Source organism: Micrococcus sp. 093350064-1 (assembly GCF_053627955.1).
Map to the genome: position 1 here is coordinate 109131 of NZ_JBSEYU010000006.1, position 54583 is coordinate 163713.

The 54583-nt window shown below is 73.7% G+C and carries 57 protein-coding genes (2 of these 57 only partly in view); 34 read left to right on the top strand and 23 right to left on the bottom strand.

Annotation, left to right across the window (positions count from 1 at the left end; translation table 11 throughout):
- From ACUW6W_RS08365 to ACUW6W_RS08385, 5 genes are all read left to right on the top strand, one after another.
- Positions 1-623, top strand: the 3' portion of a protein-coding gene (locus ACUW6W_RS08365) for a hypothetical protein (protein WP_020621741.1). Its footprint begins 88 nt before the window's first position; the window shows 623 of its 711 coding nt (coding positions 89-711); its start codon lies beyond the left edge, outside the window; its stop codon occupies positions 621-623.
- Positions 620-1675, top strand: a complete 1056-nt coding sequence (locus ACUW6W_RS08370; RefSeq protein WP_020621740.1) for a hypothetical protein — start codon at positions 620-622, stop codon at positions 1673-1675. The genes ACUW6W_RS08365 and ACUW6W_RS08370 overlap by 4 nt, the downstream gene beginning before the upstream one ends.
- Complete coding sequence (locus ACUW6W_RS08375; protein ID WP_020621739.1) at positions 1672-2358, top strand: ABC transporter ATP-binding protein; 687 nt, start codon at positions 1672-1674, stop codon at positions 2356-2358. The genes ACUW6W_RS08370 and ACUW6W_RS08375 overlap by 4 nt, the downstream gene beginning before the upstream one ends.
- A 16-nt stretch (positions 2359-2374) precedes the next feature.
- Positions 2375-3469 carry a hypothetical protein gene (locus ACUW6W_RS08380; RefSeq protein ID WP_049147055.1) on the top strand — a complete coding sequence of 365 codons (1095 nt, stop codon included), beginning with the start codon at positions 2375-2377 and terminating at the stop codon, positions 3467-3469.
- Positions 3470-3532: 63 nt separating this feature from the next.
- Positions 3533-5044, top strand: a complete 1512-nt coding sequence (locus ACUW6W_RS08385; RefSeq protein WP_020621737.1) for a SulP family inorganic anion transporter — start codon at positions 3533-3535, stop codon at positions 5042-5044.
- Between the two features lie 10 nt (positions 5045-5054).
- Here the strand turns inward: ACUW6W_RS08385 and ACUW6W_RS08390 are convergent, their stop codons facing one another.
- The gene (locus tag ACUW6W_RS08390) at positions 5055-5468 is read right to left on the bottom strand and encodes a VOC family protein (protein ID WP_020621736.1); all 414 of its coding nucleotides are present in this window, start codon (positions 5466-5468) and stop codon (positions 5055-5057) included.
- 143 nt (positions 5469-5611) lie between these two features.
- Here ACUW6W_RS08390 and ACUW6W_RS08395 point away from each other — a divergent pair, with 143 nt between their 5' ends.
- From ACUW6W_RS08395 to ACUW6W_RS08410, 4 genes are all read left to right on the top strand, one after another.
- Positions 5612-6565, top strand: coding sequence for a CPBP family intramembrane glutamic endopeptidase (locus tag ACUW6W_RS08395; RefSeq protein WP_036317511.1), 954 nt, complete (start codon positions 5612-5614; stop codon positions 6563-6565).
- 1 nt (position 6566) lies between these two features.
- The gene (locus tag ACUW6W_RS08400; protein ID WP_069942010.1) at positions 6567-7979 is read left to right on the top strand and encodes an MATE family efflux transporter; all 1413 of its coding nucleotides are present in this window, start codon (positions 6567-6569) and stop codon (positions 7977-7979) included.
- 60 nt (positions 7980-8039) lie between these two features.
- Entirely contained in the window at positions 8040-8621 is a 582-nt protein-coding gene (locus ACUW6W_RS08405) for a hypothetical protein (protein ID WP_010079963.1), read from the top strand.
- Positions 8622-8811: 190 nt separating this feature from the next.
- The gene (locus tag ACUW6W_RS08410; RefSeq protein ID WP_049144854.1) at positions 8812-9213 is read left to right on the top strand and encodes a hypothetical protein; all 402 of its coding nucleotides are present in this window, start codon (positions 8812-8814) and stop codon (positions 9211-9213) included.
- A gap of 10 nt (positions 9214-9223) precedes the next feature.
- Here the strand turns inward: ACUW6W_RS08410 and ACUW6W_RS08415 are convergent, their stop codons facing one another.
- Both ACUW6W_RS08415 and ACUW6W_RS08420 read right to left on the bottom strand, forming a co-directional pair.
- Positions 9224-10219, bottom strand: a complete 996-nt coding sequence (locus ACUW6W_RS08415) for an L-lactate dehydrogenase (RefSeq protein ID WP_069942011.1) — start codon at positions 10217-10219, stop codon at positions 9224-9226.
- A 75-nt stretch (positions 10220-10294) separates the two neighbouring features.
- Complete coding sequence (locus ACUW6W_RS08420) at positions 10295-11059, bottom strand: CGNR zinc finger domain-containing protein (RefSeq protein WP_069942012.1); 765 nt, start codon at positions 11057-11059, stop codon at positions 10295-10297.
- A 167-nt stretch (positions 11060-11226) separates the two neighbouring features.
- Here ACUW6W_RS08420 and ACUW6W_RS08425 point away from each other — a divergent pair, with 167 nt between their 5' ends.
- Entirely contained in the window at positions 11227-12882 is a 1656-nt protein-coding gene (locus tag ACUW6W_RS08425; protein ID WP_049144858.1) for a thiamine pyrophosphate-dependent enzyme, read from the top strand.
- A gap of 32 nt (positions 12883-12914) precedes the next feature.
- On the opposite strand, the gene ACUW6W_RS08430 is transcribed toward ACUW6W_RS08425, so the two are convergent.
- The gene (locus ACUW6W_RS08430; RefSeq protein ID WP_041103409.1) at positions 12915-13475 is read right to left on the bottom strand and encodes a GNAT family N-acetyltransferase; all 561 of its coding nucleotides are present in this window, start codon (positions 13473-13475) and stop codon (positions 12915-12917) included.
- A 265-nt stretch (positions 13476-13740) separates the two neighbouring features.
- Here ACUW6W_RS08430 and ACUW6W_RS08435 point away from each other — a divergent pair, with 265 nt between their 5' ends.
- The 4 genes from ACUW6W_RS08435 to adhP all read left to right on the top strand — a co-directional run bounded on the left by ACUW6W_RS08435 (position 13741) and on the right by adhP (position 18328).
- A complete protein-coding gene (locus ACUW6W_RS08435) occupies positions 13741-14172 on the top strand; it encodes a DUF779 domain-containing protein (protein WP_036316759.1) in 432 nt (143 codons plus the stop codon).
- Complete coding sequence (locus ACUW6W_RS08440; RefSeq protein WP_049144862.1) at positions 14169-15596, top strand: helix-turn-helix domain-containing protein; 1428 nt, start codon at positions 14169-14171, stop codon at positions 15594-15596. Before ACUW6W_RS08435 ends, ACUW6W_RS08440 begins: the two co-directional genes overlap by 4 nt.
- 122 nt (positions 15597-15718) lie before the next feature.
- Positions 15719-17242, top strand: a complete 1524-nt coding sequence (gene exaC / locus ACUW6W_RS08445) for an acetaldehyde dehydrogenase ExaC (protein WP_454180117.1) — start codon at positions 15719-15721, stop codon at positions 17240-17242.
- Positions 17243-17296: 54 nt separating this feature from the next.
- Entirely contained in the window at positions 17297-18328 is a 1032-nt protein-coding gene (gene adhP, locus ACUW6W_RS08450) for an alcohol dehydrogenase AdhP (RefSeq protein WP_454180118.1), read from the top strand.
- A 148-nt stretch (positions 18329-18476) separates the two neighbouring features.
- On the opposite strand, the gene ACUW6W_RS08455 is transcribed toward adhP, so the two are convergent.
- Positions 18477-19379, bottom strand: a complete 903-nt coding sequence (locus ACUW6W_RS08455) for an alpha/beta hydrolase family protein (protein ID WP_454180119.1) — start codon at positions 19377-19379, stop codon at positions 18477-18479.
- Positions 19380-19440: 61 nt separating this feature from the next.
- Here ACUW6W_RS08455 and ACUW6W_RS08460 point away from each other — a divergent pair, with 61 nt between their 5' ends.
- Together ACUW6W_RS08460 and ACUW6W_RS08465 are read left to right on the top strand one after the other, a co-directional pair.
- A complete protein-coding gene (locus ACUW6W_RS08460) occupies positions 19441-19881 on the top strand; it encodes a hotdog fold thioesterase (protein ID WP_020624653.1) in 441 nt (146 codons plus the stop codon).
- Positions 19878-20195 (top strand): putative quinol monooxygenase, encoded by a 318-nt coding sequence (locus tag ACUW6W_RS08465; protein WP_020624654.1) that lies wholly within the window; start codon positions 19878-19880, stop codon positions 20193-20195. The genes ACUW6W_RS08460 and ACUW6W_RS08465 overlap by 4 nt, the downstream gene beginning before the upstream one ends.
- A 149-nt stretch (positions 20196-20344) precedes the next feature.
- Here the strand turns inward: ACUW6W_RS08465 and ACUW6W_RS08470 are convergent, their stop codons facing one another.
- Positions 20345-20902 carry an SRPBCC family protein gene (locus ACUW6W_RS08470; RefSeq protein ID WP_020624655.1) on the bottom strand — a complete coding sequence of 186 codons (558 nt, stop codon included), beginning with the start codon at positions 20900-20902 and terminating at the stop codon, positions 20345-20347.
- 111 nt (positions 20903-21013) lie between these two features.
- Between ACUW6W_RS08470 and ACUW6W_RS08475 the strand changes: the two genes are divergently transcribed.
- On the top strand, positions 21014-21427 hold the full coding sequence (locus ACUW6W_RS08475; RefSeq protein WP_036384294.1) for a DUF4259 domain-containing protein: 414 nt from the start codon (positions 21014-21016) through the stop codon (positions 21425-21427).
- A 49-nt stretch (positions 21428-21476) separates the two neighbouring features.
- Here the strand turns inward: ACUW6W_RS08475 and ACUW6W_RS08480 are convergent, their stop codons facing one another.
- Genes ACUW6W_RS08480 through ACUW6W_RS08495 form a run of 4 tightly spaced genes read right to left on the bottom strand, consistent with a single transcriptional unit; the run spans position 21477 to position 25442 of the window.
- Positions 21477-23993 carry a heavy metal translocating P-type ATPase gene (locus tag ACUW6W_RS08480; protein ID WP_454180120.1) on the bottom strand — a complete coding sequence of 839 codons (2517 nt, stop codon included), beginning with the start codon at positions 23991-23993 and terminating at the stop codon, positions 21477-21479.
- Positions 23994-23997: 4 nt separating this feature from the next.
- Complete coding sequence (locus tag ACUW6W_RS08485) at positions 23998-24216, bottom strand: heavy-metal-associated domain-containing protein (RefSeq protein WP_036339566.1); 219 nt, start codon at positions 24214-24216, stop codon at positions 23998-24000.
- 41 nt (positions 24217-24257) lie between these two features.
- Positions 24258-24638, bottom strand: a complete 381-nt coding sequence (locus tag ACUW6W_RS08490) for a metal-sensitive transcriptional regulator (protein WP_002856860.1) — start codon at positions 24636-24638, stop codon at positions 24258-24260.
- Positions 24639-24647: 9 nt separating this feature from the next.
- Complete coding sequence (locus ACUW6W_RS08495; RefSeq protein WP_063188819.1) at positions 24648-25442, bottom strand: arsenate-mycothiol transferase ArsC; 795 nt, start codon at positions 25440-25442, stop codon at positions 24648-24650.
- A 198-nt stretch (positions 25443-25640) separates the two neighbouring features.
- On the opposite strand from ACUW6W_RS08495, the gene ACUW6W_RS08500 reads away from it, so the two are divergent.
- Entirely contained in the window at positions 25641-26885 is a 1245-nt protein-coding gene (locus ACUW6W_RS08500) for an isochorismate synthase (RefSeq protein ID WP_454180121.1), read from the top strand.
- Between the two features lie 280 nt (positions 26886-27165).
- On the opposite strand, the gene ACUW6W_RS08505 is transcribed toward ACUW6W_RS08500, so the two are convergent.
- Entirely contained in the window at positions 27166-27438 is a 273-nt protein-coding gene (locus ACUW6W_RS08505) for a three-helix bundle dimerization domain-containing protein (protein ID WP_227448856.1), read from the bottom strand.
- Between the two features lie 345 nt (positions 27439-27783).
- Between ACUW6W_RS08505 and ACUW6W_RS08510 the strand changes: the two genes are divergently transcribed.
- On the top strand, positions 27784-28656 hold the full coding sequence (locus ACUW6W_RS08510; protein WP_049145769.1) for an oxygenase MpaB family protein: 873 nt from the start codon (positions 27784-27786) through the stop codon (positions 28654-28656).
- Entirely contained in the window at positions 28649-30046 is a 1398-nt protein-coding gene (gene rlmN, locus ACUW6W_RS08515; protein WP_036384305.1) for a 23S rRNA (adenine(2503)-C(2))-methyltransferase RlmN, read from the top strand. The genes ACUW6W_RS08510 and rlmN overlap by 8 nt, the downstream gene beginning before the upstream one ends.
- A 75-nt stretch (positions 30047-30121) precedes the next feature.
- On the opposite strand, the gene ACUW6W_RS08520 is transcribed toward rlmN, so the two are convergent.
- Both ACUW6W_RS08520 and aroQ read right to left on the bottom strand, forming a co-directional pair.
- The gene (locus ACUW6W_RS08520; protein ID WP_095353843.1) at positions 30122-30604 is read right to left on the bottom strand and encodes a pyridoxamine 5'-phosphate oxidase family protein; all 483 of its coding nucleotides are present in this window, start codon (positions 30602-30604) and stop codon (positions 30122-30124) included.
- Positions 30605-30700: 96 nt separating this feature from the next.
- Positions 30701-31153: a type II 3-dehydroquinate dehydratase gene (aroQ, locus tag ACUW6W_RS08525; protein WP_020628425.1), complete on the bottom strand. Its 453-nt coding sequence runs from the start codon at positions 31151-31153 to the stop codon at positions 30701-30703.
- 212 nt (positions 31154-31365) lie between these two features.
- Here aroQ and trxA point away from each other — a divergent pair, with 212 nt between their 5' ends.
- The gene (gene trxA / locus ACUW6W_RS08530; RefSeq protein ID WP_052007086.1) at positions 31366-31806 is read left to right on the top strand and encodes a thioredoxin; all 441 of its coding nucleotides are present in this window, start codon (positions 31366-31368) and stop codon (positions 31804-31806) included.
- 30 nt (positions 31807-31836) lie between these two features.
- Here the strand turns inward: trxA and idi are convergent, their stop codons facing one another.
- Positions 31837-32466, bottom strand: coding sequence for an isopentenyl-diphosphate Delta-isomerase (idi, locus tag ACUW6W_RS08535; protein ID WP_036384334.1), 630 nt, complete (start codon positions 32464-32466; stop codon positions 31837-31839).
- 146 nt (positions 32467-32612) lie between these two features.
- On the opposite strand from idi, the gene ACUW6W_RS08540 reads away from it, so the two are divergent.
- From ACUW6W_RS08540 to crtX, 9 genes are all read left to right on the top strand, one after another.
- A complete protein-coding gene (locus ACUW6W_RS08540) occupies positions 32613-33161 on the top strand; it encodes a hypothetical protein (RefSeq protein ID WP_036384338.1) in 549 nt (182 codons plus the stop codon).
- 161 nt (positions 33162-33322) lie between these two features.
- Positions 33323-34399, top strand: coding sequence for a polyprenyl synthetase family protein (locus ACUW6W_RS08545; protein WP_010079993.1), 1077 nt, complete (start codon positions 33323-33325; stop codon positions 34397-34399).
- 1 nt (position 34400) lies between these two features.
- Positions 34401-35297 (top strand): phytoene/squalene synthase family protein, encoded by an 897-nt coding sequence (locus ACUW6W_RS08550; protein WP_036384340.1) that lies wholly within the window; start codon positions 34401-34403, stop codon positions 35295-35297.
- A complete protein-coding gene (gene crtI, locus ACUW6W_RS08555; protein ID WP_230282774.1) occupies positions 35294-36994 on the top strand; it encodes a phytoene desaturase family protein in 1701 nt (566 codons plus the stop codon). Before ACUW6W_RS08550 ends, crtI begins: the two co-directional genes overlap by 4 nt.
- Positions 36991-37875, top strand: coding sequence for a prenyltransferase (locus ACUW6W_RS08560; protein ID WP_454180122.1), 885 nt, complete (start codon positions 36991-36993; stop codon positions 37873-37875). Before crtI ends, ACUW6W_RS08560 begins: the two co-directional genes overlap by 4 nt.
- Positions 37845-38234 (top strand): C50 carotenoid gamma-cyclase subunit alpha CrtYg, encoded by a 390-nt coding sequence (gene crtYg / locus ACUW6W_RS08565; RefSeq protein WP_010079997.1) that lies wholly within the window; start codon positions 37845-37847, stop codon positions 38232-38234. The genes ACUW6W_RS08560 and crtYg overlap by 31 nt, the downstream gene beginning before the upstream one ends.
- Positions 38231-38587, top strand: a complete 357-nt coding sequence (gene crtYh, locus ACUW6W_RS08570; RefSeq protein ID WP_454180123.1) for a C50 carotenoid gamma-cyclase subunit beta CrtYh — start codon at positions 38231-38233, stop codon at positions 38585-38587. The genes crtYg and crtYh overlap by 4 nt, the downstream gene beginning before the upstream one ends.
- Positions 38532-39140, top strand: a complete 609-nt coding sequence (locus ACUW6W_RS08575) for a hypothetical protein (protein ID WP_087113872.1) — start codon at positions 38532-38534, stop codon at positions 39138-39140. The genes crtYh and ACUW6W_RS08575 overlap by 56 nt, the downstream gene beginning before the upstream one ends.
- Complete coding sequence (crtX, locus tag ACUW6W_RS08580) at positions 39137-39925, top strand: C50 carotenoid glucosyltransferase CrtX (RefSeq protein ID WP_454180124.1); 789 nt, start codon at positions 39137-39139, stop codon at positions 39923-39925. The genes ACUW6W_RS08575 and crtX overlap by 4 nt, the downstream gene beginning before the upstream one ends.
- On the opposite strand, the gene ACUW6W_RS08585 is transcribed toward crtX, so the two are convergent.
- The gene (locus ACUW6W_RS08585; RefSeq protein ID WP_044659278.1) at positions 39910-41595 is read right to left on the bottom strand and encodes an SDR family oxidoreductase; all 1686 of its coding nucleotides are present in this window, start codon (positions 41593-41595) and stop codon (positions 39910-39912) included. The genes crtX and ACUW6W_RS08585 overlap by 16 nt on opposite strands.
- Positions 41596-41729: 134 nt before the next feature.
- Between ACUW6W_RS08585 and ACUW6W_RS08590 the strand changes: the two genes are divergently transcribed.
- From ACUW6W_RS08590 to ACUW6W_RS08600, 3 genes are all read left to right on the top strand, one after another.
- Complete coding sequence (locus ACUW6W_RS08590) at positions 41730-45161, top strand: DEAD/DEAH box helicase (protein ID WP_036384356.1); 3432 nt, start codon at positions 41730-41732, stop codon at positions 45159-45161.
- 156 nt (positions 45162-45317) lie between these two features.
- Complete coding sequence (locus ACUW6W_RS08595) at positions 45318-46586, top strand: aminotransferase class I/II-fold pyridoxal phosphate-dependent enzyme (RefSeq protein ID WP_041103388.1); 1269 nt, start codon at positions 45318-45320, stop codon at positions 46584-46586.
- 244 nt (positions 46587-46830) lie between these two features.
- Positions 46831-48258 (top strand): outer membrane protein assembly factor BamB family protein, encoded by a 1428-nt coding sequence (locus ACUW6W_RS08600; RefSeq protein WP_454180125.1) that lies wholly within the window; start codon positions 46831-46833, stop codon positions 48256-48258.
- Between the two features lie 24 nt (positions 48259-48282).
- Here the strand turns inward: ACUW6W_RS08600 and ACUW6W_RS08605 are convergent, their stop codons facing one another.
- The 8 genes from ACUW6W_RS08605 to ACUW6W_RS08640 all read right to left on the bottom strand — a co-directional run bounded on the left by ACUW6W_RS08605 (position 48283) and on the right by ACUW6W_RS08640 (position 54038).
- A complete protein-coding gene (locus tag ACUW6W_RS08605; protein WP_036381342.1) occupies positions 48283-48696 on the bottom strand; it encodes a DUF805 domain-containing protein in 414 nt (137 codons plus the stop codon).
- Positions 48697-48706: 10 nt separating this feature from the next.
- On the bottom strand, positions 48707-48985 hold the full coding sequence (locus ACUW6W_RS08610; protein ID WP_230594461.1) for a DUF7010 family protein: 279 nt from the start codon (positions 48983-48985) through the stop codon (positions 48707-48709).
- Positions 48982-49305 carry a hypothetical protein gene (locus tag ACUW6W_RS08615; protein ID WP_036381347.1) on the bottom strand — a complete coding sequence of 108 codons (324 nt, stop codon included), beginning with the start codon at positions 49303-49305 and terminating at the stop codon, positions 48982-48984. Before ACUW6W_RS08615 ends, ACUW6W_RS08610 begins: the two co-directional genes overlap by 4 nt.
- Positions 49306-49865: 560 nt before the next feature.
- Positions 49866-50378 carry a GNAT family N-acetyltransferase gene (locus ACUW6W_RS08620; protein WP_036381349.1) on the bottom strand — a complete coding sequence of 171 codons (513 nt, stop codon included), beginning with the start codon at positions 50376-50378 and terminating at the stop codon, positions 49866-49868.
- Between the two features lie 78 nt (positions 50379-50456).
- Positions 50457-50870 carry a VOC family protein gene (locus tag ACUW6W_RS08625; RefSeq protein WP_454180126.1) on the bottom strand — a complete coding sequence of 138 codons (414 nt, stop codon included), beginning with the start codon at positions 50868-50870 and terminating at the stop codon, positions 50457-50459.
- Positions 50871-50915: 45 nt separating this feature from the next.
- Positions 50916-51098 (bottom strand): hypothetical protein, encoded by a 183-nt coding sequence (locus ACUW6W_RS08630; RefSeq protein WP_020626556.1) that lies wholly within the window; start codon positions 51096-51098, stop codon positions 50916-50918.
- A gap of 308 nt (positions 51099-51406) precedes the next feature.
- Positions 51407-52906, bottom strand: a complete 1500-nt coding sequence (locus tag ACUW6W_RS08635; protein WP_036314923.1) for an aldehyde dehydrogenase family protein — start codon at positions 52904-52906, stop codon at positions 51407-51409.
- Between the two features lie 37 nt (positions 52907-52943).
- Positions 52944-54038, bottom strand: coding sequence for a zinc-binding dehydrogenase (locus tag ACUW6W_RS08640; RefSeq protein WP_020626558.1), 1095 nt, complete (start codon positions 54036-54038; stop codon positions 52944-52946).
- A gap of 237 nt (positions 54039-54275) precedes the next feature.
- On the opposite strand from ACUW6W_RS08640, the gene ACUW6W_RS08645 reads away from it, so the two are divergent.
- Positions 54276-54583: the 5' portion of a helix-turn-helix domain-containing protein gene (locus ACUW6W_RS08645; protein WP_159227960.1), read on the top strand. 1312 nt of this gene lie beyond the right edge of the window; only the first 308 of its 1620 coding nucleotides appear in the window; the start codon lies at positions 54276-54278; its stop codon lies beyond the right edge, outside the window.

Consider the following 54583-nt stretch of genomic DNA (forward strand, 5'->3'; position numbering starts at 1 on the left):
CCGCGACGGCCGAGAAGACCTGGGACGCCTCGCAGTGGGTTCCCACCGAGAGGATCGAACCCCTCCTGACGACGGAGGCGGAGAAGGAGCGCGCCTACCGTGAGCAAGTCGCGCGGCACGCTCAGGGGGCGGGAATGCCCGCGCCGCCTCAGGTGGAGCGCTCCGGGTGGTACGCCACGTCCCTCGAGTCGGACCGCATGGTGTCCACATGCCTGGCCGAGGCCGGGTGGCCGAACTCGGTCGGTCCGACCGGGGGAATTCAGATCGACACCCCACCTGAGTCCCAGAGGTCTGCTTTCGAGGCGGCCTACGTGACCTGCTACGCACAGCACCCGGTGGATCCGAGCTACACCCAGGACTGGACCGATCCGCAGCTCCGCCTCGTCTATGACTACTGGGACCAATACCTCATCCCGTGTCTCGAGGCCTACGGCTACACGGTCGACACCTCCGCGCGCCCCTCCAAAGAGGCATTCGTCTCCGCGTTCTACACTCCAGGCCGCCACCAGTGGTGGCCCTTCGCGGACAGCATGAGGGGCGTGTCGGCAGAACGCCAGGCCGAGGTCGCGCAGACATGCCCGGAGCTTCCGCCGCAGGATGTCTTCTGGGGGTCATCCGGATGAATCGCCCCGCCCGCTGGGCCGCCCTCGTCCTTGCGCTCGTGGCCGTCGCCGCGCTCGCCTTCTGGGCCGGCCGGGTCACGCTCACCCCTCCGGCTCAGGCCGAGCAGCGTCCGGCCGCGAGCGCCCTCGTCACCGTCGCCGAGCAGGAGCTCGGCCGCGTCATCACCCTCGGCGTCTCCGTGTCGCGCGAGCAGACGCCGGCGGCGGTGAACGCGCTGACCGGCGTCGTCACCCGGGCCGGAGAGTCCGGCGAGGTGGCTGCCGGGGAGGTGCTGTACGCCGTCGCCCAGAAGCCCGTGCTCGTCCTCCAGGGCGAGCTTCCCCAGTGGCGCCCTCTCGGGGAGGGCACTTCCGGCGACGACGTCGCCGCGTTCCAGCGCATGCTCGCCGCCACCGGCGCGAAGGTGGAGGCCACCGGCACGTGGGACGAGGCCACCGCGGACGCCTGGGACGACTGGCTCACCGAACGCGGCTACCCCGCCGCGGACACCGTGGAGCTCGGCCAGCTCGTGGTCCTCGACGCCCTCCCCGCGCCCCTCAGCGTGGACGCGAAGACCACCGCCGTCGGCACCACCCTCGCCGGCGGCGAGAACGTGGTGGCCCGCCCCGGCGACCAACCGGACTTCGCCCTCGAGGTCAACCAGGAGCAGGCCGCCCTCATCCCGGCCGGCACCCAGGTCACCGTGCCCCACGGCGAACACGAATGGAAGGCCGTCGCCGGCGAGTCCACCTCCGACGAGCAGGGCCTGATCCGCATCACCCTCACCGCCCCGGACGGCGGCGTGGTCTGCGGCGAGGACTGCGACACCCTGCCCGCCGACGCCACCACCTCCCTGCTCTCCCAGGTCAGCGTGGTCCCGCCCGTCTCCGGGCCCGTGGTCCCCGTGTCCGCCCTGCGCACCCAGCCAGACGGCGCCGCGACGGTCACGGTGGTCCGGGACGGCGCCGCGGAGGACCGCACCGTCACCGTCCTCGGCTCCGCCGACGGCCTCGCCGTCGTGGACGGCGTGGACGCCGGCGAGCAGGTGCGCGTGCTGAACGGCACCCGATGACGGGGCCCGCCACCCCGGGCACGCCCGCCGCCCCCGTCGTCCCCGCCGCCCTCGCCGTCGAGGACCTGCGCTTCGCCTATACCCGCGCCGCCGAGGAGCTGTTCGACGGCCTCACCCACGCGTTCACGCCGGGCGCCGTCACCGCCCTCACCGGGCCCTCCGGGCGCGGCAAGTCCACCCTCCTGTACGTGCTCGGGCTCATGCTCACGCCCACCTCCGGAGTGGTGCGCCTCGGCGACGTCGACGCCTCCACCCGCCCGGACCGGGAGCGCTCCCGCCTGCGCGCCACCTCCGTGGGATTCGTGTTCCAGGACTCGGAGCTGGACCCGTCCCGCCCCATCCTGGACTCCGTGGTGGAGCCCGGCCTCTACGCCGGGTTGGAGCGCCAGACGCTCGAGGACCGGGCACGGGCGCTGCTCGAGCGCTTCGGCCTCGCCCACCGCGCCGACCACCGGCCCGGGCAGGTCTCCGGCGGGCAGGCGCAGCGGGTGGCCGTGTGCCGCGCCCTCGTGAACGCGCCCGTCGTCGTCCTCGCGGACGAGCCCACGGGCAACCTCGACCCGGACAACGCCGGCCTCGTCATGGACGCCCTCGCCGATGCCGCCGCCGAGGGGCGCACCGTGGTGGTCGCCACCCACGACCCCGCCGTCGTCGCCCGCGCCGACGAGGTGGTGCGGCTGTGAACCGGGAGGACCGCCCATGAACCTGCGCACCCTGCTGCGTGAAGCCGTCACCGCCGCACGCACCTCTCCCGTGCCCTCCGCCCTCGTGCTGCTCGTGGTGGCCGCCATGTGCTTCGCCGCCGTGGCCACCGTGGGCAGGCAGGCCGCCACCGAGGCGGCCGTCGCCGCAGAGCTCTCCGGCCCCGGCGCCCGCGTGCTCACCGTCACCGACACCGGCGGCACCGGTTTCCTCACCGGCGCCACCGCGGCCACCCTCGCCGGACTCGACACCGCCGAGGCCGCCCTCGCCCGGGACTCGCCCATGGACGCCGTGAACACCGGGATCGGCCGGGGCGGCGCCCGCGTGGCCGTGACGAACGTGGTCGGCACCCTGGACCGTGGCATCGTGCTGACCCGCGGCCGCCTGCCCGCCCCCGGCGAGGTGGTGGTCCCCGAGGCCAAGCTCGCCGAGCTCGGCCTCGCCCAGCCCTCCGGAGCGATCGAGGCCACGGACGGCGGCCAGTGGGCCGTCGTCGGGGCGTTCCAGGCCCAGGACCCCTTCCAGGACCTCGACGGCTACGCCCTCACCGTCCCCGCCGCCCCGGACGCCCTCGTGATGCAGCAGGTCCGCGTCCTCGCCGCCGACACCGCCGGCACCCGCGCCATGCAGGAGGCCGCGCTCGCCGTGATCGACCCCGACCCGCGCGCCTCCTCCATCCAGACCGCCCGTGCCCTCTCCGCCGGCAACCAGGTGATCACCGGCGAGCTCGCCGGGCTCGGACGCTCCCTGCTGCTGCTGATCCTCGGAGCCGGCGCGTTCTTCGTGTCCATCGTGGTGCTCGCCGACGTCCTCATCCGCCGCCGCGACCTCGGCCGCCGCCGCACCCTCGGCATCGGCCGCGGAGACCTGATCCTGCTCGTGGCCGTGCGCACCGCCGTGCCTGCGCTGCTGGGCGCCGTGCTGGGCTCCGGAGCCGGGTACGCCGTCGTCGCCGGCCAGGGCGGGACGCTGGGGGTGGACTTCGTGGCGGCGGTGGCCGTGCTGGCCGCCCTCACCGCGCTGCTGGCCAGCCTCGCCCCGGCGGCGTTCGCCGCGTTCCGCGACCCCGTGCGGGTGATGCGGACGGCGTGAGGGGTGGCGGGCGGGCCCGCTCACCGGCGGGCACCCCGCCCGCGCACCGCTACCCTCGGGAGCATGCCCGCCTTACCCGCCGCGCCCCCGCCTGCCCTCACGCCGCTCCAGCGGCAGTCCGTCCTGCGCACCCTGCGCAGCCCTCGGCTGCTGGGCACCGAGGTGTTGGCCGCGGTCGTGGTGGCGCTCGCCCTGATCCCGGAGGCCATCGCGTTCTCGATCATCGCGGGCGTGGATCCGCGCGTCGGGCTGTTCGCGTCCTTCACCATGGCCGTCACCACCGCGATCGTGGGCGGCCGGCCCGCCATGATCTCCGCGGCCACGGGGGCGGTGGCGCTGGTCGTCGCACCGCTGTCCCACGCGTACGGGGTGGGGCACCTGCTTGCCGCGATCATCCTCGGCGGCGTCATCCAGATCCTGCTCGGCGTGTTCGGTGTGGCCCGGCTCATGCGGTTCGTCCCGCGCTCGGTGATGGTGGGGTTCGTCAACGCGTTGGCCATCCTCGTGTTCACCTCGCAGCTGCCCGAGCTGATCGGCGTCCCGTGGCTCGTGTACCCGCTCACGGCGTTGGCCCTGGCGATCGTGGTGCTGTTGCCGCGGCTCACCACGGCGGTGCCGGCGACGCTCGTGGCCGTCGTCGTGGTCACCGCCCTGGTGATGGCCGCCGGCCTGGCCGTGCCGCGCGTGGGGGACCGGGGCGCGCTGCCGGATGCGCTGCCCGTGCTCGGCCTGCCGGACGTCCCGCTGACGTGGGAGACCCTCCGGTTGATCCTGCCGTTCAGCGTCGGCATCGCGTTCGTGGGGTTGCTCGAGTCCCTGCTCACCGCGAAGCTCGTGGACGACATCACCGACACCCGCTCGGACAAGACGCGCGAGTCCTGGGGGCAGGGTGTCGCGAACGTGGTCTCGGGGTTGTTCGGCGGCATGGGCGGCTGCGCCGTGGTGGGGCAGACCATGATGAACGTCAAGGCGAACGGCGCCCGCACCCGGATCTCCACGTTCCTCGCGGGCGTGTTCCTGCTGGTGCTCGTGGTGGCCTTCGGCGGCTTCGTGGCGCAGATCCCCATGGCCGCGCTCGTGGGCGTGATGATGTTCGTGGCCGCCGCCACCTTCGATTGGCATTCGGTGCGCCCCGCCACCCTGCGCGCGATGCCGCGCTCGGAGACCGCCGTCATGGTCGTGACCGTGGCGGCCACGGTGCTCACTCACAACCTCGCGATCGGCGTGGGTGTGGGCGTGCTCGCTGCGCTGGTGCTCTTCGCTCAGCGCGTCTCGCGTCTGGTCACGGTGGTCCGCGAGGTCCACGACGACGGCGACGCCGTCACGTATCGCGTGCACGGCGCCCTGTTCTTCGCGTCCTCGAACGACCTCTACTCGCAGTTCGAGTACGCCCTCGACCCGCCGCGCGTCGTGATCGACATGAGTGCCGCGCACGTGTGGGACGCCTCCACTGTGGCCGCGCTCGACTCGGTGCTGACCAAGTACGCCCGGCACGGGATCCACGCCGAGGTGACGGGGCTGAACGAGGCCTCCGCGGCGATGCACGCGCGCCTCACCGGGCGACTCGGCGCCTGAGCCGGCGGGCTCAGGCGGTGACGAACTCCCACTGGTGCCCGTCCGGGTCGACGATCTCGCGGGAGTGCATGCCGGAGTCGGCCATCTCCTCGCGCAGGTCCTCGGGCAGGGGCACCTCGGCGGCGCCGAGCTCGATCGCCCGGTCCGCCAGGGCGTCCACCGCCGCGGCGTCGCCGACGGTCAGCGCCATGAGGGCGGAGTTGGTGGTGAGGCAGTCGGCGATCTCACGGTTGCCGATGAAGTCGGTGTAGTAGCCGGGGCTGAGGTACATCGCGTACGTCGACTCGGTGAGCTCGATGCACACCGAGTGCTCGTCCGAGTAGTCGTCCATTGCGGTGGCGCCCAGGGTCGTCCAGAACTCACGGATCCGCTCGGTGTCCGTCGTCGGGAGGTTGATGAACACCGGCTGGGAGAACAAGGCCATGGGGAGCACCGTAGACGAGGCGTTCGGCCCGCCGCCACCGCGCGCGTGTCGCGGGCGCGCGGGCGTGGCGTGGGCCACGGAGCCGCTCCCGACGACGGCGCCCGCGGCCTGGCGCGTCCGCCCCCGTTGGTAGCGTGGCCGCCATGAGCGTTCCTCCCTCTGGCCCGCCGGCCGGTCCGCCCGCCGGCTGGCCGCCGTCGGGCCGGCCGTCCGCCCGCCGCGCCGCCGTCGCCCCGAGCCTGCACGGGCACCCCGGCGCCCCCGGTGGCGTCCCCGCCGGCTGGCCCGGCCGCCGGCCCGCGGCCCGCCCCGCGCCGGACTGGACCCCGGGTCGGTTCCACTGGGGCGACGCCGTCGTGGTGCTCGTGTACGTGGCGCTCATGGTGCTCGGGCTGGGGCTGTGGCTGGCGGTGTCGCTCGGCCTGGTCCCCGGTGACCTCGAGGCGTTCGACCTGGTCCGCGACGGGTTCACGGTGAACATCGTCAGCTACGCGATCCTCGTGGTGCTCGTGCTGGCCGTGGCCTGGCGCCCGCTCGTGACGTCGCTGCGGGTGTTCCGCACGGGGACGTGGTGGAAGCTGTTGCTGCTGCCCGCCACGTGGCTGGCGTGCATCGTCGTGAACGTGATCGTGCTGAGCCTCATCGGGGAGGCGCAGACCAGCGCCAACCAGGCCGCGCTCGAGGAGATGACCACGCAGGCCCCGCCCGTGCTCATGATCCTCATGACCGTGGTGGCCGCCCCGCTCGTGGAGGAGTACCTGTTCCGCCACCTGCTGATCGGCAAGCTCTCCCGCTGGATCAACGTGTGGGTGTGCGCCGTGGTCTCCGTGCTCGCGTTCACACTCCTGCACTTCCTCGGCACCGGCGGCGACTTCCGGCTCGTGGAGACCGTCCCGTACCTGACCCTCGCGGTGGCGATCACGGTGTCCTACATCCTGATGGGCCGCTCGTTCGGGTACGCGGTGCTGCTGCACATGGTGAACAACGGCATCGCCATCGCGATGCTCTACCTCGTGGCCCCCCTGCTGCCGGACACGCTGCCCGGCCCCACTGCCCCGACCACGGCGCTGGCCCCGCTGCTGGCCCTGCTGGGCTGAGATGGCAGGACCCTCCGGCTCGACGGCGGCGCCCGCCCCGCAGGACGCGCGCGCCCTCACGCGGCGCATCCTCGCGCTCGCGGTCCCCGCGTTCGGCGCGCTCATCGCGGAGCCGCTGTTCCTGCTGGCCGACACCGCGATCATCGGGCACCTGGGCACGGCCCAGCTGGCCGGCGTCGGGATCGGCACCACCATCCTGCACACGCTCACCGGCCTCATGATCTTCCTGGCCTACGCCACCACCCCGGCGGTGGCCCGGCTGATCGGGGCGGGGAACCCGGCCGCCGCGATGGACCGCGGCCGCGACGGCATCTGGCTGGGCCTGCTGCTCGGCGCGGTGCTGGCCGTCCTCGGCTGGCTCGCGGCCCCCGCGCTGACGGCGGCCCTCGGCGCGACGGGCGAGGTGCAGGCCCACGCCGTCGCCTACCTGCGCTGGTCCATGCCGGGGCTGCCGGCCCTGCTGGCCGTGCTCGCGGCCACCGGGGTGCTCCGCGGCCTCCAGGACACCGTGACGCCGCTCGTGGTGGCGGGTGTGGGCTTCGGCGCGAACATCGGGCTGAACGTGGCCCTGGTGTACGGGCTGGGCTGGGGCGTAGCTGGCTCGGCCGTCGGTACGTCCGTGGTGCAGTGGGCGATGCTCGTGACATACCTGTTCGTGCTGGCCCCGCGCTTCCGCCGCTCGGGCACGGTGTGGGCGCCCCGTGCGTCGGGCATGCGCGCCACGGCCCAGGTGGGCTCGTGGCTGCTGCTGCGCACCGCGAGCCTGCGCGCGGCCATCCTCATCACCGTCATGGCCGCCGCCGGCGCGGGCGACCTCACCCTCGCCGCGCACCAGCTCGTCTTCACGCTGTTCTCCACGCTGGCGTTCGCCCTCGACGCCCTCGCGATCGCCGCGCAGGCCCTGATCGGCGCCGAGCTCGGGGCCGCCCGGCCGGATGCGGCCCGTCGCCTCACCCGGACGATGGTGCGCTGGGGGCTGGGCTTCGGCGTCGTGACCGGGGCCGTGCTGGCCCTGGCGGCACCGGTGCTGCCGGGGCTGTTCACCACGGACCCGACCGTGCAGGCCGCCGCCACCGTGGGCCTGTGGGTGCTGGCCGCCGGGCAGCCGGTGGCCGGGTACGTGTTCGTGCTGGACGGCGTGCTGATCGGCGCCGGCGACGCCCGCTACCTCGCCCTCGCCGGCCTCGTGAACCTCGTGGTCTACGCGCCGGCGCTCTGGGTGCTCGCGCAGCTCGCCACGGGCGGATTCGGCTGGACCGCGGCCTGGCCCGGACCGAACGCCGCCGTGCCCGACGCCGGCGTGCAGCTGGGCCTGCTCTGGCTCGGCTTCGCAGGGGTCTACATGGGGATGCGGGCGCTCACCCTCGGCTGGCGGGCCCGGCGCGACGACTGGATGCGGCTCGGCGTCGGGTGAGCGCGTCCGGGCGGTGACGCGCGGGCCGGGCCGCGGCCGCACTGCTCCTAGACTGGGGCGGTGGCTACCGTGCAGACCCCCCTCGAGATCTCGTCCGTGGTGTTCAAGCCGATCCTGATCCGCGCCGTGGTGGCGCTGGCGTTCGGTCTGACCACCGTGTTCGTCGCCGAGCCGGGCCTGACGTGGATGAAGGTCATGTTCGCGCTGTACCTGGCGTTCTCCGGTTCGGCGATGTGGGAGTACCTGCGCCGCGACCCGGTGCCCGTGGCCATGCGCTCCCCGCTGTCCCTGGCGGCGGCCGCGTGGATGCTCGGCGTGATCGTGCTGCTGTTCCTGGGGTCCCCGGCGGCGGTGGGCGTGGCGGCCGGCGCCGCCCTCGTGCTCGGCGGCGTCGCCGAGCTCGTGGCGTGGGCCCGCCACCGCCGCGAGTTCATCCCCGCGCGGGACCAGCTGTGGACCGGACTCGTGGGCCTGCTCTCCGGGGGCGGCGTGGTCGTGGCCGCCCTGCAGGGCTTCGGCCCGCACGCCCTGCTCGGCATCGCCGGCGGCGGGGCGATCCTGATCGGCGTGCTCCTGATGGTCTCCGGGCTCGGCTTCCACCACGAGGTGCGCCGGGACCGGGGCACGGCCAGGGGCCTCTGAACCGGGCCGACGTCGTCGTCCTGACCCGCGGGGCGGACGTTCGCCGGGGGAGGACCTCGGGGCCCCGAGGGGCCACCCGTCGGCCGGACGCGTAGACTGGCTCCGGTCCGCCGCGCCCCGAGGGCCTCAGCCCCGGGCGCCTGCGCGGGCCGTGTCGCCCCAGCCGCCCCCAGCCGTCAGGAGTCCCGCCGTGAGCGCACCGTCCCCCCGCCCGTCCGCCGATCGCGCCGGATCCGGCCGCCCGGCACGCGGCGGTCTGCGCACCACGGTCAAGGGCCCGCTCGTCTTCTCCGCCGTGCTCGGCCTGATCGGCGGGGTGATCGCCGGCATCACCGCCTCCGGCGGCACCCAGAATCCACTGCGCGTCGACATCGCGCTGATCGCCTTCGGCGTCTTCTTCATGACCTCGCTCGTGGTGGTGGCCATGCTGCAGCTCGCCGCGCGCGAGAACCCGGACCACCTCTCCCAGGGCTCCGGTGTGAACCGCTCCTCCGAGGAGATGTTCCGCAAGGCCGCCGCCGACCGCCGCGCCCAGGCCGCCGCCGAGCGCCGCGAGCAGGGCGGCACCGGAGGCGACGCCCCCCGCGCCTGAGCCCGGCGCCTCAGAACCCGAGGCTGCGTGCCTCCCGCCGCAGCGCGTCCGCCGAGGCGTGCAGCGCCCGCATCTCCGCGTCGTCCAGCTCGGGCTGGATCACGCGGGTGACGCCGTCGCGCCCCACCACGGACGGCATGGACAGGGCGACGTCCGAGAGCCCGTGGACGCCGTCGAGCACGGTGGAGACCGGCAGAATGGCGTGCTGGTCGCGCAGGATCGCCTCGAGCAGGCGGGTCGTGGCCACGCCGACCGCGTACGTGGTGGCGCCCTTGCCCTGGATCACCTCGTACGCGGCGTGCACCACGGTGTCCGCCACCTCGTCCAGGTCGGCGCGGGTGAACAGCGGGTCGACCGGCGTCGGCCACTCCAGGATGGGCGTCGGGCCGATGCGCGCCGAGCTCCACGCGGGGAACTCCGTGTCCCCGTGCTCGCCGAGGATGGCCGCGTGCACCGACGACGGGTGGACCTGCGCCCGCGACGCCAGCAGCCACCGCAGGCGGGACGTGTCCAGGAGGGTGCCCGAGCCGATCACCCGGCCGGCAGGCAGACCGGTGAGGCGCTGGGCCACCAGCGTGAGGACGTCCACGGGATTGGTGACGAGCACGATCAGCGCCTCCGGCGCGTGCGCCTGCACCTGGGGCAGCAGGCCGCGCAGGATCTCCACGTTGTGCGCGCCGAGGTCGAGGCGGGTCTGCCCCGGCTTCTGCTTGGCGCCGGCCGTGATCACCACGACCTCGCAGCCGGCCAGGACGTCCGGGTCCGCGCCGCCGGTCATCGCCGACGCGGAGGTGAACGGGGTGCCGTGGGCCAGGTCGAGGACCTCGGCGCGGACCTTGGGCTCGTCGATGTCGTACAGGGCGACCTCGCGGGCGACGCCGCGGATCAGCGCCGCATAGCAGATCGCCGTGCCGACGCCGCCGGCCCCCACGACGCCGACCTTGCGGTGGGCGGGTCCGAGGGACGCGGGGGCGGCGGGGGAGTGGGCGGGGGTGTGCTCGCTCATGCCTCGCAGGCTAGGGGTGTCCGGTCGGCCGACGGAACCACGAGGCCGCCCCGTCCCCCGGCGGGTGGGGCCGGGTCAGTCCTTCTTCTTGTCCGACTTCTTCTTGCCGGCCTTCTTCTCCGCCTTCTTGCGGGCCTTCTTCTCCGCCTTCCTGCGCTCCTTCTTCTCCTTCTTGGTCTCCCGGCGGGGCTCGTCGGCGGCGGCCTCGGAGTCCACGACGGCCTCCGGCGCCTCCGCCTCCTCCGGCCCGGCCGGATCCGCCGCGGGGGCGGACTCCGCCGCCTCGGCCAGCCGTGCCCGGTAGGAGCGCACGTGGGTGCGGTTGGCGCAGTTGGCCTCGTCGCAGAACCGCTTGGACCGGTTCCGGCTGGCGTCCACGAGCGCGTTCTCGCAGTCCTCGCCCTCGCACACGCGCAGGCGGGTCAGCTCGCCGTCCATCGCGGTCTCCGCCAGCGCGAGGGCGGCCATCGCGGCCAGCCGCTCCACCGCGTCGGCGGGGACCTGCGCCGGGGCCAGCCCGACGACGTCGCCCCCGGCCGTCAGCCGCAGCGGGCCGGCCGCGGCGAGGAGGGCGTTCACGCGCTCCACGGCGGCCGCCTCGTCCCCGGCGGCGAGGGCCCAGACCTCGGCCAGACGGCCGCGGAGCTCGCGGCCACGCACGGCCGCGGCGGCGGCCAGGCGGAGGCGGACCTCGTCCTCCTGGAGCTCAGGGACGAGGGAGGGCAGCTGCGTGGCGGCGGTGAACCGTTCGTCGGCCGGCTGACCGCCCCGCAGGCCGGGGGCGGTGTTCAGGAACGCGGCCAGGGAGGCGAGGCGGGAGAGCGTCGGCGCGGAGAGCATGGGGAAAGCGTACGGCGGGTCCGCCCTCCCGTCACCGGCTTCACGCCGCGTATCGGGTGGCCTCCGGCGCCGTCCCGTCCAGTACCCTGACCCCCACGGACCCCGTCTGCGCGGCGGGGTGCACCCACGGGGCCGGAGGGGCCCCCGAACCAGCACAGGAGACCTCCATGTCCCAGACCTCCCAGGCGACCGGTCGCCTCTCCGCCGGGCACGTCATCGTCAAGACCCTCGAGTCCCACGGCGTGAAGCGCGTCTACTCCGTGCCGGGCGAGTCCTACCTGGACGTCCTGGACGGCCTGTACGACTCGGGCATCGAGAACGTGGTGTGCCGCCACGAGGGCGGCGCCACGTACATGGCCGAGGCCGACGGCAAGATGAACGTGGTCCCCGGCGTCGCCATGGTGACGCGCGGCCCGGGCGCCGCGAACGCCCACGTCGGCCTGCACACCGCGTGGCAGGACTCGACGGCGCTCGTGCTGTTCGTCGGCCTGATCCCGTTCGAGCACCGCGACCGCGAGGCCTTCCAGGAGTTCGACCCGCACGCCTGGTTCGGCACCGGTGCGAAGCGCGTGATGGTCCTGGACCACCCGGAGCGCGCCTCCGAGATCGTGGCCGAGGCCATGTTCGCCGCCAGCTCGGGCCGGCCCGGGCCCGTCGTCGTCGGCCTGCCGGAGGATGTGATCCGCCAGGAGATCGACGCGCACCTGCACCCGCAGATCCCCGTGGCCCCGGGCGGCATGACCGTGGAGGACTGGAAGTCCCTGCACGCCGCGCTCAAGGAGTCCCGCAAGCCGCTGTTCATCACCGGTGGCAACGACTGGACGGACGAGGGTGCGCAGACCCTGACGACGTGGCTGGAGGAGCACAAGATCCCCGCCGCCGCCGAGTGGCGCACCGAGGGCACCGTGCCGTTCTCCTCGCCGTCCTACGTGGGCCCGATCGGCTACGGTCGCCCGAAGCCGACCTACGACATGCTCGAGGAGACCGACCTCATCGTGTTCGTCGGCACCGTGCCGGGCGACGTCGTGACCAACGGCTTCACCATCCGCCAGAACTGGGACAAGAAGAACTTCCTGGTCACCATCGACCCGTCCCTGCGCGGCCGCTCCGGCCCCGTGTCCCACCAGATCGTGGCCAAGCCGGACGTGTTCATCCGCGACCTCGTCCGCATGGAGCTCGAGGTCAAGCCGGAGTGGGAGGAGTGGACCTCCCGCATGCGCGGCGAGCAGGAGAAGTTCGCGGCCCTGCCCCCGGCCGAGCCGTCCGAGGGTCAGGCGAAGATGGCCACCCTCATGGCCAACCTGGTGCCGAAGCTGCCGAAGGACTCGATGATCTCCCTCGGCGCGGGCGAGCACACCAACTGGGCGCACCGGTACTTCCCGACCGAGGGCTACCGCGCCATGATCTCGGCCCGCAACGGCTCCATGGGCTACTCGGTGCCGGGCGCCGTGGCCGCGTCCCTGAACTTCCCGGACCGCACCGTGGTGACCATCGCCGGCGACGGCGAGTTCCTCATGAACGGTCAGGAGCTGGCGACCGCCGCGCAGTACGGCGCGAAGCCCCTCGTGATCGTCATGGACAACCAGGAGTACGGCACCATCCGCACCCATCAGGAGCGCGAGTACCCCGAGCGCGTCTCCGGCACCCAGCTGAAGAACCCCGACTTCGCCGCCATGGCCCAGGCGTTCGGCGGCTTCGGGGTGCGCGTGGAGCGGGACGCGGACGTGCCGGCGGCCGTGGACGCGGCGCTCAAGGCGGTCCAGGAGGAGGGCCGGTTCGCGCTCATCCACCTGATCGTGGAGCAGCGCGTCAAGGCCTACTGAGGCCGGCGGCGCGGTCCCCGCCGTCCCTCCGGTCAGGCCGCCGTCGTGGGGACGTCGAAGCGCAGCTGGGGCACGGGGAAGGGCGCACCGTCGAGGTCCGCCTCGACCCGGTCCCGCAGCACGCCCCCGCACGCACGGATCGTGGCCACGGAGGCGGTGTTCGTCTCGTCGCACGTGAGCAGGGCGGCGGGCACCCCGCGTGCGGCCAGCAGCGTCAGGGCGCCGCGCAGCAGCCGCGCGGCGTGGCCCCGCCGCCGGAACGCGGGGCGCACCGCATAGCCCACGTGTCCGTTGACGTGCCGCAGCGCCTCGTTCAGCTCCCACCTCACGGACACCCGGCCCACCAGATGGCCCGCCTCGTCCACGCCCACGTAGAAGGAGGCGGGCACGCGGCCGGGTTCGACGTCGCCGCGCGCCTCGGCGGCGAACGCGCGGCGGATCGCGGGGAAGGAGCGGGTGCCGGCCATCAGGAAGTCGAACCCCTCCCGATGCAGCTCGGCGTCCGCCTCGCGCGCCGCGATCTCGTCCGCGGCGCGCAGCGGGCGCAGCAGGAGGCCGTCCACGGTGACGGTGGGGCTGGGGTCCGGGAGCATGTGCCGAGTGTACGAGGGGGACGCCGGGCGTGGCCGCGTGAGCCGCCCGCCGCCCCAGCCCTCGTGCTTTCCCCACCTCCGCGCCACCCCCGCGCCGTGAGCCAGACGTTTCGGTCGTGATCAGCCCCTGATTGCAGCCGAAACGTCTGGCTCGCGGCACAGCCCCCGGGCCGCCGCGCCCCCCACGACACGAGCAGGGGTGACGTGGATCACGTTCGAGGCTAGGGTGTGGGGACCGACGATCGCCCATCCCCAGGAGGTCGCGATGACCGTGCCGTCCTCGTCGGCGGAGCATGCGCTCGACGCTCGCCCCGAGCTGCCGGGCGAAACCGTGTCCCGCGTCGCCATGACGCCCGCGGCGCTCGAGCTGATCCGCCGACTCCTCCCGATCCACGGCCCGCTCATGTTCCACCAGTCCGGCGGCTGCTGCGACGGCTCCGCGCCCATGTGCTATCCCGCCGGCGACTTCACGACCGGCGCCGCCGACGTCCTGCTGGGCACCTTCGCGCTGCCGGCCGAGGGGGACCAGGCCGCCGTGGAGATCCCGTTCTGGATGTCCGCCGCCCAGTTCGAATACTGGAAGCACACCCACCTCACCCTGGACGTGGTGGACGGGCGCGGCTCCGGCTTCTCCGTCGAGGCGCCCGAGGGCAAGCGGTTCCTGATCCGCTCGCGGTTGATGGCAGGCTCGGGATGAGCTCGACCCTCGCCACCAGCGCCTACCGACGCGCCGTGGACCGGGCCCACGAGTCCCTCGCCTCGGTCCGCCTGTCGCTCGCGCCGTCGTCGCCCACCGCTCCGACCGGCGCGGACCAGGGCCTGCGCGCCGCCCTCCAGGGGCTGCGCCGGGAGGTCCGCGAGTCCTGGCTGCGCTCCCTCGGCGCCCTCACCCCCGCGGTGCCCGGCCAGACCGACCCGGCCACCCTCGCCGACGACGACCTCGCCGCCGCCCGCCGCGAGCAGCGTCTCGCCGTGGCCCTGCCGGTGGTCCGCCGCATGCTCATCCACCCCGCGGCCGAGGCCGGGATGCTCGCCGCGATCGGCAACGCGCGCGGCCACCTGCTGTGGGTCGAGGGCGACCGGACCGCGGTGCGCCACGCCGAGACCATGGGCTTCGTGGCCGGCGCCGACTGGTCCGAGGCGTCCATGGGCACCTCCGCCCCCGGCATCGTCCTCGCGACCGGCGCCCCCACGCAGGTCAGCCGCGGCGAGCACCTGAGCCCGCGCGTGCACCCGTGGAGCTGTTCGGCCGTCCCGCTCACGGACCCGGCCACCGGGCGGCTCGTCGGGGTCCTGGACCTCACGGGCGGCGAGGACGCCGTCAGCCACCTCGCCCTGCCGCTGCTCCAGGCCACCGTGGACGCCGTGCACGCCGCCTGGCGGGACCTGCCCGCCCCGTCCCGGGGCCGTCCCCGCGGCACCGTCACGACGCCGGGCCCCTCGGCTCCGCCGTCCGCCTCGCCGGGGCCGAGCCCCGCCGCCGCGCCGCACCGCCACGACGCCGCCGCGGGCCTGCTGCGCGTCACCGGCCACCTGCCGCCCACGCTGGACGGGGTCGAGCTCACCGGCCGGCACGCCGAGATCCTCACCCTCCTCGCGTGGCACGGTCCGGGCCTGACCGGCGCCGAGCTCGAGGTCGCGCTGTATCCGGAGGAGATGGCCGGGCCCCGGTCCGCGCCGGGCGCCGCCCCCGCCCGCGCCATCTCGCTGCGCGCCGAGGTGCATCGACTCCGCCGGGCGCTGCAGGACGTGGGGGCGCCGGTGGAGCTGCTGTCCCGGCCGTACCGGCTCGTGGGGGAGGTGCACGCGGACCTGCTGTGCGCGCGGGAGGCGCTGCGCGCCGGGGATCTGGACCGTGCGCTGCACGCGGCGGCTGGGCCGGTGCTGCCGCGGTCGGCGTCCCCCGGTGTCGCCTCGATCCGCGCGGAGCTGGGGGAGGCGCTGCGCGAGGCCGTCGCCCAGGACGCCGATGTCGAACAGCTCTGGGCCTACCTGGGCCGCCCCGAGGCCCGCGACGACGTCGAGCTCTGGGGCGCCGCCCTGCGTCTGCTGCCGACGGACTCGCCGCGGCGTGCGCTCGCCGTGGCCACGCTCGAGCGGATCGAGCGGGACCTGGCCTGACTCGGCCCGCCCCTCACCCGCGCTCGGCCGCAACCTTCGTGCAACCTCCTTGTGACTAGCGTCACAGCCACGGCAGGGCGCCACCCGGCGCCGAGGCAACCGCAGGCAAAGGAGCCAGCACCATGACCGTCTACGCATTCCCCGGCACCGAGGGAGCCAAGGTCGAGTTCAAGCCCCGCTACGAGCACTTCATCGGCGGAGAGTGGACACCCCCGGTCAAGGGCCAGTACTTCGAGAACGTCACGCCCGTGACGGGCAAGGTGTTCTGCGAGGTCGCCCGCGGCACGGCCGAGGACATCGACGTCGCCCTCGACGCCGCCTGGAAGGCCGCCCCGGCCTGGGGCGCCACCTCGGCGGCCGAGCGGGCGCTCGTGCTGCACCGCATCGCGGACCGCATGGAGGAGAACCTCGAGATGCTGGCGGTCGCGGAGACCTGGGACAACGGCAAGGCCGTCCGGGAGACCCTCAACGCGGACGTGCCGCTGGCCATCGACCACTTCCGGTACTTCGCCGGCGCGATCCGCGCGCAGGAGGGCGGCCTGTCCCAGGTGGACGAGGACACCGTCGCCTATCACTTCCACGAACCGCTCGGCGTGGTCGGCCAGATCATCCCGTGGAACTTCCCGCTGCTGATGGGGGTGTGGAAGCTGGCGCCCGCGCTGGCCGCGGGCAACGCCGTCGTGATCAAGCCCGCCGAGCAGACCCCGGCCTCGATCATGGTGTTCATCGAGCTGATCGCGGACCTGCTGCCGGCCGGCGTCGTCAACGTGGTCAACGGCTTCGGCCTCGAGGCCGGCAAGCCGCTCGCGCAGTCGCCGCGCATCCGCAAGATCGCGTTCACGGGCGAGACGACGACGGGCCGGCTGATCATGCAGTACGCCTCGGAGAACATCATCCCGGTGACCCTGGAGCTGGGCGGCAAGTCGCCCAACGTCTTCTTCGAGGACGTCATGGCGGCCGACGACGCCTACTGGGACAAGGCGCAGGAGGGCTTCACCCTGTTCGCGCTGAACCAGGGCGAGATCTGCACGTGCCCGTCGCGTGCGCTCGTGCAGGAGTCGATCGCGGAGAAGTTCCTCGACGCCGTCGTGGAGCGGACCTCGCGCATCGTGACCGGCAACCCCCTGGACACGGACGTGATGATGGGCGCCCAGGCCTCCAACGACCAGCTCGAGAAGATCACGTCCTACCTGGACATCGGCCGTCAGGAGGGCGCCGAGGTGCTGATCGGCGGCGCCCGCGCCGAGATGGAGGGCGAACTGGCCGGCGGCTACTACGTGCAGCCCACGATCTTCCGCGGGGACAACTCGATGCGCATCTTCCAGGAGGAGATCTTCGGGCCGGTGGTCTCGACGACCACGTTCACCGACTTCGACGACGCCATGCGGATCGCCAACGACACGCTCTACGGGCTCGGCGCCGGCGTGTGGTCCCGGAACGGCAACACCGCCTACCGCGCGGGCCGAGCGATCCAGGCCGGCCGCGTGTGGGTGAACAACTACCACGCCTACCCGGCCCACGCCGCGTTCGGCGGGTACAAGTCCTCCGGCATCGGCCGCGAGAACCACCTGATGATGCTCGACCACTACCAGCAGACCAAGAACCTGCTCGTCTCCTACTCCGAGGACAAGCTCGGGTTCTTCTGAGCCGACGCCGGCACCGCACGACCCCCCTCCCCACTCCACGAAAGGTGATCCCCCATGACCACGATGAAGGCAGCCGTCGTCACCCAGTTCGGCAAAGAGGCCGACGTCACGGAGGTCGAGCGCCCGACGCCCGGCCAGCACCAAGCGCTCGTGAAGCTCATCTCCTCGGGCGTCTGTCACACGGACCTGCACGCGATGGAGGGCGACTGGCCGGTGAAGCCGACCCCGCCGTTCATCCCGGGCCACGAGGGCGTGGGCATCGTCGAGGAGGTCGGACCCGACGTCGAGAACCTCAAGGTCGGGGACATGGTCGGCAACGCGTGGCTGGGGGGCGCGTGCGGCCACTGCCAGTACTGCCGCACCGGGTGGGAGACCCTGTGCGAGGAGCAGATCAACGGCGGCTACTCCATGAACGGGTCCTTCGGCGAGTACATGCTCGTGGACGCCCGCTACGCGCCCGTGATCCCCGAGGGCGCGGACCCGATGGAGGTCGGCCCGATCCTGTGCGCCGGCGTCACGGTGTACAAGGGGCTGAAGCAGACCGAGGTGCGGCCCGGGCAGTGGGTCGTGATCTCCGGCATCGGCGGCCTGGGGCACATCGCGGTGCAGTACGCCGTGGCGATGGGCATGCGCGTGGTGGCCGTGGACGTCGCGGACGACAAGCTGGCGCTCGCCACCCGGCACGGCGCGGAGCTGACCGTGAACGCGAACGTCGCGGACCCCTCCGTGGAGATCCAGGAGAAGATCGGCGGCGCCCACGGCGTGCTCGTCACGGCCGTGCACCCGCAGGCGTTCGGCCAGGCCATCGCGATGACCCGCCGCGGCGGCACCATCGTGTTCAACGGCCTGCCCCCGGGCGACTTCCCCGCGCCGATCTTCGACATCGTCCTCAAGGGCCTGACCATCCGCGGCTCGATCGTGGGCACCCGGCAGGACATGGTCGAGGCACTCGAGTTCTACGCGGCCGGGAAGATCCACCCGACGTTCCACACCCGCCCGCTCACCGAGATCAACGACGTGTTCGACGAGATGCGCCACGGCAAGATCGAGGGCCGCGTCGTCATCGACTACGCGATGCAGGACTGACGTGCCGCCTGGGCATCCGCTGGGCGCGGGGTAGTATCGACACATCACACGCACCAGTGCGACGGCGGTCGTCCCGCCCGGAGATCCGGGCCGGGGCGGCCGCCGTCGTCGTCGTGGGACGGGTCGCAGTGCGCCCGACGCCCGGTCCTCAGCGGGCCGCCGCCGGGGCGACGCCGTCGCGCAGCCACTCCAGCGTGGCCGGCCAGAAGGTCGGCGCGAACCGCGCGTGGAACAGCCCGAAGTGCCCGATCTCCGCGACACCGAGCTCCTCCGGCCGCACCCGCCAGCGCACCGTCTGCCGACCCGGCGAGTAGGCGTCCGCGCGGTCGAGGGCGGCGTCGGTGCCGAAGTCGTCGTCCACGGGCGCCACGATCAGCGCGTCCGCCGTGAACGCGGCCAGACGACGGCGCAGCTCGTCCCGGCCGGCGGTGGTGCGGGCGCTCGCGGTGAAGTCGCGGCGACTGCGCGCCCAGTCCAGGGCGACCCCGCGCGGCAGGTCCTCGAGCCAGCCGAGCCGCCGCCCCGGGAAGTGCCCGCGGGCCAGCGTGATCGCCGGCATCGCCGCGTGCCAGCGCGCCCACATCCGCGCCCTCCCCGGCCGCGCCCGGTAGTCCCGCCAGTAGGCGTGCTGCCCGCCGACGGCCACGTGCCGGGCCACGTGACGCGCCTCGTCCGCGAGCCCGACGCCGAACCCGCCGAAGCTGTGGCCCACCGTCAGGAGGGGGCCGGGCAGGCGCGTCCGGGCCCAGCCGAGCACGGCGTCCGCGTCGAGGGCGCCCCAGTCCGCCCACCGCGCCCGCCGCGCCACGGCGAACGGCTCGCGGGACTCCCCGACACCCCGGTAGTCGAACGTGACCGCGTGGAACCCGTGGCTGGCCAGGAACTCGGCGTAGCGCCGGTAGTACGTGGCCTTCACCCCGGTCGCCGAGGCGATCACCACGGTGCCGGCAGGCGAGGCCGGGGGCGTCGTCATGGGGGCCAAGTGGCGGGCCGCGAGCACGAAGCCGTCGCGGGCGCGGAGGCGCACGAGGGTGGAGGTGGTCTGCGTCACGCCGCCACCCTAGGCGCGGGGCGGCGCGACCTGCGACACAGACCTGCGACACAATGGGCCCATGACTGAGACCCCCCAGAGCTCGTCCGGCCAGAGCCGGGACGAGATCCTCGCCCGCCTCGAGGAGATCTACGCGAACGACCCCGCGGTGCGCGAGCACGGCGTCACCCTCGGCGAGGTGGCCGAGGGGCGCGTGGTGCTGCACCGCGACGTCACCGCGGACATGGTGAACTCCCACGAGATCTGCCACGGCGGCTTCCTGTTCCACCTCGCGGACTCGGCGCTGGCGTACTGCGTGGCGACCTTCGGCGCCGCCCCCGTCACCCGGCGCGCCGAGATCACCTACGTGGCGCCCGCCAGGCTCGGCGCGCACCTCGTGGCGACCGCCCGCCAGTCGGTGGAGTTCGGCCGCGACCGCATGATCGAGGTCGGCATCGAGGCGGACGGCCAGCTCGTCGCCTGGTTCACCGGCCACTCCACGAGCCCGCGGGTGCACGCGTGAGCGCCGGGCAGGACGCGACGACGGCCGGGCCGGTCGTCGAGTCGGTGGAGCTGCACGTGGCCGCGGGGGCGGAGGCGGCGTTCGAGGCCGCCGTCGCCGAGGCCGAGCCGCTGTTCCGGGACAAGGGCGCGACGTCCTTCGCGCTGTCCCGGCAGGTGGAGGACCCGGCGCGCTACCGGCTGCTGATCGGCTGGCGCACGCTCGAGGACCACACCGTGGCCTTCCGCGAGTCCGACGCGTTCCTCGCGTGGCGTGCGCTCGTCACCCCGCACCTGGCGCAGCCGCCGGCCGCGACCCACTGGTCCGCCGTCTGACCCCCGCACCCCCCGTTTTCGTTCGGGAAACGGCGGTCCCCGGCGCGTTTTCGTTCGAGAAACGGCGCGAGGGCCGACCGTTTCCCGAACGAAAGTGCCCGACACGCCGCCGTTTCCCGAACGAAAGTGCCGACTGAGACGCGGTCGGTTCAGAGGTGACGGCCGGCCAACCGCGTGAGGCTCGACTGGATGCCCCGCCCGTTGTCCGCCGGCACCCGCAGCAGCTCGTACGCGCGGCGCACGGCCGGCCGGGCCCACGAGTAGTCGAAGGTCTCGGTGACCTCGGTAGTGCCGTCCCCGTTGTCCCGGAACGCCCAGCGCCACCGGTGTCCGCCCGGGTGGGCCCACTCCACGAGCTCGTCCTCGTCCACGGCGGTGGCGGTCAGCGTCATCGTGTACGGCACCCCGTACTTTCGCATGGCCACGCGGAACCGGTCGCCCACGGCCAGCCGGTGCGGCCCGCTCACCTTCGGCCGCACGGTCCCGGATCCGTCCGCCTCGTGATGGCGGTGCGGGTCCGCGAGCATCGCCCACAGCTCGTGCGCCGGCGCGGCCACGGTGACCCGGTAGGACACCTGGTGCTCGCCGGTCTCCACGCGCTCGGGCCACGCCGCCTGCGGGGCGGCCTGCGGCAGCCCGGACGACGACGGCGCGGCGGCGGACTCGGTCTCGGGGGTGGCGGACGAGGGGGTCGGCTCGGTGCTCATGCCGCCCAGTCTAGGAACCGCCGCGGACACCGGAAGCGGAGGCGACGGCACCCCTCGGCGGGACACCACAGGACTCTTGCCGGGGGCCCGCCCCGGGCCTAGGGTCAGGTCATGGGCGCATGGGGCAGAAACGTCTTCCAGAACGACACGGCGTTGGACATCGTGGACGAGGTCCTCGACGGCACCTTCGACCTGGACGAATTCCGCAGGAACTTCCGTCGCGACGAGGACGAGGGCCACCTGACCGCGAGCCAGGGCGCCGCACTCCTCACCCTCGGGGCGCTCGTGCGGATCGCCCGGAACGAGGACCACGCGGACCTCGAGGCCCTGCTCGAGCACGCGGAGACGGACGAGGTGGACCTCACCGCCTTCATCGATCAGTTCTCGGACGAGGACGTCGAGACCCTGCGCGAGCTGATCGGCGTGGTCATCCGCGAGCCCTCCTGCTCCGAGCTCTACCAGCTCTGGGAGGAGTCCGGCGAGCTCGAGCAGTGGCTCGAGTACTCCCGCGAATGCCTGCCCTGACCGGCCGGCCGGTCCGGGGTGGACCCGGCCCGGCCAGCCCCGCCCCGGCTCAGCGCGCGTAGCGGGTGAGCCGCAGCGAGTTCAGCACCACGAGCACGCTCGAGGCCGCCATCGCGCCGCCGGCGATCATCGGGTTCAGCAGGCCCAGGGCCGCGACCGGGATGCCGAGCACGTTGTAGAGGAACGCCCAGAACAGGTTGGTGCGGATGATCCCCAGGGTGCGACGGCTCAGGTCGAGTGCCTGGACCACCTGGTGCAGGTCGTCGCCCATCACGGTGATCTGCGCGGCCTCGCGGGCCACGTCCGTCCCCGAGCCCATGGCGATGCCCATGTCCGCCGCGGCGAGCGCCGGGGCGTCGTTGACGCCGTCGCCCACCATGGCCACCACGGCGCCCTCGGACTGCAGGCGCGTCACCACGTCCACCTTGTCCTCGGGGCGCACGCCGGACACCACGTCCGCGGCCGGGATCCCGACGGCGTCCGCCACCTGGGTGGCGACGGCGGCGTTGTCCCCGGTCACCAGCAGCGGGCGCAGGCCGAGCTCCTTGAGCCGGGCGATGGCGTCCGCCGAGGTCTCCTTCACGGTGTCCCGCACGGACAGGACGCCCGCCACGCGGCCGCCGACCGCGACCCACACGGCCGTGGCGCCGGCCTGCTCCGCCGCCTCGAACGCGGCACGGTGCTCGGCGGGGATGCCGCCGTCGAGGGCGGTCTCGAGGACGGAGCCGCGGCCGACGGCCACGCGGACCGGATCCGGGCCGGCGGCGCCGTGCGCGCCGGAGCCGAGGGCGCCGTCGTCGTGGGGGAGGGCGACCAGCCCGGACACGCCGCCGCCGGCCGTGGAGGCGAAGTCCGCCACGCCGGGCACGGTCAGGCCGCGCTCCTCGGCGCCGGTCACGATCGCGCGGGCGATCGGGTGCTCGGAGCCGCGCTCGACGGCGGCCGCCAGGGTCAGCAGGACATCGGCGGCCCGGTCCGGCGCCGTTTCGTCAACGAAAACGCTCCCGGAGGCGCCCGTTTCGTCAACGAAAGCGCTCCGGGAGGCGCCCGTTTCGGCCACGAAAGCGGGGTCGAGGACGAGCACGTCCGCCAGCGCCATGCGGCCCTCGGTCACGGTGCCGGTCTTGTCCAGCACGATCGTGTCCACGGTGCGCGAGTCCTCGAGCACCTCGGGGCCGCGGATGAGGATGCCCAGCTGCGCGGCGCGGCCGGTGCCGGCCAGCAGGCCGACCGGGGTCGCCAGGCCGAGGGCGCACGGGCACGCGATCACGAGCACGGCCACGCCGGCGCGCAGCGCGGACGGCAGGTCGCCGGTCACGATCATCCACACCGCGAAGGTCAGCACGGCGATCCCGAGCACGATCGGCACGAACACGGCGGAGATGCGGTCGGCCAACCGGGCCACGCGCGCCTTGCCGGTCTGCGCCTCGGAGACGAGCCGCCCCATCTGGGCGAGCGTCGTGTCCGAGCCGACCCGCGTCGCGCGGGCCACGAGCCGGCCCGAGGTGTTCAGGGTGGCGCCGGTGAGGGCGTCCCCGGGGCCGACCTCCACGGGCACGGACTCGCCGGTGAGCAGGGAAGCGTCCACGGCCGAGGTGCCCTCGAGCACCTCGGCGTCCGTGGGCACCTTCTCGCCGGGGCGGATCAGCACGACGTCGCCCGGCGCGAGGGACTCGGCGGGCACCGTGCGCTCGTCGTGGGTCTCGGGGTCGTAGAGGGTGGCCTGGGCCGCGCCCAGGTCCAGGAGGGCCCGCAGCGCGGCGCCGGCCTCCCGCTTGGCGCGGGCCTCGAGCCAGCGGCCCAGCAGCAGGAACGTGGTGATGACCGCGGCCGTCTCGAAGTACAGGCTGTGGTGGGCCATCTCCGCCATGGTCCCGCCCACGTGGGCGGTCATGTCCGGCGCCAGGATCAGCTCCACGGCCGAGAAGGAGAAGGAGACGAGCACGCCCAGGGACACGAGGGTGTCCATCGTGGACGAGCCGTGCCGGGCCGCGCGGAACGCCGCCGAGTGGAACGGCCACGCCGCCCACAGCGCCACGGGCGCCGCCAGGGCGAACGCGACCCAGCCCCAGTGCGGGAACTGCAGCGCCGGGACCATGGAGATCAGCACGAGCGGCACCGTCAGCACCGCCGCGCCGATCAGGCGCGGTGTGAGCACGTCCTCACTCGGACCGTGGGCCATGTGGTCGTGGTGGTCCACGCCGTCATGGTCCGCGGCATGCTCCTCGCCGTGCTCCTCGCCGTGCTCCTCGCCGTGCTCGGAGGTGTGCGCGTGCCCGGCGTGTCCGGCGTGTCCGGCCGGCGGGGCGGGACGGCGCACGGTGGCGCCGTACCCGGCCTTCTCGACGGCGGCCACGAGCTCCTCGTCCGACACGCCGGCGGGCGCGGTGACGGTCGCCTGTTCGAGCGGCAGGTTCACGGACGCCGTGACGCCCTCGAGCTTGCCCAGCTTGCGCTCGACGCGGCCCACGCACGAGGCGCAGGTCATGCCGGTGACGTCCAGGTCGACGCGGCGGGTGGTCTCGGACTGCGGGCCGGCCGGGGTGGAGGAGGCGGGGTGGGTCATGGGGTCAGGCCTCCACCAGCGTGTAGCCGGCCTCCTCGACGGCGGCGCGCGCGGCGGCGGGGTCGAGGGGGCCCTCGGAGGTGACGGTGGCGGTGGACACGCCCCCGGCGTTCAGGTCCACGTCCACGGCGGAGACGCCGGCGATCTCGCCGAGCTCCTCCCGGACGGAGGCGGCGCAGTGGCCGCAGGTCATGCCGGTGATCTTCAGGTCGGTGGTGGTCATCTCGTGCTCCTCGTGCGGTGGTGGGTGGGCGACGGCGCCGGTCAGCGCAGCAGGCGGCCGAGGGCGGCCGTCGCCTCGGCGACCTTCTCGTCGATGAGCTCGGTGCGGCCTTCCGCCTCGGCCTGCACCGCGGCCTCCGCCACGCAGTGACGCAGGTGCTCCGAGGTGAGATTCAGGCTGAGGGACTGCAGCGCCTTCGTGACGGCGGCGACCTGCGTGAGGACGTCGATGCAGTACACGTCCTCGTCCACCATGCGGTGGAGGCCGCGCACCTGCCCCTCGATGCGGCGCAGTCGCGCCAGGTGCTTCGCCTTGTCCCGGTGGACCTCGTGCGGGGGCCGGTGGCCGTCGCAGGCATCCGCCGCGGCGGACGGAAGGGGCGAGGCGGCGGCGGGCGCCGTCGTCGTGCTGTCCGTGCTCATACCCCCGTTCTATACCCCAGGGGGGTATGGGTCAAGGGGTCGGCCGACGCGGGTGCCCTCCTCCGGCAGCGGGGTGGCGGCTTCGCCCAGATCGGCGATCAGGCCGCGGACCTCCAGGTCCAGGGCGTCGCGCACGCCGCGCACCTGCTCGAGGCTCATGCCGCGGATCGACGGCACGGACCACTTCTGCACCTGCGCGCCCTCGGGGATCTCGAACGGATCCGCGCCGTCGAAGAGCACCACGATCTCGGCGGCCCGGAGCACGTCCGGGTCCAGGCCCTTGGTGTACGTGTGGTGCAGCGGGATGCCGATCTCGTTCATCGCCTCGAACGCGGTGGAGATGACCTCGCCGGCGGGCTCCGTGCCGGCCGAGCGGGCCCTGACCTCGCCGTGGGTGCGGTTCTCGAGCAGGGCCGCGGCCATCTGCGAGCGGCCGGCGTTGCCGTGGCAGACGAACAGCACACGCGGGTGGCGGGACTCGATGCTGCCCTGGTTGATCGCCCTGGCGCGCAGGCGCGAGGCGGCATGCTGCACCGAGATGGTCGGCAGCATCTCCGGGTGGCGGCTCGTCTCGGCGAGCTCGGCGTAGGAGTCGAACAGGAGCTGACGCACCGTCGCCTCGTCGGCCACGCCGGGGAAGCGCGCCATCAGCGGCCCGACCTCGCGCTCGAGCACGTGCGCGGCCATCCCGTGCGGCACGGGGTCCACCGCGGCGGGGATGTCCGGCGCGGCCGTCGTGTCCAGCGGCATGTCGTCCACCGCCGGTGCGTGATCGGCGTGGGGGTCCGGGGGGATGGGGGTCATGGTGCGAGTCCTCCGGGGAAGGCGGTCGGCTGAACGCGAGGTGAACGGGTGCCCCCACCCTGCGACGTCGGGTGTGCCGGCGCAAGCCTTGACGGGATCCCTCCGCGCCCGACGACGCTGCTCGCCGCCGTCGTCGGGGCGGTGGCCGACGCCCGGGCCCGGAGCGGGGGTCCGCCGAGGTGGGAGAGAATGGGGGCCATGTCTGTCCGCTCCCTGCTCCCGGACCTCGGCGCCCCCGCGACCGGGGCCCCCGAGGCCGCCGTCCCCCCGTTCGCCCGGGCGGTGCTGTGGGCGCACGGGGACGACGCGTGGCGGGGCGAGGGCGGCTGGACCGTGCTCCTGGACGGCACCGACCGGCTCCGCCGACTCTCCGCGCTGTGGCAGACCGCCGTCGCCGGGCGACCGGACCCGACGGCCCCGCTGCGGGGCTGGATCTCCTCGACCTTCGCCGACGACTCGCCTGAGCCCGCGGTCCTGCGCATCCCCGCGGATCTGCGCCGCGCCACGCCGTCCGGCGTGCGGGACGTGGCCCAGCACGTGGACGCGGACGCGCTCGCAGCCGCCGTCGCCGCGGACCGCGGAGCCCGGCTGCTGGCCGACGGTGCGGTGCCCCTGCCCGCCGGCGTCGCCGACCGTGCCTGGGACGACGCCGGCTACGCGGCCGGGGTGCGCGAGCTGCTGACGCGGATGGCCGACTCGGGCGGGGAGCTGGCGAAGGTCGTGATCAGCCGCACGATGACCGTCCCCGCGGACGACGCCGACCTGTGGCGGGCGATCGGGGAGCTGCGCCGCGAGTACCCGCAGACCTGGGTGTTCGCCGTCGGCGGGCTGCTGGGCGCCACGCCCGAGGTCCTCGCCACGCGGCACGCGGGGCTCGTGGGCTCGCGGGTGCTGGCGGGGTCCATGCCGCGCGGCGCGGACGAGGAGGAGGACGCCGCGCTGCGGGAGCGGCTGGCCTCTGATCCGCGGCTGGCGGAGGAGCATCGCTGGGCCGCGCGGTCGGTGCTGGACGCGCTGGCGCCCGTCGTCGACCTCGCCGATGACGACCCCGCGCCCACCGTCCTGACCCTGCCGAACGTGCACCACCTGGCCACGTCCGTGCGCGGCCGGCTGCGGGATGGGCGGGGGACCGTGCTGGACGTGGTGGCCGCGCTGCATCCGACGGCGGCCGTCGGCGGGACCCCCACGCCGGACGCGGTGCGGGTGATCGCGGAGGTCGAGCCCGTGGACCGCGGCCGCTACGCCGGGCCGGTCGGGTGGCTGGATCAGGACGGCGACGGCGAGATCGCCCTGGCACTGCGCTGCGGCCAGCAGGTGCCCGGCGGGGTGCGGCTGCAGGCCGGGGGCGGGATGGTCCCGGGAGCGGTGCCCGAGGAGGAGGTCACGGAGATCCGGGCCAAGTTCCTGCCGATGCGCCGAGCGCTGGGCGTCGCCGCGGACTGAGGCCTCCCGTGCCGTGCCCCCCCCCCCCGTTCGCGTCACCCACGCTTTCGTGTAGGAAACGGCGGCGTGTCGCGGTGCTTTCGTGTGAGAAACGGCGCCGCACCTCGGAGTCGCGTGGGCGGCGGGGGAACGGCGCCCCGGAGCGTTCACACCGTTTCTCGAACGAAAGCGTCCTGGGGCCCGCCGTTTCCCGAACGAAAGCGTCCGGGGAGGCGAGAAGACCCGCCGGCCACGGCCCCTCGCGGGGCGGGCCGACGGGTCGTCGCGTCGGTATGGGGGATCAGGCGGCGACGGCCATGGCCTCGTGGGCCGGCGTCGCGGCCTGGAGGCGGCGGGTGGCCTCGCGCTCGGCGAGGGCCGGCAGGAAGGTGGTGATGCGGGCGCCGCGCTTGAGGTCGGCGACGACCTCGCGGACGACCGAGCGGACGGTCTCGGCGGTGACGGTGCCCTCGAAGCGGCGGAGGAGGGTCTCCTCGACGCGCTGGAGCACGTGGCGTTGCATGAGGGGGCTCGGGGCGGTGGGCAGGTGGTGGCTGGTCGTGTTGATGCTCACGGTGAGCACCTCCTTCGGTTGCCGGACCATGAGTCCGGCGGATCGTCGCGGCGGGGCCGCGGGTGATGGGTTCGGTGGAGTCCCAACCTCGCGTTCCGTAAACGCTAGGTGAACTGCTTGTGAACAAGTTTACAGATTTTCTCCCGGAGTGCAACTCCGTGTTCACCAACGTGACCTGTGACACCCTGTTGCGCCCGCCTGTATGCCGCGAAATCGGCGCCATCACGCTACTTTCGTGTCGAGGCGCCACGAGCGCCAGGCGGACAGCTAGGTGAACAGAAGGTGAACAGCGCCGTTCATCTTCGCCCCCTGCCCCTCTGCCCGGCCCGGTGCGAGGCTGGGACCATGCGCCCCGACCGCCGCTCCGCCCCGACCTCTGCGGCCGCCCTCGCCCGCGAGGCCGTGATCCTCGCCGGCGCCGGCGCGGCGATCCTGCTCCAGGTGGCGCACCGGCCGGTGGGGGCCGGCGTCGCCGTCCACTCCCGGTTCACCGAGGACCCGATGCGCCGGCTCCGCCACACGCTCGCCTACATCTACGCGGTCACCCTCCCCGAGGCCGCGTCGTTGCGAGACGCGGTCGTCGACCGGGTGCGGGCGGCGCACCGCCCGGTCCGCGGGGTCGACGCCGGAGGCCACCCCTACGACGCCGCCGACCCGGACGCCCAGCTCTGGGTGGCCGCCACCCTCTACGCGATGGGGGAGCAGGTGCGCCGCCGGATGTGGGGCGCCCTCGACGCCGAGGACGCCGACCGCCTCTACCGCGGGTACGCCCCGCTCGCCACGAGCCTGGAGGTCCCCGCCTCCGCCTGGCCGGTCGACCGCGCGGCGTTCGCGGACTACTGGGACGACCGGGTGGCCCGGCTCGAGGTCACGGACGACGCGCGGCGGATCGCCGCCGACCTGTTCTCCGGCCAGGGCGTCCCCGCGCCGCTGCGGGCGGCCCTGCCCCTGGCCCGGTTCGTCACCGCCGGCCTCCTCCCGGGGCGCGTGCGCGCCGGCCTCGGCTGGTCCTGGACCGGGCGGGACTCCGTCCGGGAGGCACGCCTCTGGGGGCTGGCGCGGACCCTGTACCGGCCGCTGCCGGCGAGGGTGCGCGGCGTCGTCGTCCGCTGGGTCCTGCGGGGGCTGCCCCGGATGCCGGGGCCGCGCGGCGCCGTCGACGTGGAGGCGACCCGCCGCGAAGTCCGCCCCGTCTGGGAGAATGGTGCCGATGTCTGACTACCAGCCCCGCCGCCCCGGATCGAAGCCCACCCCGAACCGCCAGAGGGACCGCGCCGGCAAGCCGGCCCTCGGCCGCCCCGAGCGCGGCCTGATCGACGAGTCCGAGGCGCGCCAGCTCGCCGAGGACCGAGAGCGCATGCGCCGCGCCGGCGTCGGCCACCAGCTCTCCGCGCCCAAGCGCCGCGAGGCCGCCACCGCCGAGCGCCCCCAGGTGATGCCGAAGACCGAGGGCTGGACCCAGCCGATGGGCCCGGACGGCCGACCGCAGCTGCAGTTCAAGCAGCCGCGCGTCTCCCAGCCGCCCACCCACCTGGCCGACCTCACGCTGAAGGAACGGCAGGAGAAGGCCAAGGAGATCGGGCTGCCGGCGTTCCGCGCCAAGCAGCTCTCGGTGCACTACTTCGAGCACTACACCACCGATCCGGAGCAGATGACGGACCTGCCCAAGGACAAGCGGGAGGCGATCGCGGAGGCGTTCTTCCCGCCGCTGCTCACCGAGGTCCGGCGCATGGAGACCGACCGCGGGGACACCGTCAAGTTCCTGTGGCGGCTGTTCGACGGCGCGCTCGTGGAGTCCGTGCTCATGCGGTACCCCGGCCGCGTGACGCTGTGCGTGTCCAGCCAGGCCGGCTGCGGGATGAACTGCCCGTTCTGCGCCACGGGCCAGGCCGGGCTGACCCGCAACATGTCCACGGCGGAGATCGTGGAGCAGATCGTGCTGGCCAACCAGGTGATCGCCCAGGGCGGACTGGGCGGCAAGCGCAAGGACGGCGGGCACGACGCCGACCGCGTCACCAACGTCGTGTTCATGGGCATGGGTGAGCCCCTGGCCAACTACAAGCGCGTGATGGCCGCCGTGCACCGCATGGTGGACCCCTCGCCTGAGGGCCTGGGCATGTCCGCGCGGAACATCACGCTGTCCACCGTCGGCCTGGTGCCGGCCATCCGGAAGCTGGCCGAGGAGGGCGTGCCGCTGACGTTCGCGCTGTCCCTGCATGCGCCGGACGACGAGCTGCGCGACGAGCTGATCCCCGTGAACTCGCGCTGGAAGGCGGACGAGGCGATCGACGCCGCGTACGACTACTTCGTGGCCACCGGCCGCCGGGTGTCCATCGAGTACGCGCTCATCAAGGACATGAATGACCACGCGTGGCGCGCCGACCTGCTGGCCAAGAAGCTCAACGCCCGGGGCAAGGGCTGGGTGCACGTGAACCCGATCCCGCTGAACCCGACGCCGGGCTCCATCTGGACCGCCTCGGAGAAGGACGTGACGCGCGAGTTCGTGGACCGGCTCAACGCCGCCGGCATCCCCACCACCCTGCGCGACACCCGCGGCAAGGAGATCGACGGCGCGTGCGGCCAGCTGGCGGCCGAGGACGTCGACTGACCCGCCAAGGCCCCTCGCGCGGCGCTCGCCGGCCCCTCCGCGGGCGAGTCGCGAGGCCGGCGTCGGGAGGCGCCGTCAGAAGCGGACGGTCTCGCTGTCGCCCGGCTCGGCGGTCCCGCCGGTGACCTTGGCCTTGACCAGCTCGACGGCGGTGGCCACCGCGCCCGGGGACTCCCAGAACTGGGCGGTCTGCACATCCACGCGCACGAGCACGATCTGCGGATCCTCGGGGCTCGAGCCCTCACCGAAGAACGCCTCGGTGGCCGGGTTCCAGAACTCCTTCTTGCGCGCGTCGTCGCGGACGAGCTGACCGTGGCCCGCGAGGGAAGCCCAGAAGTCCTTGTCCTGCACGGCGACGTTGACCGGGTGCTGCGGAGCGTCCGCCGCGACGTCGGAGGTGGCGCGTGTGAGGAACCAGAGCGTGCCGCCGTCCTCCGCCTGCTGCAGGCCCATCGGGCGGGTGACGAGCGTGCCGTCCTGCTCAGCGGTGGTCAGCATGCAGACGTTCACCTTCGCGAGCTTCTCGAGCAGACGGGCGCGGGGATCCTGGGTGCCCATGGCGTGACTCCTTCGTCGTCGGGTGCCGGCGCCCTGATGTGGCCACCGGCTCGTACCACCGACCCTAGGCACGGCCAGGCGGGTCCTGACCAGCGCTCAGCGGCGCACAGCCGCGGCGAGCCAGTCGACGGCGAGGGCGTAGCCCTGGACGCCCGCCCCGGCGATCACGACGTCGGCGACGGCGGAGACGTGCGAGTGGTGCCGGAACGCCTCGCGCCGGTGGACGTTGGAGATGTGCACCTCGGCGATCGGCCGGTCGACGGCGGCGAGGGCGTCGCGGATCGCGATGGAGGTGTGCGAGTACGCGGCGGGGTTGATGAGGACGCCAGCGTGGGAGGTGCGGGCCTCCTGGATCCAGTCGATGAGCTCGCCCTCGTGGTTGGACTGTCGGAAGTCCACGGTCAGCCCGTGCTCGGCCGCGCGGGCCTCGGTGAGCGCACGGACGTCGTCGAGGGTGGCCGTGCCGTAGACCTCGGGCTCGCGGGTGCCGAGCAGGTTCAGGTTGGGGCCGTTGAGCACGAGCAGGGGCAGGGCGGGAGTGGCGGTCATGCGGTCAGTCTAGGAAGCGGCGACGACGGCTCCCGTCTCGGCCACGACAGTGCGTGCAAGGCGCCCGTTTCCCGAACGAAAGTGCCGGGACACGCCGCCGTTTCCCGAACGAAAGCGGGGTGGGGCGGAATAGGTGCGGCGGGGTGTCCGTTGTGGTCGGCAGGACGATCGCCGGCGTGAGCGCGTCGGCCCCGCTGACGAAAGGACCCACCGTGGCCACCAAGGACCTGACCCTCGAGGAGTTCGGCTCCACCGTCGCCGAGAACGACACCGTGCTCGTGGACTTCTGGGCCGGCTGGTGCGGCCCGTGCCGCCAGTTCGCCCCCGTGTTCGAGGCCGCCTCCGAGAAGCACGAGGACGTCGTGTTCGCCAAGGTCGACACGGAGGACCAGCAGCAGCTGGCGGCGATGGCCGGCATCACCTCCATCCCCACGCTCATGGCCTTCCGCGGCGGCGTGCTCGTGTTCTCCCAGGCCGGCGCCCTGCCGGGCACCGCGCTCGAGCAGCTGCTCGACCAGGTCAAGGGCCTCGACATCGCAGAGGTCCGCCGCCTGGCCGAGGAGCAGCAGGGCCAGCAGGGCGACGCCGAGCCGGCGCAGGACGAGGCCGTGCAGTCCACCGCCGCCCACCTCGACGACGTCAACGGCCGCTGACGGCCCGCGCGGCGTCGCCGCGCCGGCCGCTCACCGCGGGTCGAACGCCCCCTGCTGCCACTGCTCCACGAGCCACGGGCTGAACGCCCGGGGGACGGCGGCCAGGGCGGCGGCCAGATCGGCCGGCTCCACCCAGCACCACTCCGCGACCTCGTCCCGCTCCGGGGCGGGGTCGCCGTGCATCCGGGCCCGGAACACCGGGCAGATCTCGTGCTCCTCCATGCCGGAGGCGTCTGCGGCCCGGTAGCGGAAGTCGGGGAGCACCTCGACGACGTCGGACACCTCCACGCCCAGCTCCTGCGGGGCGCGGCGCAGCACGGCCTCCGCGGGGGACTCGCCGGGGCCGGGGTGCCCGCAGAACCCGTTGGTCCACACCCCGGGGAACGCCGCCTTGCCCAGCGCCCGGCGGGTGAGCAGGAACCGGTCGGCCTCGTCGTACACGTGACAGGAGAAGGCCAGGTGCAGGGGCGTGCCGCCGTCCTCGGTGCGGCGGTGGACCGTGGCCTTGGCCTCCGTGCCCACGGCCTCGCCCTCCGGGGACAGCAGGACCACGCGCTCGACGTCGTCGGGGCCTGCGACCGGGACGTCCGAGGCCGCCAACCACGGTCGGGCGACGGGGGAGGGGCGGTCGGGCGGGGAGGGCGTGGCCGGGGTCTGCATGCCTCTCAGTGTGGCAGGCGAGCCGGGCCACCCATCAGATGTGGGCCACGTCACCTCAGTCCGATCCCGACGGCCGGGCGTGGCTAGAGTGCTGAGGTCGGCGCCACACCCCGGCGCGTCCCACGTCACTCGAGGAGAGCACCCCCATGGCCTTCGCCGCCCTGTCCCGTTCCGCCCGTCTTGCCGGCGTGTCCGCTGCCGCGCTGCTGGCCCTCACCGCGTGCGGCGGTCAGGACTCGTCCGACGCCGACGCGTCCGCCTCGACGACGGCGCCCGCCTCCGCGTCCGCGCAGGGTGCGGAGTCGTCGTCCGCCTCGGCGTCGTCGCTGTCCGCGGCCCCGGCCGACTACGAGGCCGGCACGTGCTTCACCGCCCCGCTCGGCGCCCGTGACCTGTCCTCCTTCGAGACCACCGACTGCGAGGGCGCCCACACCGCGGAGTACCTCTGGGCCGTGCCGGCCGTGGCCGAGGGTGAGGAGGCCGACCCGGCCGCCGCCCAGACCTGCACCGCCCAGGCCCAGCGCCTGAGCGAGGAGAAGGAGGACCAGCTGAACGGGGCCGTCCTGACCTCCTCCGAGCTGGGCAACTACGGCACCGACGAGAAGCACTGCGTCGTGTACGGGGTCTCCGGTGAGTGGGAGGGTCAGATCGTGGACCCGGAGATCACCCTGGAGACGGCGTCCGCCGACGCCTGATCCCGCCGGCGGCCCCGTGCGTCGTGAGATCGCGCCGCCCGGGACCGCCGCGGATGGACGCGGGACCGGCGCGGCCCGTAGTGTCTTCTGCGTCCAGAAGTTAGACGGTCGAACAGATGCGGCGGTCGGTGCCGCGTCGTGTCCGCCACCGAGGAGGCGCCATGGGTGAAGCGAGGACGGGCGGCGAGGCCGCGCTCTCCGGGGTGACCGCCGAGCTGGACGCCGCGCTCCGGCATGCCGCGGCCCAGGCACCCGGATCCGCCGCCTTCGCCGAGCTGCTCGACTCGCTCCACGTCCATGTGGGCGCCGGCAAGCTCATCCGCCCCCGTCTCGTCGAGCTCGGCTGGCGCCTGGCGACCGCCGACCCGGTCCCTCCGTCCGGCCGCGCTGCCGTCGACCGACTCGGGGCCGCCTTCGAACTGCTGCACACCGCGCTGCTCGTCCACGACGACGTCATCGATCGGGACGTGCTGCGGCGCGGCCAGCCCGCCGTGCACGCCTCCGCCCGGCACCGCCTCGAGGCCCGCGGGGTGCCCGCCGCGGACGCCGCCCACGCCGGGGTCGCCGTCGCCCTCATCGCGGGGGACGTCCTGCTCACCCAGGCGTTCCGGCTCGCCGCCACCTGTGCCGCCGACACCGCCCGGGCCGCCGAGGCCGCCGCCGTCGTCTTCGACGCCGCCGCCGTGACTGCGGCCGGCGAGCTCGAGGACGTGCTCCTGGGGCTGTCCCGCCACACCGGTGAGGAGCCCGATCCCGACCGCATCCTCGCCATGCAACGGCTCAAGACGGCGCACTACACGGTCGGCGCGCCCCTGCGCGCCGGCGCCCTCCTGGCCGGGGCGGATCCCGACCTCGCCCGGGCGATGGGCGAGGCCGGCGCCGACCTCGGCGCCGCCTACCAGGTGATCGACGACGTCCTCGGCGTGTTCGGCGATCCCGGGGAGACCGGCAAGTCCGCCGACGGCGACCTGCGCGAGGGCAAGGCCACCGTGCTCACCGCCCACGGCCGCCGCATCCCCGCCGTCCGCGCCCTGCTCGACGCGGGCCCGGCCACCCCCGCGGACATCGAGGCCGCCCGCCGCGCCCTCGAGGCGGCCGGTGCCCGGGAGCACGCCCTCGACGTCGCCGCCGAGCTCACCGTCCGCGCCCGCGAGCGCATCGCGGCCCTGCCCCTGGACGAGACGGTCCGGGCGGAGTTCGCCGACGCCTGCCACGCCGTGCTGACCCGGAGGTCCTGAGATGGCCGCGCCCGCCCCGATCCCTGCCGCGCTGTACACGCGGACGGCCCACGCCGCAGCGGCCCAGGTGATCCGCCGTTACTCCACGTCCTTCTCCTGGGCCTGCCGCACCCTGCCCCGGCAGGCACGCCAGGACGTGGCGACGATCTACGCCATGGTCCGCGTCGCCGACGAGGTGGTCGACGGCGTCGCGGTGGCCGCCGGGCTCGACGAGGCCGGGGTCCGCGCCGCCCTGGACGACTATGAGCGGGCATGTGAGGCCGCGATGGCGTCGGGCTTCGCCACCGACCCGGTCCTGCACGCCTTCGCCGACGTGGCCCGTCGCCACGGCATCACCCCGGAGCTGACCCGTCCCTTCTTCGCCTCCATGCGCGCGGACCTGGGGATCCGCGAGCACGGCGCCGAATCCCTGGACGCCTACATCCACGGCTCGGCCGAGGTGGTGGGACTGATGTGCCTGCAGGTCTTCCTCTCCCTCCCCGGCACGCGGGCCCGGACCCCGGGCCAGCGGCAGGAGCTGCGCGCGCAGGCCTCCCGGCTGGGGGCGGCGTTCCAGAAGGTCAACTTCCTCAGGGACCTGGCCGCGGACCACCACGAGCTGGGCCGCACCTACCTGCCCGGTGCCGCACCGGGCGTGCTCACCGAGGCGCGCAAGGCCGAGCTCGTGGCCGAGGTCCGCGCCGACCTCGACGCCGCCCTTCCCGGCATCCGTGCCCTGGACCCCGGGGCCGGGCGCGCCGTGGCCCTGGCGCACGGACTGTTCGCGGCCCTGGTGGACCGGATCGAGGCGACCCCGGCGGCCGAGCTGGCCCACCGCCGTATCCGGGTGCCGGACCGCCAGAAGGCCCGGATCGCCGCCCGCGTCCTGGCACGGGGCCGCCGGGGAGGCCGCCGATGAGCGCCCGGGACACCGCTCCCGGCCCGCGCACCGTGGTGGTGGGCGGCGGGTTCGCCGGACTGGCCACGGCGGGCCTGCTGGCCCGTGACGGGCACCGGGTGACGCTGCTGGAGCGCGGCGCCGTCCTGGGCGGCCGTGCCGGACGCTGGTCCGAGGCGGGGTTCACCTTCGACACCGGGCCCTCCTGGTACCTGATGCCCGAGGTGATCGACCGCTGGTTCCGCCTCATGGGGACCTCCGCCGCGGAACGGCTGGACCTGCGCCGCCTGGACCCCGGCTACCGGGTGTACTTCGAGGAACACCTCCACGAGCCCCCCGTGGACGTGCGCACCGGCCACGCGGAGGCGCTGTTCGAGTCCCTCGAGCCCGGCGCCGGGCGCCGCCTGCGGGCCTACCTCGACTCCGCGTCCCGGATCTACGGGCTCGCCAAGGACCACTTCCTCTACACGGACTTCCGCCGGCCGGCCGCCCTGGCCCACCCGGACGTCCTGCGCGCCCTGCCGGCCCTCGGGCCCCAGCTGCTGGGGGGCCTGCGCTCCCACGTCGCGGCCCGCTTCCAGGACCCCCGGCTGCGCCAGATCCTGGGCTACCCGGCGGTCTTCCTCGGCACGTCCCCCGACCGTGCCCCCGCCATGTACCACCTGATGTCCCATCTGGACCTCGCCGACGGCGTGCAGTACCCCCTCGGCGGTTTCGCGGCCCTGGTGGACGCCATGGCGGAGGTCGTGCGCGAGGCCGGCGTGGAGATCCGCACCGGGGTCGAGGCGACCGCCGTCGAGGTGGTGGACCGTCCCGCCCCCGCCGGCCGCCTCGGACGCCTGGCCGCCCGCCTGCCCAGGCCGGGAGCAGCCCGCGGGGACGAGGGCCGACGTCGCCGCCCGGGCCGGGTGACCGGCGTCGCCTGGCGGTCCGACGACGGCGCCGCGGGACGCCTCGACGCCGATGTGGTGGTGGCCGCCGCGGACCTGCACCACGTGCAGACCCGTCTGCTGCCTCCCGGCCGGCGCGTCGCGGAGTCCACGTGGGACCGGCGCGACCCCGGCCCCTCCGGCGTGCTCGTGTGCGTGGGGGTGCGCGGATCCCTGCCCCAGCTGGCCCATCACACCCTGCTGTTCACGGCGGACTGGGAGGACAACTTCGGGCGCATCGAACGGGGAGAGGACCTCGCCGCGGACACGTCGATCTACGTCTCGCGCACCTCCGCCACGGACCCGGGCGTGGCCCCGGAGGGCGACGAGAACCTCTTCATCCTCGTCCCGGCCCCCGCCGAGCCGGGGTGGGGGCGCGGCGGCATCCGGGTCCGTGACGGCCAGGGCTGGCGGGTGGACCGCGCCGGGGACGCCCAGGTGGAGGCCGTGGCGGACCGGGCCCTCGACCAGCTGGCCCGCTGGGCCGGGATCCCGGACCTGGCCGAGCGCATCGTGGTGCGGCGCACCTACGGGCCCGGTGACTTCGCCGCGGACGTGCACGCCTGGCGGGGTTCGCTGCTGGGCCCCGGGCACACGCTGGCGCAGTCGGCCATGTTCCGTCCCTCGGTGCGGGACGCGGACGTGGCCGGCCTGATGTACGCGGGCTCCTCGGTGCGCCCGGGCATCGGGGTGCCCATGTGCCTGATCTCCGCCGAAGTGGTCCGGGACGAACTGCGCCACGACGCGCGCAGGGCCCGGCCCGCGGGCCCCGGGGGGAGCGGCGCATGATCCGCACCCTCTTCTGGGCGTCCCGGCCGGTCAGCTGGGTGAACACGGCGTACCCGTTCGCCGCCGCCGCGATCCTGACCGGGGGGCTGCCCGCGTGGCTGGTTGTCCTGGGCGTCGTGTTCTTCCTCGTGCCCTACAACCTGGCCATGTACGGCATCAATGACGTGTTCGACTTCCCCTCGGACCTGCGCAACCCCCGCAAGGGGGGCGTGGAGGGCTCCGTGCTGGGCGACCCCGGGGTGCGCCGCCGGGTGCTGGCGTGGTCGGTGCTGCTGCCCGTGCCGTTCGTGGCCGTGCTCGCGGGCTGGTCCGCCGTGCGGGGCGAGTGGGCCGCCGTGCTGGTGCTGGCGGTGAGCCTGTTCGCGGTGGTGGCGTACTCCTGGGCGGGGCTGCGGTTCAAGGAGCGGCCCTTCCTGGACGCGGCGACCTCCGCCACCCACTTCGTCTCCCCCGCGGTCTACGGCCTCGTGCTCGCCGGGGCGACCCCCACGCCCGGCCTGGCGGCGCTGCTGGGGGCGTTCTTCCTGTGGGGCATGGCCTCGCAGATGTTCGGGGCCGTGCAGGACGTGGTGCCGGACCGGGAGGGGGGCCTGGCCTCGGTGGCCACCGTGCTGGGCGCTCGGCGCACCGTCCTGCTCGCCGCCGGCCTGTACGCGGCGGCGGGCCTGCTGCTGCTGGCCACCGACCCGCCGGGCCCGCTCGCGGCGCTGCTGGCCGTGCCCTACGTGGTGAACACCCTGCGCTTCCGCCGCATCACGGACGCCACCTCGGGCGCGGCCCACCGCGGCTGGCAGCTGTTCCTCCCCCTGAACTACGTGACCGGCTTCCTCGTGACCCTGCTGCTGATCGGGTGGGCGCTGACCCGGGGGGCGGCGGCATGATCTACCTGCTGGCCCTGCTGGGTGTCATCGGCTGCATGCTGCTGGTGGACCGGCGCTTCGAGCTGTTCCTGTGGCATCGCCCGCTCCCGGCGCTGCTGGTGCTGGCCGCCGGGGTGGCCTACTTCTTCGCCTGGGACCTGTGGGGGATCGCCGAAGGCGTGTTCCTGCACCGGCAGTCGCCCTACATGACCGGGGTGATGCTCGCCCCCCAGCTGCCCCTGGAGGAGGGGTTCTTCCTGCTCTTCCTCAGCCAGATCACGATGGTGCTGTTCACCGGGGCGCTGCGCCTGCTGCGCGGCCGGCGAGGTGACGCCCGTGCCGCGACGGCGGCCGATCCGACCGACCGGGGGAGCCGGTGACCTTCCTCGACCTCGTCCTCGTCTTCGTGGGCTTGGCCCTGGCCGTGCTCGTGGGCGCCGCCCTCGTCGGCCGCGTGCGGGGCGGGCACCTGCGAGCCGTGGCGGCCACCCTGGTGGCCCTGTGGGCCCTCACGGCGGTCTTCGACAACGTGATGATCGCCGCGGGGCTCTTCGACTACGGCCATGAGCTGCTGGTGGGTGCCTACGTGGGCCAGGCGCCCGTCGAGGACTTCGCCTACCCGCTCGGCTCCGCCCTGCTGCTGCCGGCGCTCTGGCTGCTGCTGACGAGCCGTGGTCGTGCCGGTCGGCGCGGCCGGCGGCCGGGACGCCGCCCCCACCCGGGCGATCGCTGACATGCTGCCGCTGATCCCCGCAGACCTGTTGCGCGCGCTCGGCCTGATCCTCGTCCCGGTCGCGGCGGTGCACGCCGGATGGCCGTCCGCGGCGGCGATGCTGCTCGTGTTCGGCTCCCAGTGGCTCACCCGCTGGCTCGCCCCGGGCGGAGTCCTGGACTGGGCCGCGCAGGCGGTCCTGCTGCTGGCCGGGTGGCTGAGCGTCATCGGCCTCTACCCGCGGGTGCCGTCGCTGGACCTGCTCGTGCACGCCGCCGCCTCCGCCGTGGTCGCCTGTCTGACGGCACTGGTGGTGGGGGCATGGCTCCGGCGTCGGGGGACCGAGGCCGGGCAGGCCGTGGCGCTGCTCGGCCCGGGCCTGGCCGGGCTGGGGATCGCGGCCGCCGCCGTGGCCCTGGGCGTGGTGTGGGAGCTGGCCGAATGGTGGGGGCACACGGCGGTGACCCCCGAGATCGGTGTGGGCTACACGGACACCATCGGCGACCTCGCCGCCGATCTCGTCGGCGCCGGGATCGGCGCCGCCCTCGCCGTGCGCCGGGAGCGCACCCGGTGACCCCGGCCCGCCCCACGGTCTCCGTGGTCGTCCCGGTGCTCGACGACGCCGAGCACCTGCGCGTGTGCCTCGCCCTGCTGGCCTCCCAGAGCCGGCCGGCGCTGGAGGTGGTGGTGGACAACGGCTGCGTGGACGACTCGGCGGTGCTCGCCCGCGCCGCCGGCGCGCGGGTGGTGCACGAGCCGCGCCGCGGGGTCCCGGCCGCGGCGGCCGCCGGCCTGGACGCCGCGGTCGGGGAACTGCTGGTGCGCTGCGACGCCGACACGCGGATGCCCGCGGACTGGCTCGAACGGATCGTGGCTCGGTTCGACGCCGACCCCGGGCTCGACGCCCTCACCGGGCCGGGGACCTTCCACGACCAGCCCGGCCTCCGGGGACGGGTGCGGGCGGCGCTCTACACCGGCGCGTACCGCTGGGGGGCGGGCGCCGCGGTGGCGGCCACCCCCGTCTGGGGCTCCAACTGCGCCCTGCGCGCCGAGGCGTGGCAGGCTGTGCGGACCCGCGTCCACCGCGAACGCGGGGACGTGCACGATGACCTGGACCTGTCCTTCCAGCTGGCCCTGGCCGGCCGCCGGATCCGGTTCGATCCGGACCTGCGGGTGGAGGTCGCCGGGCGCATCTTCCACTCCCTGCGCCAGCGGGTGCGGCAGGGCCGGATGGCGGTCACCACCCTGCAGGTCAACTGGGCCCGGCTGTCCCCCGGGCGGCGGTGGCTGCGCCGGGCGGCCCGGTCACGCCCCCGGCCCCACTGGGGGCGTGGCCCCGACGGTCAGTCCCGCGACTGAGCGCCGCCGGCGCCGCGGGCTCGCCTGTCCAACGGGTTGCGACGCAGGGGCAGCCGGTCCACCAGCGGCCGCAGCAGGCCGCGGGTGCGGGGACGCTCGCCGCCGTCGTGCCGGCGCCTGGCCTCGGCCAGGATGTTCGCGGCCATCTCCGGGAACACCACGGCGTGGAAGGGCAGGATGGCGGTCCAGTAGGCGCGTCCGAGCAGGCCGTCCGGCATGAAGACCGCCCGCTGGCGGTAGACGGAGCCTCCGCCCTCCCGCGGCTCGGTGCTCAGCTGCAGCCAGGCCCGCCCGCCGGCCTTCATCTCCGCCCGCAGGGTCAGCCGCCGCCCCGGCTCCACGTCCTCCACCCGCCACCAGTCCACGGCGTCGCCGCGTCGCAGGTGGTTCGGGTCCCGCCGGCCGCGGGTCAGGCCGGGCCCGCCGGCCAACTTGTCCATCAGCCCGCGGATCTTCCACAGCAGCGGGGTCGAATACCAACCGTTGGCGCCGCCCACCGACTCGATCACCGGCCACACCTCCTGCGCGGGCAGGTCGGACTCGCGCTCGCGCTCGTCCGTGTAGACCGTGGTGCCGGCCCACTCGGGATCCGAGGGCAGGGGGGCGGCCGGGTCCGCGGAGCTCTGGAGGTCCGCGTCGAAGGTGACGTCCAGGGGGCCCTCCTTCTCCCGCTTCAGCGCCAGCCGCACGGCGTCCATGTAGGAGGTCAGCCCGCCCGGCGGGTCCGGGATGAGGTCGCGGACCGAGCGGTCCTCCACGACCGCCTCCTCGGCGAGGGATGCGGCCAGGGGCAGGGCCACCGCGACCGGGATGGGGGTCACCATGCCGATCCAGAAGCCCGCCAGGGTCTTCAAGGGCAACGGGGTGGGGATCACGATGCGCCGGGACAGGCCGGCGGCCTTGGCGTAGTCCACCAGCACGCTCGCGAACGGCTGGGGGTGCCCGTTGCCGATCTGGGCCCGCAGCTGCACGGGCTCCGGGAGGGCGCAGGCCTGCAGGAGGTAGTACAGGACGTCGCGGATGGCCAGCGGCTCCACCCGGTTCCTCAGCCAGGACGGGCCGGGCATCACGGGCAGCCGCTCGGCGAGGTGGCGGATCATCTCGAACGAGGTGGAGCCCGAGCCGATGATCACCCCGGCCTCGAACGTCAGTGCCGGGGTCGCCGCCCGCTCGAGACGCTCGGCCACGAGGGCGCGGGAGCGCATGTGGTCGGACAGCTCCGCGACGGGGACCGTGTCCGGGTGCAGGCCGGAGAGATAGACGAGCTGGGCCACGCCGGCCGTGTCCGCGGCGGTGCCCACGATGTCCGCGATCCGCTGCTCCTGGGCCACGAAGTCGCCGCCCCCGCCCATGGAGTGCACGAGGTAGAGCACGGTGTGCACGTCCTGCATGGCGGCTTCGACGAGGTCCGCCTCGGTGAGGTCGAGCTCCACCGCCTCGATGCTGTCCGACCACGGTCGGTCCGCGAGGTCGGAGGGGTTCCGGGCGCCGGCCCGGACGTCGAAGCCGGCGGCGAGCAGCTCGGGGATGAGGCGCCCGCCCACGTAACCGGTGGCACCGGTGACGAGGACGCGACGGCCCCGGCCGTCCGGCAGGGACAGGCCGAGGGGGGAGGTGTGGGACGCCGGCGTGGCACCGGCGGGGACGGGGGAGGGCTGTGTGGACGCCATGGGCGCACTCTAGGGTCCGGGGCGGGTCGGGCTGAAGGTCTCAGGTGTGCGGACCCGGGGCCCGTGAGTGGGCACGCCGCCGGACCTGCGTCGGTCGGAGCGGGCCCGGCACGGTCCGTGAAAGACTGCTCGCTATGGCCACTGCAGATTCCGGAGACGTCCTGCCGCACCTGCGCACCGAGGCCATCCGCGCCGTCGTCGGGCCCACCAGTGCGGACCGCGGCTTCGCCGTGGCCGCGTCGGGTGCCGTGGGGCGCCTGCGCTATGACGCCGCCACCGGCCGTCTGAGCGCCTCCGTCCAGGGCACCGCGCCCAGCCCCTACCGGGTGCAGGTGCAGCTGCAGGAGGCCTACGACGACGCCGCCGAGGACGGCGCCGGCGCCCTCATGGAGCCGGTGGGCGGGCGCTGCACGTGCCCGGTCGGGACGGACTGCAAGCACGTGGCCGCCGCGCTCTACCAGGTGGTCCGCCTCGACGCCGACCAGGCCCTCGACGACGCCCGCCGCAAGCTCGCCGAGATGGTCACCACGGCGGACGCGCTGCCCGCGCCCGCCGGCCGGGGCCACGACGGCGGCGGCCCGGCCGGCCTCGACGCCCCGGCCGCGGACGGGGCGGCGCCCCCACCCGCTGCCGGCCTGGACTGGCGACGGGTCATGGAGCCGCTGGCCGGGCTCGACGGTCCGCGCCGGCTGGGCACGCCGCCCGCGCTGGCGATCGGCGTGGAGCTCGTGGCCGAGTCCTCCCGCAACGCGTTCCAGCAGTGGGGCCCGGCGACGGCCGGGGAGGAGCAGGTGCGCGAGGGCCGCCCGCTGTACGTGACCGTGCGCCCGCTCAAGCGCGGGGCCAAGGGGACGTGGATCAAGGGCGGGCTGACGTGGAAGGCGTTCCAGTTCCCGCGCGCCGAGTTCGCCCCCGCCCAGGAGCGGGCGATGCGCCTGATCTGGCGTCAGGTCCAGGCCGAGGACTCCTACCCGGGCGACGCCTGGTTCGGTCTGCACGTCTTCGACTCCCCGCGGATCTGGCAGCTGCTCGCGGAGGCCCGCGAGGTCGGGGTGGAGCTCGTGCCGCTGGGGCTGCTGACGGACGTGGTGCTGGAGGCGCCCGCCGCCGTCGGGCTGGACGTCACCGGCGCCCCCGACGGCGGCCTGGACGTGGCCCCGGCCCTCGACCCGGCCCCGCCCGTCCCCGGGCTGAGCGGTGTGCACGCCGTGGGCGGCATCGGCTTCTACCGCGTGGAGCTCACGGACGAGGAGGCCGTGCTCCACCTGATCCCCGCCGCACGCCCCGTCCCCGAGGCCGTGCAGCAGCTCGTGCTCGCCGGCGGGCCCGTGCGCGTGCCCGCCGCGGACCGCGAGGAGTTCCTCGGCCGGATCTACCCGCGGCTGCGTGGCGCCCTGCCCGTGACCAGCGGCGACGCCTCCGTGGAGCTGCCCGAGTTCGAGCCGCCCGTGCTGCGGCTGCGCGCCGACTTCCGACCCGGCCACGAGCTCGTGCTGCGCTGGTCCTGGCTCTACTTCGACCCGCCCCGCGAACTCGGCCTCGACGCCGGCGGCGACCCCCTGCGGGACACCCGGCACGAGGACGCGGTGCTGCGCGCCGTGGCCGAGCTCTGGCCGCGCGCCGGCCGTGCGGAGGAGCAGGTCCTCGAGGGCGTGGGCGCCGCCCGGTTCTCCGAGCAGGTGCTGCCGCTGCTGCAGCGCGCGGACCACGTGCGCGTGGACGTCACCGGCGACCGCCCCGACTACCGCGAGCTGAAGGCCGCCCCGCGCATCGAGGTCGGCACGAAGGCCACGCAGAACGACTGGTTCGACCTCGGCGTGCAGGTCTCCGTGGACGGGCACGTGCTGCCGTTCGTGGAGCTGTTCACCGCGCTCGTGCAGGGCAGGACCACGCTGATCCTCGCGGACGGCTCCTACCTGGGCCTCGACCACCCCGCCTTCGACCGGTTGCGCGCCCTGCTCTCCGAGGCCGCCACCCTGCAGGAGTGGACCCCGGAGCACACCCCCGTCTCACGGCACCAGGTCGGCTTCTGGGAGGACCTCAAGGAGCTCGCGGACGAGGTGGACGAGGACCCGGAGTGGACCGCCGCCGTCGGGCGTCTGGCCGCCGTCGAGCGCCTCCCCGAGGCCCCGCGCCCCGCCGGCCTGAAGGCCGACCTGCGCCCCTACCAGGAGGAGGGCCTGCGCTGGCTCGCGTTCCTGTGGGAGCAGGACCTCGGCGGGATCCTGGCCGACGACATGGGCCTGGGCAAGACCGTCCAGACCCTCGCGCTCTTCGCCCACGCGCGCCAGGCCCGGCCCGAGCGGCCGCCGTTCCTCGTGGTCGCGCCGAGCTCCGTGGTGTCCGTGTGGGCGGCCGAGGCCGAGAAGTTCACCCCGGACCTCGACGTGCGCGTCCTGGACACCACCACCCGCAAGCGCGGCACCGCCGTGGCGGACGAGGTGGCGGGGGCGGACGTGGTGGTCACCAGCTACACGCTCCTGAGGATCGACGCCGGCCAGTACGGCGGACTCGACTGGGGCGGGGTGGTCTTCGACGAGGCACAGTTCCTGAAGAACCGCGCCGCGAAGGTGCACACGGTGGCCCGCGACCTGCGCGCCCCCTTCCGGCTGGCCATCACCGGCACGCCGATGGAGAACTCCCTCAGCGACCTGTGGGCGCTGCTGGGCGTCGTCGTGCCGGGCCTGTTCCCGAGCCACCGCCGGTTCCGCGAGACCTACGTGACCCCCATCGAGACCGGGGGGGACCCCGAGCGGATGGCGGCCCTGCGCCGCCGCGTGCGCCCGTTCATGCTGCGCCGCTCCAAGGAGCTCGTGGCGAAGGACCTGCCGTCCAAGCAGGAGCAGATCCTCCAGGTGGAGCTCGAGCCGGCCCACCGCAAGCTCTACGACCGCGTGCTCCAGCGCGAGCGCCGCAAGGTGTTGGGCCTGCTCGGGGACATGGACGGCAACCGGTTCACCATCTTCACGTCGCTCACGCTGCTGCGGATGCTCGCGCTGGCGCCGCAGATCGTCGACGACCAGTACGCCTCCGTGCCCAGCTCGAAGCTCGAGCGGTTCCTCGACGACCTCACCGAGGTGATCGGCGAGGGGCACCGCGTGATCGTGTTCAGCCAGTTCACGAGCTTCCTGCGGGTGATCGCCGAGGAGCTGGACCACCTGGAGATCGAGCACGCGTACCTCGACGGCTCCACGCGCGGGCGCGCCGAGGTGATCCGTGGCTTCCGTGAGGGCGAGGCGCCGGTGTTCCTGATCTCCCTGAAGGCGGGTGGCTTCGGCCTGACCCTGACCGAGGCGGACTACGTGTTCCTCATGGATCCGTGGTGGAACCCCGCCGCGGAGGCGCAGGCCGTGGACCGGGCGCACCGGATCGGGCAGGAGCGGACCGTGATGGTCTACCGGCTCGTGTCCGAGGGGACGATCGAGGAGAAGGTGCTCGAGCTGCAGCGGCGCAAGGCCGAGCTGTTCGGCGCGCTCATGGACGAGTCCGACGACTCCGGCGCCGGCGCCTTCACCGACTCCCTCACCGCCGAGGACATCCGGGAGATGCTCGGCGCCGAGGAGTGAGGGCCGCGCGAGGCGTACCGGACGTTTTCGTTCGGGAAACGGCGGCGTGTCGCGACGTTTTCGTTCGGGAAACGGCGGCCCGCCCGCCCGTTTCGTCAACGAAAGTCGTCCCCGGGGCGCCGTTTCCCGAACGAAAGCGGGGGGTAGCCTCGGGCCATGCGTCGCCCGTCCCGTTCCAGCACCGCCGACCCCGCCAGCACCGCCGCCCCTGCCCCCACCGCCACCCCCGCCTTCGCGCCGTCCGCCCGGTCTCAGGTGCCACCGTTCACGGTGATGAGCATCCTCGGCCGGGTCGCCGAACTCCGTGCCGCCGGCCACGACGTCGTCAGCCTGTGCGCGGGGGAGCCGGGCGGGGGCGCCCCGCCCGCCGTCGACGCCGCGGCCGCCGCCGTCCACGCCTCCGGCCGTGCCCTCACCTACACCCCGGCGCTGGGCCTGCCGGAGCTGCGGGCCGCCGTCGCCGGCCACTACCGCCGCTGGTACGGGCTCGACGTGCGCCCCGAGCAGGTCGCGATCACCACGGGCTCCTCGGGGGCGTTCATGCTCGGCTTCCTCGCGGCGTTCCCCCCGGGGGACCGCGTGCTCCTGCCGCGCCCCGGCTATCCGGCGTACCGCAACATCCTCACGGCGCTCGGGGTGGAGGTGGTGGACGTGGACGTCGACGCCGGCACCCGCTACCAGCCCACGGTCGCCCACCTGGAGGCGGCGCTCGCGGAGGGCCCGGTCGCGGGGCTCGTGCTCGCCTCCCCGGCCAATCCCACGGGCACGATGGTCAGCGCCGCCGAGCTCGCCGAACTCGCCCGCTGGTGCGAGGAACGCGGTGTGCGGCTCGTCTCGGACGAGATCTACCACGGCATCGTGCACACGGACGGGGAGGGGCTCGGCGCCTGCGCATGGCGCACCTCCCGCACCGCGCTCGTGGTCAGCTCGTTCTCCAAGTACTGGGGCATGCCCGGCTGGCGGCTGGGCTGGATGCTCATGCCGGACGACCTCGCCGCCGCGGTCGACGGCCTCGCCGGCTCGGTCGCCCTCTGCCCGCCCGCCGCGGCCCAGGAGGCGGCCGTCCACGCGTTCAGCGAGGAGTCCTACGCGTTCTGTGCCGAGCAGGCCGGCGGCTTCACGGCGACGCGCGGCGTCGTGCTGGCCGCCCTGCCCCGGCTCGGCTGGGCCGACGCCGCCCCCGCCGACGGCGCCTTCTACCTCTGGGCCCGTCTCGCCCCGGGCATGCTGGCGGAGTTCGGCAGCGCCGTCGGCTACTGCGCCGCCCTGCTGGAGGAGGCCGGCGTCGCGCTGACCCCCGGCGACGACTTCGACGCCGTCCACGGGCCCGAGTCCGTCCGGCTCTCCTTCGCCGCCGGCCCGGACGCCGTCCACGAGGCGCTCGAGCGGATCGCCGCCTGGCATGCGGCGCGCGGCCTGGCCTGACGGGCTCCGCCGCGCGCCGCACCGCCCGACGCCTCAGCCGCCCAGCCGGTAGTGGCGCCCGAGCGGCGTGCCGTTGACGGCCCGGTCGCCGCGTCGAGGGCGTCACGTGCCGGTTCCCGCGACGGGGGCGCGCCGTCGGCGCCGCCGAGATGCCGGGGCGGGGTCCACCGCAGTATTGCGAACCATCCGCAACAGTTCTTATTGTGAATCAGTCGCATCTTCTCGCCCTCGTGAAAGGCTCCCCGTGTCCCACTTCGCCCCGCAGCGCCGTTCCACGCGCACCGCCACCTTCTCCGCCACCCTCGCCGCCGCGGCCATCGCCCTGACGGCGTGCGGCGCGGACGCCGACCCGTCCGGCCCGACGTCGGCACCCGCCTCCGCCGCGGGCGGCGCCCAGTCGCCGGCGGGTGAGGCGACGGCGGCCTCCTCCGTCTCCGCGGAGGACCGCGTCGACCCGACCCAGACCACCGAGGTCTCCGCGGTGACGCCGCGCATCCTGCTCTCGCACGAGGACGGGCTCACGCTGCTCGACGCCGAGTCCGGTGAGGTGGTGAAGGAGCAGGACATCACGGGCTTCACGCGGCTGAGCAACGCCGGCAACGGCAAGGACGTCCTGGTGACCACCGGGAAGGGCTGGGAGGTGTTCTCCACCGGCATCCAGGCCAAGGCCCACGGCGATCACGTCCACAACTACGAGTCCGCGCCCGGCATGACCGGCGTAACGTTCCCGGGTGAGCATCCCGGCCACGTCGTCACCCACAACGGCAAGACCACCCTCTTCGCGGACGGCACGGGCGCGATCCGGACCTTCGACTCGACCCACCTGGACAAGGCGACCCCGGACCTCATGCCCGTCATGACGGAGGCCGAGACCGAGGACCCGCACCACGGCGTGGCGCTCGAGCTCTCCGACGGCACCCTCTTCACCACGCAGGGCACCGAGGACTCCCGGAACACGCTCCAGGTGATCGACCCGAAGACCGGCGAGGTCACGGCCGAGACCGACGACTGCCCCGGCAGCCACGGCGAGGCCGCGGCCCAGCCGACGGAGGCGGGCGACGTCGTCGTGATGGGCTGCGAGAACGGGCCCGTCGTGTACCGGGACGGCGAGTTCCACAAGGTGGAGGTCGAGACCGAGTACCAGCGCTCCGGGAACCTGTTCGGGTTGCATGACTCACCCATCGTCCTGGGTGATCACAAGGTCGAGGAGGAGCCGAAGGAAGCCGTCGAGCGGCCCACGGGGATCGCCCTCATCGACACCCGCACCGATGAGCTCACCACCGTGGACCTCGGCTCGTCCTACTGGTTCCGCTCGCTCGGCCGCGCTGAGGACGGCTCCGCGGTCGTGCTGACCTACGACGGCGAGGTCACCGTGATCGACGAGGAGACCGGTGAGGTCACCGCCGAGTACCCGGTGATCGAGCCGTGGAAGGAGAAGGACGAGTGGCAGGAGCCCGGTCCGATCCTGAAGGTCGCCGGGAACACCGCCTACGTGATGGACGCGGAGAACCGGAGGCTCGTGGCCGTGGACCTGGAGACCGGTGAGACCGTCCTGGAGAAGGACCTGGAGTTCGCCCCGGTCGAGATGGCCGTGGTCACCGGCCAGCCGGAGTCCGTGAAGCCCGAGGAGGGCGCGCACGGTGACGAGGACCACGACGACCACGACCACTGATCGGGCCGGACATGGCGGCGGGGGTCAGCGCCGCGCGGCCGTGGCCCCCGCCGGAACCGGGTCCGACGCATCGGCGGGGTGTCCGAGGCGCGGGGCGGACGGCTGGAGCGCGAACACGAGCAGCGTGAGCGGGCCGACGAACGGTACCAGCCCGAGGAACAGCCACGCGCGGCTGAAGCCCGCATCGTGGAGGCGCCGGGCGAGCAGGGCGAGCGAGGGGAGCGCGTGCGTGATCCCCACCAGGAGGACGGCCGCGTCGCGGAGGGACAGGTCCGGCGAGCCGAGGACGAACACGTCCAGGGCGGTGGACACGAAGTGAACGACGGCCTGCAGGAGCCATAGGTAGAGCGCCGCGAGCCAGAAGTCGGCGCGGGAGGCGCGCCCGCTGAACTGCACGTAGCCGGCGTAGTAGCGGCGGATGGCCTGGAGCATGTTCATGGTCCGGCCCTCAGTCCTGCCGCGGGGACGCCAGCAGCCCCTGTGCCGCGACGATCACGAGCATCGCAGCCCCCGCTGCGGTCGCCCCCGCGGGCCCGGCCACGGGATCGCCGAGAGCCGCGAGTACGGCACCGGCGAGCCCCAGCACGGCCATCGCCCCGCCGATCCACCAGAACACCGGGGCCTGGAATGCCCGAGCGAACGGGAGGAAGTGGCCACCCACCACGGCGGCCACCAGGGCGATCTGGGCCGTCGGTGCGTCGAGTCCGAAAGCCACCAGGCGGGTCACGGGGAGGAGCGCCAGCATTGTGACGACGGCGATCCCGTAGACGCGCCGCGGGCGGGCGTCGGCACGGTGGGCAGCATCCGCCGGCGCAGCAGCACCACCACCAGGGTGAAGCTGATGAGCGAGACCGCGACGCCCCGCAGCGTGCCCTGGTGCTCTGGCGGCAGCCCCGCGATCCCGCCGAACAGGAAGGCGCCGCCGCCGACCACCCCGATCAGCCCGCCCGACACCACCGGGTGCCGGAGGTGGCCGATCCCGCGGACGGGCGGGTCGTCGTCGAAGTGGGCCGGCCGCATGGGGCGGGCCGTGGTCGTGTCCGTCATGGTTCCCCCTCGCATCACGTGTGACATGCGTCATCCTGCCATGACGGGTGGACGGGTCAGGCCCCCTGTGGACAGGCCTCGATGATCATCAACGGGTGCTCCGCCGCGTCGAATGGGCGGCCGTGCCAGTCGCTCCAGACGCGGTCCACGCCCTCGTCCGAGTACTCGGTGCGCCATCGGTGCACGACGACGCCGTCCGCGTCCGGCGTGCTCGTGGCCTCGGACTCGAGTAGGGCGACCGGCCGCCGTCGTCCGTTCCGTGGGCTCCTGCTGCCAGTCCTGGTCGATCAGGTGCATCGCCACGTTCCCGCTCATGATCACCAGGTCCGCCGACGCCGGCTCGATCAGCTCCGCGGTGCCCCGCCGCCACTCGACGCGGTCCCCGCCGGCGCGCGCCCGGGCGACGCGCAGCATGGCCTCGGCCGGGTCCGGATGCATGGACGGCACCGTATCGTGCAGATGACCGCAGCCCCCACCACGAAGACGCAGAAGCGCCTGGCCGGCTGGGTCCAGGGCGTGTCTTCTCACTGGGCACGCACCCATGGCGGCAGTTCAGTGCGTCATGCCTCGTGGCCGTGGCTGCTGTAGACCACGATCGGCGCCCCACTGGGATCACGCGTGCTCTTCCACACGGTCATGCCGATTCGTTCGGCCACGCGACGGGAAGCCGTGTTGTCGGGGTTGATGATCGCGGTGACCAGCGTTGCGTCCAGGGTCTCGAACCCGTATCGCAGGCAGGCAGAGGCCCCCTCGGTTGCCAGTCCCTGTCCCTGGTGTTCGGGCAGGACGTGGTAGCCGACCTCGAGGACCTCTTGGCCGTCGACGTTCTGCCAGGTCAGGCCGCAGTCACCGATGAAGTCGCCGGTGGTCCAGTGTTCGATGACCCACAGGCCGAACCCATGCGTGGCGTAGTTGTCCTTCGACCAGTTGATCCACCGCCGCACCTCATTGCGCGACTTGGCTCGCGGGTAGTAGCGCATGACCTCCGCGTCTCCGAGGAGCCTGAACATGTCGTCGAGGTCAGCGTCGGTCATGCACCGGAACGTGAGTCGATCGGTGGGTTGCGGGATCACCCGACGACCTTACCGACGGCACTGAACCGGCTTCTTGTCTTCGACATGTGCGTGAAACCGCCCCGCGGTCTGCCGCGCTCACCCCACGAAGACGCAGAAGGGGTGGCCGGCCGGGTCCGCGAACACGTACAGGGGCTCGTCCTCGTCGTCGGAGCGGTCCAGGATGAGGCGTCCGCCCAGGTGCAGCGCGTGGTCGTGGGCCGCGTCGAGGGACTCGCGGTCCGGCACGGTGAAATCCAGGTGCAGCTGCATCGGCACCTCGGGTGACGGCCACGTGCTGGGCTTCAGTTCGTCGGTGCGCTGGAATGTCAGGACGCGGCGGCCGTCGTCGTCCAGCAGCACGAGCCAGTCCGCGCTGTCCGGCTCGCGGCCGTCCGCGAGCTCGTCGCCCGCGCGGTAGTGGAGGCCGAGGAGCTCGCGGTAGAACTCCGCGACGGAACGGATGTCGACGGCGTCGATCACCGGCTGCTGGAGCACGGGGCGAGTGACCATGGCCACACACTAAGCGACCTCGGTGTCCGCGTCAGCGTCTCGGCCTCAGTCGACGTCGTCGCGCCCCGCATCCACCCACCGCGCGGCCGGCACGACGGCGGCCAGCGAGACCACCGCCAGGACCTGCCACCCCGCGAGCGCCCAGCCGACCCCGAGCGCACCGCCTCGATCAGTGGCTGATCCCTCGCCGCCCATCCGGTGGCGGGGGATCAGCCGTGCGGTGGGCACGAGGCCACGGATGGGACCGAGACTTGCGGCGCTCCCGCTTGCGGTGGCCGTACCGGTGGCTGAGAGGCGAATGCGAAAAGCGTGACCGGCCCGATCTTCGGATCAGACACAGGAAGATCCAGGCGCGGTTGAAGTCAGCGTCGTGGAGCCGGCGTCGTAGCGCCGGATTGCGTCGCTGAAATGCAGGGCCTTGCCCTCAGCCCTGCCGCGACGGGCGGATGCGGCAGGCGCCCCTGTGAATGACCACCGATGTCGGTCAGCCGCCGCAGGATCCCACCCGCGGCGGCTGACCGACTGGCGTTCGTCTGTCAGAGTGCGATGGTCACGGACTTCACCTGGGTGTACAGCTCCAAGCTCTCCGCGCCCAGCTCCCGGCCCCAGCCGGACTGCCGAAAGCCACCGAACGGCAGCTGCGAGTCCAGGGCATGGAAGGTATTGACCCACACCGTGCCGGCCTTGAGCCGTGCGGCCACGCGGTGGGCACGGGAGACGTCCCGGGTCCACAGGGCGGCGGCGAGGCCGTATACCGAATCGTTCGCGGCGCGGATCACTTCGTCCTCGTCGGTGAACTTCACGGAGACGGCCACCGGGCCGAAGATCTCCTCGCGGACAATGGACATCTCCGGGGTGGTCTCCGTGAAGAGGGTGGGCTCCACGTAGAAGCCGGCGTCGCCGTGCCGCTGCCCGCCCGTCAGAGCGACGGCACCGTCCCGCTTGCCCTCCTCAACGAAGCCCATCACCCGGTCCAGCTGCTCCTGGGAGACCAGCGGGGTGATGGCGGCGTCCTCGGTGCCCGGACCGATGCTCATCTGGCGCATCTTCGCGGCGAGGGCCTCGTTGAACCGGTCGTAGACGTCGGCGTGCACGAACACGCGCGTGCCGGACTCGCAGGCCTGACCCGAGTTCAGGGTGAATCCCATGAGCGCCCCGTCCACGGCGGCGTCGATGTTGGCATCCGCGAACACGATGTTGGGGGACTTGCCTCCCAGCTCGAGCGACACCTTCTTCAAGTTTTCGGCCGCCGCCCCCACGATCTTCTTGCCCACCTCGGTGGAGCCGGTGAACGCGACCTTGTCCACGTCAGGGTGGGCGGTGAGCGCAGCACCGGCGTCGCCGTGGCCGGTGACGATGTTGACGACGCCAGCCGGCACGCCTGCCTCCGTCAACAGTTCGCCCAGCATCAGTGCTGTCAGCGGCGTCTGCTCCGCGGGCTTGAGGACCACGGTGTTGCCCGTGGCCAGTGCGGGGGCGATCTTCCAGGCCGCCATCAACAGCGGGAAGTTCCATGGGATGATCTGACCGCACACGCCCACGGGCTCGCGCCGTGTGTAGGAGTGAAACTCGGCCTCGGGCGGGGCCAGCAGCATGGATGGAGCATTGACGGCCCCCTGCAGCTTCGAGGGCCAGCCCGCGTAGTAACGGAAGCAGTCCGCAGCGGCGCGGACGTCAAAGGCGCTGGCGATGCCCACGCCTTTGCCCTGGTCGAGGGACTCCAGGAGCGCGAAGTCCTCGAGGCGTTCGGTGATCAGGTTGGAGATCCGCCACAGCAGGTCCTCGCGTACATTCGGCCGCATCCGCACCCATGAGCCCTCGTCGAAGGCGGCACGGGCCGCGGCGACGGCGGCGTCGATGTCGGCCTGCTCGGCGTGCGCCACCGTGGCGAGCACCTCGCCGGTGGCAGGATCCCGGGTCTCGAAGGTCTTCCCGGACGCCGCGTCGACCCATTCACCGCCGATCAGGAGGCGATGGGGGCGGTCCAGGAAGGCGCGTACTCGCGCGGTCATAGGGGAGTTCGATGTCTCAGTCATGGTGCGTCCTAGGAGTCGTGAGATGGGGAGTGGGGCATCAGAACGAGGTGATGACGGAACGGATCACCTCGCCGTTGAGGAGCCGCTCGTACCCGGTATTGATCTCATCGAGGGAGATCTCCTGGGAGACCATGTGGTCCAGATCCATACGTCCCTGGACGTACAGGTCGGCGTACAGCGGGATGTCGCGCTGGATGTTGGAGGAGCCCATGGCCACCGCCTGCAGGCGTCGCTGTGCGAACAGCGAATCGAGCGAGGCGCCGAACTGGGCCGTGGTCCCGGGCGGGGCAATGCCGATCAGGTACGCGGTTCCGCCAGGTCCGAGAACGTCCTGGGCGAGTTGCTGGGTCACTGGCAACCCGATGGCCTCGAACGCGTGGTCCACTCCGGTGCCCGTGATCCCGAGGACCGCCTCGACGGCGTCCCCGGAGCCCGAGTTGACCACGTCGGTGGCGCCGAACCGGCGGGCCGCCTCAAGCTTGGAGTCGTCCAGGTCGATCGCGATCACGCGCTTGGCGCCGCATAGACGGGCACCGCTCACGGCATTGAGGCCGATGCCACCGACGCCCACGACGGCCACCGTGTCACCGGGCCGTACGTGGGCCGTGTTGATGGCCGCGCCAGCACCGGTGACGACCGAGCAACCGATGAGCGCGGCCTGCGGGAAGGGGATGTCCTCGTTGACAACGGCTAGCTGGTTCTCATGGACGAGTACCTGCTCGGCGAATCCGCCCACGTTGACGGACTGGGCGACGGGCGTGCCGTCCTGAAGTGTGAGGCGTGGCTTCTCCTCCGGCCCCCGCACCACAGCCTCCTGATTCAGGCACAGGGTGGTCTGGCCCGCGAGACACCGCGCGCAGGCCCCGCAGTAGGCGATCAGACAGGCGACGACGCGGTCGCCCGGCTTCAGGCTTGTCACGCTGGGGCCGACCGCGGCGACGACACCGGAGATCTCATGCCCTCCGGCGGCGGGCAGGGGCAGGCCGAAGTCGTGGTCGATGAGGTGCAGGTCCGAGTGGCACAGGCCGGAGGCCTTCACGTCCACCAAGACCTCCCGCCCCACCGGGTCGTCGATCACCACATCATGGATCTCGAACTTGCCCCCGACCTTCATTGCGAGCGCTGCGCGCATAATCGTTCTCCATTCACTAGGGTCGATTCCTGTCGCCTGAATATGACCTAGATCACATGTGGCAGAGTCAGGCTATGACCGGTGCCGTAGGGGCGGGGTGTGCAGTTCTGCGACACCCGCGGCGGCGGTGGCCCATCCTGACGGCGGGGGTCCTGGTGATGTGCGGACGGGCGGCCTAGGCTTCTCGACCGTGATGTGCATCTCAGAGTGGCCGCACGGGCGGGCATAACCGTCATGGTGTCGAATCGCCTCGAGACGGAATCCGGCTGGCGGCGGTCCCGGTTGCACGGGGTGCGCGCAGACGACACGCTGACCACTGCCACTCTCGACGTGCGGGCACGCGCGGCGGCACTCGACCATGCGGTCGCCACCACCCTGGCCGACGTGGCGCGTGATTTCGCCGGCCTTGACCTCTTCCTCTTTGCCTCCGACCGCAGCGGACGACTGATCCGCCTCGTGGGGCCATGGAAATCGGCGTTGGGGGAGCAGATTCGGCGGCGGGGGCTGGATGTGGGGGTCTGCCTGGCCGAGGAGGCGGCGGGGTT

Coding starts and splice junctions, on each gene's coding strand:
- ACUW6W_RS08370 (WP_020621740.1), top strand. CDS start 620: ATGAATCGCCCCGCCCGCTGGGCCGCCCTCGTCCTTGCGCTCGTGGCC.
- ACUW6W_RS08375 (WP_020621739.1), top strand. CDS start 1,672: ATGACGGGGCCCGCCACCCCGGGCACGCCCGCCGCCCCCGTCGTCCCC.
- ACUW6W_RS08380 (WP_049147055.1), top strand. CDS start 2,375: ATGAACCTGCGCACCCTGCTGCGTGAAGCCGTCACCGCCGCACGCACC.
- ACUW6W_RS08385 (WP_020621737.1), top strand. CDS start 3,533: ATGCCCGCCTTACCCGCCGCGCCCCCGCCTGCCCTCACGCCGCTCCAG.
- ACUW6W_RS08390 (WP_020621736.1), bottom strand. CDS start 5,468: ATGGCCTTGTTCTCCCAGCCGGTGTTCATCAACCTCCCGACGACGGAC.
- ACUW6W_RS08395 (WP_036317511.1), top strand. CDS start 5,612: ATGAGCGTTCCTCCCTCTGGCCCGCCGGCCGGTCCGCCCGCCGGCTGG.
- ACUW6W_RS08400 (WP_069942010.1), top strand. CDS start 6,567: ATGGCAGGACCCTCCGGCTCGACGGCGGCGCCCGCCCCGCAGGACGCG.
- ACUW6W_RS08415 (WP_069942011.1), bottom strand. CDS start 10,219: ATGAGCGAGCACACCCCCGCCCACTCCCCCGCCGCCCCCGCGTCCCTC.
- ACUW6W_RS08420 (WP_069942012.1), bottom strand. CDS start 11,059: ATGCTCTCCGCGCCGACGCTCTCCCGCCTCGCCTCCCTGGCCGCGTTC.
- ACUW6W_RS08425 (WP_049144858.1), top strand. CDS start 11,227: ATGTCCCAGACCTCCCAGGCGACCGGTCGCCTCTCCGCCGGGCACGTC.
- ACUW6W_RS08430 (WP_041103409.1), bottom strand. CDS start 13,475: ATGCTCCCGGACCCCAGCCCCACCGTCACCGTGGACGGCCTCCTGCTG.
- ACUW6W_RS08435 (WP_036316759.1), top strand. CDS start 13,741: ATGACCGTGCCGTCCTCGTCGGCGGAGCATGCGCTCGACGCTCGCCCC.
- ACUW6W_RS08440 (WP_049144862.1), top strand. CDS start 14,169: ATGAGCTCGACCCTCGCCACCAGCGCCTACCGACGCGCCGTGGACCGG.
- exaC (WP_454180117.1), top strand. CDS start 15,719: ATGACCGTCTACGCATTCCCCGGCACCGAGGGAGCCAAGGTCGAGTTC.
- adhP (WP_454180118.1), top strand. CDS start 17,297: ATGACCACGATGAAGGCAGCCGTCGTCACCCAGTTCGGCAAAGAGGCC.
- ACUW6W_RS08460 (WP_020624653.1), top strand. CDS start 19,441: ATGACTGAGACCCCCCAGAGCTCGTCCGGCCAGAGCCGGGACGAGATC.
- ACUW6W_RS08470 (WP_020624655.1), bottom strand. CDS start 20,902: ATGAGCACCGAGCCGACCCCCTCGTCCGCCACCCCCGAGACCGAGTCC.
- ACUW6W_RS08475 (WP_036384294.1), top strand. CDS start 21,014: ATGGGCGCATGGGGCAGAAACGTCTTCCAGAACGACACGGCGTTGGAC.
- ACUW6W_RS08480 (WP_454180120.1), bottom strand. CDS start 23,993: ATGACCCACCCCGCCTCCTCCACCCCGGCCGGCCCGCAGTCCGAGACC.
- ACUW6W_RS08485 (WP_036339566.1), bottom strand. CDS start 24,216: ATGACCACCACCGACCTGAAGATCACCGGCATGACCTGCGGCCACTGC.
- ACUW6W_RS08490 (WP_002856860.1), bottom strand. CDS start 24,638: ATGAGCACGGACAGCACGACGACGGCGCCCGCCGCCGCCTCGCCCCTT.
- ACUW6W_RS08495 (WP_063188819.1), bottom strand. CDS start 25,442: ATGACCCCCATCCCCCCGGACCCCCACGCCGATCACGCACCGGCGGTG.
- ACUW6W_RS08500 (WP_454180121.1), top strand. CDS start 25,641: ATGTCTGTCCGCTCCCTGCTCCCGGACCTCGGCGCCCCCGCGACCGGG.
- ACUW6W_RS08510 (WP_049145769.1), top strand. CDS start 27,784: ATGCGCCCCGACCGCCGCTCCGCCCCGACCTCTGCGGCCGCCCTCGCC.
- rlmN (WP_036384305.1), top strand. CDS start 28,649: ATGTCTGACTACCAGCCCCGCCGCCCCGGATCGAAGCCCACCCCGAAC.
- ACUW6W_RS08520 (WP_095353843.1), bottom strand. CDS start 30,604: ATGGGCACCCAGGATCCCCGCGCCCGTCTGCTCGAGAAGCTCGCGAAG.
- aroQ (WP_020628425.1), bottom strand. CDS start 31,153: ATGACCGCCACTCCCGCCCTGCCCCTGCTCGTGCTCAACGGCCCCAAC.
- idi (WP_036384334.1), bottom strand. CDS start 32,466: ATGCAGACCCCGGCCACGCCCTCCCCGCCCGACCGCCCCTCCCCCGTC.
- ACUW6W_RS08540 (WP_036384338.1), top strand. CDS start 32,613: ATGGCCTTCGCCGCCCTGTCCCGTTCCGCCCGTCTTGCCGGCGTGTCC.
- ACUW6W_RS08545 (WP_010079993.1), top strand. CDS start 33,323: ATGGGTGAAGCGAGGACGGGCGGCGAGGCCGCGCTCTCCGGGGTGACC.
- ACUW6W_RS08550 (WP_036384340.1), top strand. CDS start 34,401: ATGGCCGCGCCCGCCCCGATCCCTGCCGCGCTGTACACGCGGACGGCC.
- crtI (WP_230282774.1), top strand. CDS start 35,294: ATGAGCGCCCGGGACACCGCTCCCGGCCCGCGCACCGTGGTGGTGGGC.
- ACUW6W_RS08560 (WP_454180122.1), top strand. CDS start 36,991: ATGATCCGCACCCTCTTCTGGGCGTCCCGGCCGGTCAGCTGGGTGAAC.
- ACUW6W_RS08585 (WP_044659278.1), bottom strand. CDS start 41,595: ATGGCGTCCACACAGCCCTCCCCCGTCCCCGCCGGTGCCACGCCGGCG.
- ACUW6W_RS08590 (WP_036384356.1), top strand. CDS start 41,730: ATGGCCACTGCAGATTCCGGAGACGTCCTGCCGCACCTGCGCACCGAG.
- ACUW6W_RS08595 (WP_041103388.1), top strand. CDS start 45,318: ATGCGTCGCCCGTCCCGTTCCAGCACCGCCGACCCCGCCAGCACCGCC.
- ACUW6W_RS08605 (WP_036381342.1), bottom strand. CDS start 48,696: ATGAACATGCTCCAGGCCATCCGCCGCTACTACGCCGGCTACGTGCAG.
- ACUW6W_RS08615 (WP_036381347.1), bottom strand. CDS start 49,305: ATGACGGACACGACCACGGCCCGCCCCATGCGGCCGGCCCACTTCGAC.
- ACUW6W_RS08625 (WP_454180126.1), bottom strand. CDS start 50,870: ATGGTCACTCGCCCCGTGCTCCAGCAGCCGGTGATCGACGCCGTCGAC.
- ACUW6W_RS08635 (WP_036314923.1), bottom strand. CDS start 52,906: ATGACTGAGACATCGAACTCCCCTATGACCGCGCGAGTACGCGCCTTC.
- ACUW6W_RS08640 (WP_020626558.1), bottom strand. CDS start 54,038: ATGCGCGCAGCGCTCGCAATGAAGGTCGGGGGCAAGTTCGAGATCCAT.